General features: G+C 73.1%; 60 protein-coding genes, 1 tRNA gene and 2 pseudogenes (1 of these 63 running past the window's edge). 30 read left to right on the top strand and 33 right to left on the bottom strand.

Annotated elements, in window-relative coordinates; all coding sequences use genetic code 11:
• On the top strand, positions 1 to 172 hold the 3' end of the coding sequence (locus ACPCK6_RS09100) for a MarR family winged helix-turn-helix transcriptional regulator (RefSeq protein WP_135241735.1). 344 nt of this gene lie to the left of the window's left edge; 172 of the gene's 516 nt are visible here — the last part of the coding sequence; the start codon falls outside the window, past its left edge; the stop codon is at positions 170 to 172.
• A 1-nt stretch (position 173) separates the two neighbouring features.
• Here ACPCK6_RS09100 and ACPCK6_RS09095 read toward each other — a convergent pair whose 3' ends face one another.
• The 3 genes from ACPCK6_RS09095 to ACPCK6_RS09085 form a co-directional block, all read right to left on the bottom strand.
• Entirely contained in the window at positions 174 to 1211 is a 1038-nt protein-coding gene (locus tag ACPCK6_RS09095; protein ID WP_423480844.1) for a cobalamin B12-binding domain-containing protein, read from the bottom strand.
• Positions 1208 to 2875 (bottom strand): SpoIIE family protein phosphatase, encoded by a 1668-nt coding sequence (locus ACPCK6_RS09090; protein WP_396881287.1) that lies wholly within the window; start codon positions 2873 to 2875, stop codon positions 1208 to 1210. The genes ACPCK6_RS09095 and ACPCK6_RS09090 overlap by 4 nt, the downstream gene beginning before the upstream one ends.
• 132 nt (positions 2876 to 3007) lie before the next feature.
• On the bottom strand, positions 3008 to 4267 hold the full coding sequence (locus ACPCK6_RS09085) for an ROK family protein (RefSeq protein ID WP_423480843.1): 1260 nt from the start codon (positions 4265 to 4267) through the stop codon (positions 3008 to 3010).
• A 53-nt stretch (positions 4268 to 4320) separates the two neighbouring features.
• Between ACPCK6_RS09085 and xylA the strand changes: the two genes are divergently transcribed.
• The 3 genes from xylA to ACPCK6_RS09070 all read left to right on the top strand — a co-directional run bounded on the left by xylA (position 4321) and on the right by ACPCK6_RS09070 (position 8550).
• Positions 4321 to 5508, top strand: coding sequence for a xylose isomerase (gene xylA, locus ACPCK6_RS09080; RefSeq protein WP_396881289.1), 1188 nt, complete (start codon positions 4321 to 4323; stop codon positions 5506 to 5508).
• 11 nt (positions 5509 to 5519) lie between these two features.
• The gene (locus ACPCK6_RS09075) at positions 5520 to 7007 is read left to right on the top strand and encodes a xylulokinase (RefSeq protein WP_423480842.1); all 1488 of its coding nucleotides are present in this window, start codon (positions 5520 to 5522) and stop codon (positions 7005 to 7007) included.
• Positions 7008 to 7116: 109 nt separating this feature from the next.
• Complete coding sequence (locus tag ACPCK6_RS09070; RefSeq protein WP_396881291.1) at positions 7117 to 8550, top strand: MFS transporter; 1434 nt, start codon at positions 7117 to 7119, stop codon at positions 8548 to 8550.
• Between the two features lie 58 nt (positions 8551 to 8608).
• Here the strand turns inward: ACPCK6_RS09070 and ACPCK6_RS09065 are convergent, their stop codons facing one another.
• From ACPCK6_RS09065 to ACPCK6_RS09045, 5 genes are all read right to left on the bottom strand, one after another.
• Entirely contained in the window at positions 8609 to 10252 is a 1644-nt protein-coding gene (locus tag ACPCK6_RS09065; protein WP_423480857.1) for a glycoside hydrolase family 13 protein, read from the bottom strand.
• 41 nt (positions 10253 to 10293) lie between these two features.
• Positions 10294 to 11364, bottom strand: a complete 1071-nt coding sequence (locus ACPCK6_RS09060) for a LacI family DNA-binding transcriptional regulator (RefSeq protein WP_396881292.1) — start codon at positions 11362 to 11364, stop codon at positions 10294 to 10296.
• 61 nt (positions 11365 to 11425) lie between these two features.
• Positions 11426 to 12385 carry a carbohydrate ABC transporter permease gene (locus ACPCK6_RS09055; RefSeq protein ID WP_396881293.1) on the bottom strand — a complete coding sequence of 320 codons (960 nt, stop codon included), beginning with the start codon at positions 12383 to 12385 and terminating at the stop codon, positions 11426 to 11428.
• A 1-nt stretch (position 12386) separates the two neighbouring features.
• On the bottom strand, positions 12387 to 13433 hold the full coding sequence (locus ACPCK6_RS09050) for a carbohydrate ABC transporter permease (protein WP_423480841.1): 1047 nt from the start codon (positions 13431 to 13433) through the stop codon (positions 12387 to 12389).
• Positions 13434 to 13504: 71 nt separating this feature from the next.
• A complete protein-coding gene (locus tag ACPCK6_RS09045) occupies positions 13505 to 14845 on the bottom strand; it encodes an ABC transporter substrate-binding protein (protein ID WP_194800665.1) in 1341 nt (446 codons plus the stop codon).
• A 237-nt stretch (positions 14846 to 15082) separates the two neighbouring features.
• Here ACPCK6_RS09045 and ACPCK6_RS09040 point away from each other — a divergent pair, with 237 nt between their 5' ends.
• Positions 15083 to 15859: a M23 family metallopeptidase gene (locus tag ACPCK6_RS09040; protein WP_013288162.1), complete on the top strand. Its 777-nt coding sequence runs from the start codon at positions 15083 to 15085 to the stop codon at positions 15857 to 15859.
• Between the two features lie 43 nt (positions 15860 to 15902).
• On the opposite strand, the gene ACPCK6_RS09035 is transcribed toward ACPCK6_RS09040, so the two are convergent.
• From ACPCK6_RS09035 to ACPCK6_RS09015, 5 genes and pseudogenes are all read right to left on the bottom strand, one after another.
• Positions 15903 to 16400 (bottom strand): TspO/MBR family protein, encoded by a 498-nt coding sequence (locus tag ACPCK6_RS09035; RefSeq protein ID WP_318335435.1) that lies wholly within the window; start codon positions 16398 to 16400, stop codon positions 15903 to 15905.
• Positions 16401 to 16551: 151 nt separating this feature from the next.
• Positions 16552 to 16698, bottom strand: coding sequence for a GPGG-motif small membrane protein (locus ACPCK6_RS09030; RefSeq protein ID WP_013288160.1), 147 nt, complete (start codon positions 16696 to 16698; stop codon positions 16552 to 16554).
• A pseudogene (locus ACPCK6_RS09025) lies at positions 16689 to 17469 on the bottom strand (metallophosphoesterase family protein). Before ACPCK6_RS09025 ends, ACPCK6_RS09030 begins: the two are co-directional and overlap by 10 nt.
• A 10-nt stretch (positions 17470 to 17479) precedes the next feature.
• Positions 17480 to 17689: a hypothetical protein gene (locus ACPCK6_RS09020; protein WP_225853111.1), complete on the bottom strand. Its 210-nt coding sequence runs from the start codon at positions 17687 to 17689 to the stop codon at positions 17480 to 17482.
• Positions 17690 to 17745: 56 nt separating this feature from the next.
• Complete coding sequence (locus ACPCK6_RS09015; RefSeq protein ID WP_043328811.1) at positions 17746 to 18327, bottom strand: nucleotidyltransferase; 582 nt, start codon at positions 18325 to 18327, stop codon at positions 17746 to 17748.
• 149 nt (positions 18328 to 18476) lie between these two features.
• Here ACPCK6_RS09015 and ACPCK6_RS09010 point away from each other — a divergent pair, with 149 nt between their 5' ends.
• Positions 18477 to 19223 (top strand): dTMP kinase, encoded by a 747-nt coding sequence (locus tag ACPCK6_RS09010; protein ID WP_423480840.1) that lies wholly within the window; start codon positions 18477 to 18479, stop codon positions 19221 to 19223.
• Here ACPCK6_RS09010 and ACPCK6_RS09005 read toward each other — a convergent pair.
• Entirely contained in the window at positions 19208 to 19885 is a 678-nt protein-coding gene (locus ACPCK6_RS09005) for an SDR family NAD(P)-dependent oxidoreductase (RefSeq protein ID WP_423480839.1), read from the bottom strand. The two genes, ACPCK6_RS09010 and ACPCK6_RS09005, sit on opposite strands and share 16 nt — an antisense overlap.
• Before the next feature lie 266 nt (positions 19886 to 20151).
• Between ACPCK6_RS09005 and ACPCK6_RS09000 the strand changes: the two genes are divergently transcribed.
• The 3 genes from ACPCK6_RS09000 to ACPCK6_RS08990 all read left to right on the top strand — a co-directional run bounded on the left by ACPCK6_RS09000 (position 20152) and on the right by ACPCK6_RS08990 (position 23506).
• Positions 20152 to 21066 (top strand): MurR/RpiR family transcriptional regulator, encoded by a 915-nt coding sequence (locus ACPCK6_RS09000; protein ID WP_135241721.1) that lies wholly within the window; start codon positions 20152 to 20154, stop codon positions 21064 to 21066.
• On the top strand, positions 21063 to 22010 hold the full coding sequence (murQ, locus tag ACPCK6_RS08995; protein WP_135241720.1) for an N-acetylmuramic acid 6-phosphate etherase: 948 nt from the start codon (positions 21063 to 21065) through the stop codon (positions 22008 to 22010). Before ACPCK6_RS09000 ends, murQ begins: the two co-directional genes overlap by 4 nt.
• A 506-nt stretch (positions 22011 to 22516) precedes the next feature.
• A complete protein-coding gene (locus ACPCK6_RS08990; protein WP_194800735.1) occupies positions 22517 to 23506 on the top strand; it encodes a sigma-70 family RNA polymerase sigma factor in 990 nt (329 codons plus the stop codon).
• Between the two features lie 72 nt (positions 23507 to 23578).
• On the opposite strand, the gene ACPCK6_RS08985 is transcribed toward ACPCK6_RS08990, so the two are convergent.
• The gene (locus ACPCK6_RS08985) at positions 23579 to 24544 is read right to left on the bottom strand and encodes a C40 family peptidase (protein WP_396881298.1); all 966 of its coding nucleotides are present in this window, start codon (positions 24542 to 24544) and stop codon (positions 23579 to 23581) included.
• Between the two features lie 414 nt (positions 24545 to 24958).
• On the opposite strand from ACPCK6_RS08985, the gene ACPCK6_RS08980 reads away from it, so the two are divergent.
• The gene (locus tag ACPCK6_RS08980; protein WP_396881299.1) at positions 24959 to 25477 is read left to right on the top strand and encodes a DUF6232 family protein; all 519 of its coding nucleotides are present in this window, start codon (positions 24959 to 24961) and stop codon (positions 25475 to 25477) included.
• Between the two features lie 7 nt (positions 25478 to 25484).
• Here the strand turns inward: ACPCK6_RS08980 and ACPCK6_RS08975 are convergent, their stop codons facing one another.
• Together ACPCK6_RS08975 and ACPCK6_RS08970 are read right to left on the bottom strand one after the other, a co-directional pair.
• Complete coding sequence (locus tag ACPCK6_RS08975) at positions 25485 to 25814, bottom strand: DUF3817 domain-containing protein (protein WP_318335429.1); 330 nt, start codon at positions 25812 to 25814, stop codon at positions 25485 to 25487.
• Between the two features lie 25 nt (positions 25815 to 25839).
• The gene (locus ACPCK6_RS08970; protein WP_423480838.1) at positions 25840 to 26271 is read right to left on the bottom strand and encodes a hypothetical protein; all 432 of its coding nucleotides are present in this window, start codon (positions 26269 to 26271) and stop codon (positions 25840 to 25842) included.
• A gap of 124 nt (positions 26272 to 26395) precedes the next feature.
• Between ACPCK6_RS08970 and ACPCK6_RS08965 the strand changes: the two genes are divergently transcribed.
• Genes ACPCK6_RS08965 through ACPCK6_RS08955 form a run of 3 tightly spaced genes read left to right on the top strand, consistent with a single transcriptional unit; the run spans position 26396 to position 27580 of the window.
• Positions 26396 to 26689 (top strand): DUF6158 family protein, encoded by a 294-nt coding sequence (locus tag ACPCK6_RS08965; RefSeq protein ID WP_135241715.1) that lies wholly within the window; start codon positions 26396 to 26398, stop codon positions 26687 to 26689.
• Complete coding sequence (locus ACPCK6_RS08960; RefSeq protein WP_135241714.1) at positions 26689 to 27006, top strand: SRPBCC family protein; 318 nt, start codon at positions 26689 to 26691, stop codon at positions 27004 to 27006. The genes ACPCK6_RS08965 and ACPCK6_RS08960 overlap by 1 nt, the downstream gene beginning before the upstream one ends.
• A 34-nt stretch (positions 27007 to 27040) precedes the next feature.
• Positions 27041 to 27580, top strand: coding sequence for a DUF1360 domain-containing protein (locus ACPCK6_RS08955; RefSeq protein WP_013288145.1), 540 nt, complete (start codon positions 27041 to 27043; stop codon positions 27578 to 27580).
• Between the two features lie 59 nt (positions 27581 to 27639).
• Here the strand turns inward: ACPCK6_RS08955 and ACPCK6_RS08950 are convergent, their stop codons facing one another.
• From ACPCK6_RS08950 to ACPCK6_RS08940, 3 genes are read right to left on the bottom strand one after another with little or no spacing between them, the layout of a single operon-like run.
• On the bottom strand, positions 27640 to 27849 hold the full coding sequence (locus ACPCK6_RS08950; protein ID WP_194800678.1) for a hypothetical protein: 210 nt from the start codon (positions 27847 to 27849) through the stop codon (positions 27640 to 27642).
• A 25-nt stretch (positions 27850 to 27874) separates the two neighbouring features.
• Positions 27875 to 28108 (bottom strand): hypothetical protein, encoded by a 234-nt coding sequence (locus ACPCK6_RS08945; protein ID WP_018786980.1) that lies wholly within the window; start codon positions 28106 to 28108, stop codon positions 27875 to 27877.
• A 40-nt stretch (positions 28109 to 28148) separates the two neighbouring features.
• On the bottom strand, positions 28149 to 29246 hold the full coding sequence (locus tag ACPCK6_RS08940; protein WP_357209728.1) for a 3-deoxy-7-phosphoheptulonate synthase: 1098 nt from the start codon (positions 29244 to 29246) through the stop codon (positions 28149 to 28151).
• Positions 29247 to 29499: 253 nt separating this feature from the next.
• Here ACPCK6_RS08940 and ACPCK6_RS08935 point away from each other — a divergent pair, with 253 nt between their 5' ends.
• Positions 29500 to 29721: a hypothetical protein gene (locus ACPCK6_RS08935; protein ID WP_091423325.1), complete on the top strand. Its 222-nt coding sequence runs from the start codon at positions 29500 to 29502 to the stop codon at positions 29719 to 29721.
• On the opposite strand, the gene ACPCK6_RS08930 is transcribed toward ACPCK6_RS08935, so the two are convergent.
• A complete protein-coding gene (locus ACPCK6_RS08930) occupies positions 29696 to 30409 on the bottom strand; it encodes a phosphodiesterase (protein ID WP_396881302.1) in 714 nt (237 codons plus the stop codon). The genes ACPCK6_RS08935 and ACPCK6_RS08930 overlap by 26 nt on opposite strands.
• Positions 30410 to 30494: 85 nt before the next feature.
• On the opposite strand from ACPCK6_RS08930, the gene ACPCK6_RS08925 reads away from it, so the two are divergent.
• From ACPCK6_RS08925 to ACPCK6_RS08895, 7 genes are all read left to right on the top strand, one after another.
• Positions 30495 to 31784, top strand: coding sequence for a M16 family metallopeptidase (locus ACPCK6_RS08925; RefSeq protein WP_423480837.1), 1290 nt, complete (start codon positions 30495 to 30497; stop codon positions 31782 to 31784).
• Positions 31784 to 33127 (top strand): M16 family metallopeptidase, encoded by a 1344-nt coding sequence (locus tag ACPCK6_RS08920; protein ID WP_396881305.1) that lies wholly within the window; start codon positions 31784 to 31786, stop codon positions 33125 to 33127. The genes ACPCK6_RS08925 and ACPCK6_RS08920 overlap by 1 nt, the downstream gene beginning before the upstream one ends.
• A gap of 96 nt (positions 33128 to 33223) precedes the next feature.
• On the top strand, positions 33224 to 34246 hold the full coding sequence (locus tag ACPCK6_RS08915; protein WP_396881306.1) for an aspartate-semialdehyde dehydrogenase: 1023 nt from the start codon (positions 33224 to 33226) through the stop codon (positions 34244 to 34246).
• 101 nt (positions 34247 to 34347) lie between these two features.
• Positions 34348 to 35025, top strand: coding sequence for a TMEM175 family protein (locus ACPCK6_RS08910; protein WP_423480836.1), 678 nt, complete (start codon positions 34348 to 34350; stop codon positions 35023 to 35025).
• Between the two features lie 65 nt (positions 35026 to 35090).
• Positions 35091 to 35507 (top strand): CBS domain-containing protein, encoded by a 417-nt coding sequence (locus tag ACPCK6_RS08905; protein WP_318335423.1) that lies wholly within the window; start codon positions 35091 to 35093, stop codon positions 35505 to 35507.
• A gap of 162 nt (positions 35508 to 35669) precedes the next feature.
• Positions 35670 to 36041 carry an SCP2 sterol-binding domain-containing protein gene (locus ACPCK6_RS08900; RefSeq protein ID WP_357795158.1) on the top strand — a complete coding sequence of 124 codons (372 nt, stop codon included), beginning with the start codon at positions 35670 to 35672 and terminating at the stop codon, positions 36039 to 36041.
• Positions 36041 to 38104 carry an amylo-alpha-1,6-glucosidase gene (locus ACPCK6_RS08895; protein ID WP_423480835.1) on the top strand — a complete coding sequence of 688 codons (2064 nt, stop codon included), beginning with the start codon at positions 36041 to 36043 and terminating at the stop codon, positions 38102 to 38104. Before ACPCK6_RS08900 ends, ACPCK6_RS08895 begins: the two co-directional genes overlap by 1 nt.
• A 6-nt stretch (positions 38105 to 38110) precedes the next feature.
• On the opposite strand, the gene ACPCK6_RS08890 is transcribed toward ACPCK6_RS08895, so the two are convergent.
• On the bottom strand, positions 38111 to 38500 hold the full coding sequence (locus ACPCK6_RS08890; protein ID WP_194800686.1) for a VOC family protein: 390 nt from the start codon (positions 38498 to 38500) through the stop codon (positions 38111 to 38113).
• Between the two features lie 118 nt (positions 38501 to 38618).
• Between ACPCK6_RS08890 and ACPCK6_RS08885 the strand changes: the two genes are divergently transcribed.
• Positions 38619 to 39371: a lysophospholipid acyltransferase family protein gene (locus tag ACPCK6_RS08885; protein ID WP_396881309.1), complete on the top strand. Its 753-nt coding sequence runs from the start codon at positions 38619 to 38621 to the stop codon at positions 39369 to 39371.
• Between the two features lie 27 nt (positions 39372 to 39398).
• Here ACPCK6_RS08885 and ACPCK6_RS08880 read toward each other — a convergent pair whose 3' ends face one another.
• The 5 genes from ACPCK6_RS08880 to ACPCK6_RS08860 form a co-directional block, all read right to left on the bottom strand.
• Complete coding sequence (locus tag ACPCK6_RS08880) at positions 39399 to 40142, bottom strand: hypothetical protein (protein ID WP_396881310.1); 744 nt, start codon at positions 40140 to 40142, stop codon at positions 39399 to 39401.
• Between the two features lie 74 nt (positions 40143 to 40216).
• Positions 40217 to 40933 (bottom strand): response regulator transcription factor, encoded by a 717-nt coding sequence (locus ACPCK6_RS08875; RefSeq protein WP_396881311.1) that lies wholly within the window; start codon positions 40931 to 40933, stop codon positions 40217 to 40219.
• Positions 40903 to 42099 (bottom strand): hypothetical protein, encoded by a 1197-nt coding sequence (locus tag ACPCK6_RS08870; protein ID WP_396881312.1) that lies wholly within the window; start codon positions 42097 to 42099, stop codon positions 40903 to 40905. The genes ACPCK6_RS08875 and ACPCK6_RS08870 overlap by 31 nt, the downstream gene beginning before the upstream one ends.
• Positions 42089 to 43264, bottom strand: coding sequence for an ATP-binding protein (locus tag ACPCK6_RS08865; protein WP_423480834.1), 1176 nt, complete (start codon positions 43262 to 43264; stop codon positions 42089 to 42091). The genes ACPCK6_RS08870 and ACPCK6_RS08865 overlap by 11 nt, the downstream gene beginning before the upstream one ends.
• Before the next feature lie 148 nt (positions 43265 to 43412).
• Positions 43413 to 44213: a class I SAM-dependent methyltransferase gene (locus tag ACPCK6_RS08860; RefSeq protein WP_396881314.1), complete on the bottom strand. Its 801-nt coding sequence runs from the start codon at positions 44211 to 44213 to the stop codon at positions 43413 to 43415.
• Between the two features lie 73 nt (positions 44214 to 44286).
• Between ACPCK6_RS08860 and ACPCK6_RS08855 the strand changes: the two genes are divergently transcribed.
• The 3 genes from ACPCK6_RS08855 to ACPCK6_RS08845 all read left to right on the top strand — a co-directional run bounded on the left by ACPCK6_RS08855 (position 44287) and on the right by ACPCK6_RS08845 (position 46169).
• Complete coding sequence (locus ACPCK6_RS08855) at positions 44287 to 44727, top strand: Rv0361 family membrane protein (protein ID WP_396881315.1); 441 nt, start codon at positions 44287 to 44289, stop codon at positions 44725 to 44727.
• Between the two features lie 41 nt (positions 44728 to 44768).
• On the top strand, positions 44769 to 45179 hold the full coding sequence (locus tag ACPCK6_RS08850) for a TIGR03618 family F420-dependent PPOX class oxidoreductase (RefSeq protein ID WP_423480833.1): 411 nt from the start codon (positions 44769 to 44771) through the stop codon (positions 45177 to 45179).
• 138 nt (positions 45180 to 45317) lie between these two features.
• On the top strand, positions 45318 to 46169 hold the full coding sequence (locus tag ACPCK6_RS08845; protein WP_423480832.1) for an aminopeptidase: 852 nt from the start codon (positions 45318 to 45320) through the stop codon (positions 46167 to 46169).
• Between the two features lie 27 nt (positions 46170 to 46196).
• On the opposite strand, the gene ACPCK6_RS08840 is transcribed toward ACPCK6_RS08845, so the two are convergent.
• Positions 46197 to 46556, bottom strand: coding sequence for a MerR family transcriptional regulator (locus tag ACPCK6_RS08840; protein ID WP_128138284.1), 360 nt, complete (start codon positions 46554 to 46556; stop codon positions 46197 to 46199).
• Between the two features lie 75 nt (positions 46557 to 46631).
• On the opposite strand from ACPCK6_RS08840, the gene ACPCK6_RS08835 reads away from it, so the two are divergent.
• Both ACPCK6_RS08835 and ACPCK6_RS08830 read left to right on the top strand, forming a co-directional pair.
• Positions 46632 to 47360, top strand: a complete 729-nt coding sequence (locus ACPCK6_RS08835; protein ID WP_423480831.1) for an SDR family oxidoreductase — start codon at positions 46632 to 46634, stop codon at positions 47358 to 47360.
• A gap of 68 nt (positions 47361 to 47428) precedes the next feature.
• Positions 47429 to 47983, top strand: a complete 555-nt coding sequence (locus tag ACPCK6_RS08830; protein WP_423480830.1) for a GrpB family protein — start codon at positions 47429 to 47431, stop codon at positions 47981 to 47983.
• 106 nt (positions 47984 to 48089) lie between these two features.
• On the opposite strand, the pseudogene ACPCK6_RS08825 reads toward ACPCK6_RS08830, so the two are convergent.
• Positions 48090 to 48308, bottom strand: a pseudogene (locus ACPCK6_RS08825) (NUDIX domain-containing protein); the annotation flags it as partial.
• Between the two features lie 123 nt (positions 48309 to 48431).
• Here ACPCK6_RS08825 and ACPCK6_RS08820 point away from each other — a divergent pair.
• A complete protein-coding gene (locus ACPCK6_RS08820) occupies positions 48432 to 49073 on the top strand; it encodes a hypothetical protein (protein ID WP_396881322.1) in 642 nt (213 codons plus the stop codon).
• A 165-nt stretch (positions 49074 to 49238) separates the two neighbouring features.
• On the opposite strand, the gene ACPCK6_RS08815 is transcribed toward ACPCK6_RS08820, so the two are convergent.
• Together ACPCK6_RS08815 and ACPCK6_RS08810 are read right to left on the bottom strand one after the other, a co-directional pair.
• Positions 49239 to 49862, bottom strand: a complete 624-nt coding sequence (locus ACPCK6_RS08815) for an ATP-binding protein (RefSeq protein ID WP_423480829.1) — start codon at positions 49860 to 49862, stop codon at positions 49239 to 49241.
• A gap of 135 nt (positions 49863 to 49997) precedes the next feature.
• Positions 49998 to 50073, bottom strand: a tRNA-Arg gene (locus tag ACPCK6_RS08810).
• A gap of 169 nt (positions 50074 to 50242) precedes the next feature.
• Between ACPCK6_RS08810 and ACPCK6_RS08805 the strand changes: the two genes are divergently transcribed.
• Positions 50243 to 50977, top strand: a complete 735-nt coding sequence (locus tag ACPCK6_RS08805; RefSeq protein WP_423480828.1) for a hypothetical protein — start codon at positions 50243 to 50245, stop codon at positions 50975 to 50977.
• A gap of 23 nt (positions 50978 to 51000) precedes the next feature.
• Here the strand turns inward: ACPCK6_RS08805 and ACPCK6_RS08800 are convergent, their stop codons facing one another.
• Positions 51001 to 52017, bottom strand: a complete 1017-nt coding sequence (locus tag ACPCK6_RS08800; protein WP_423480827.1) for an alpha/beta hydrolase — start codon at positions 52015 to 52017, stop codon at positions 51001 to 51003.
• 151 nt (positions 52018 to 52168) lie between these two features.
• Positions 52169 to 52579 carry an HPF/RaiA family ribosome-associated protein gene (locus ACPCK6_RS08795; protein ID WP_262014116.1) on the bottom strand — a complete coding sequence of 137 codons (411 nt, stop codon included), beginning with the start codon at positions 52577 to 52579 and terminating at the stop codon, positions 52169 to 52171.
• 285 nt (positions 52580 to 52864) lie between these two features.
• On the opposite strand from ACPCK6_RS08795, the gene ssb reads away from it, so the two are divergent.
• A partial coding sequence (ssb, locus tag ACPCK6_RS08790) for a single-stranded DNA-binding protein (protein WP_423480826.1) occupies positions 52865 to 53660 on the top strand: 796 nt, incomplete at its 3' end.

The following is a 53660-nucleotide window of genomic DNA, read 5'->3' as shown; positions in this document are numbered from 1 at the left end:
GAGCCCGGAGGGCCGGGCCGCGCTGGTACGCGGCATGCGCGAGTTCGACGAGGTGGGCCGGCGCGGGGAGGCCACCGTGGCGGAGGGCTGGCCGATGCTGCAACCCTCCGGGGAACGGATCGGCGACCCGGCCCGGCCGTCCGGCGAACCTCCGGTGGCCCGTACCGCCTGACTCAGCCGGCCGGGCCGGGATCGTCCGGCGCGGCTTCGCGGGCGGCCCGCAACCGGGCCACCACCCGGGGATGCTCCGTCAGCGCCCGTTCCAGCGTGCCGAGCACCCGGTCCAGCAGGGCCCGGCCGCCGCGGGAGGTCAGCGCCTCCTCCTGCCATCCGACGAAGTCACGCAGCAGCCGGTCGTCGTCCACCCGCACGGCCGCGATCAGCGCGTCCACCAGGTGCGCGATACCGGCGGCGACGTCCTCGGCGCTCTCCGGCGGCGGGTCGAGCGCGGCAAGTGCGAGCCGGACCAGCTCACGCCGCCGGTGCAGCACCGCCACGTAGGCGTCGTCGGGCGGGGGCGGCGGCGCGCCGGTGTGCGCCGCGGACAGCGGCCGCTCCAGCAACTCCACCGCGTCCCGGGCGCTGGCGCCCCAGCCCGCCGCGCCGATCGCGGTGGCCCACCGGCCGTCCGGGCCGAAGCCGGGACCACCGGCGAGCACCGGCACCCCGGCCGCCCGGCTGGCCTCCACCATCCGTGCCGCCCGGACCAGCCGATTCGGCTGCACGCAGCTCAGCAGCACCGCGTCCGGACCGGTCTGGTGCAGGTAGGAGACCAGGTGCCGGGCCGGCACGCTGGCGCCGAGGAACGTCACCCGCCAACCGGCCGCCCGGACCACCTCGGTGACGATGCGGGCGGCAAGCGCGTGCCACTCGCCCTCCACGCACGCCATCACCACGTGCCCGCGTCGCGGTGGACCGACCGTCGCGCCCAGCGCGTCCACCACCTGCTCGCTGACGTGGGTGGCGGCGTGCTCCTGGGCGATGCTCCACGAGCCGGTGAGCCAGCGCCGGCCGACCTCCCGCTGCGCCACCGCGACCAGGTCGACCAGAACGTCCGCGACCGAGAAGCCGTCCGCGAGCAGGCCGCGCGCCAGCGCGACCGCGCCGGCCCGGTCGGCGGCGTCCAGGCGATCGAGGTACGCGGCGAGCGTGTCCGGCCCGATCCGGCGCCCGGCCGCGGGGGTGGGGCGATCCGGCGGCGGCGGTGTCACCCGGCCGCCACGGCGAGCATGGCGATGTCGTCGTGGGGCTGCCCGTCCAGCCACTCGTCGACGAGCTGGAGCACCCGCTCGACGAGCGCGGCGGGCGGAAGCCCGGTGCCGGTGGCGAGCGCCTGACGCAGCCGGGCGTCGCCGAACATGGCCGGCTCGGTGGGGCCGCCGCGGGCCTCGGTCACCCCGTCGGTGTACGCCAGCAGCAGGTCTCCCGGCGCCAGCCGTACCTCGGTGCCGGCGAAGCGGGCGTCGGTGAGCGCGCCCACCGGCATGCCGCCCACCCGGACCGTCTCCACCCCGCCGCCGGCGCGGACGACGAGCGGTGACGGGTGCCCGCCACCGGCGAGCCGCACCAGCAGCCCGCCGTCCGGCTCGCGGCGCAGCGCGCCCAGCAGGAGCGTGGTGAACTGGGCCCGGCGGGCCGCGTCGGGGGCGTCCAGCAGCGCCCGGTTGAGCAGCTCCAGCAGCTCCCGGGGGCGCTGCTCGACCAGGCGCAGGGTCTGCAGCGACTGGCGGACCCGGCCGGTCAGCACTGCCGCGCCGACACCCTTGCCGCAGACGTCACCGAGCGCGAACAGGCCGCCGTCGCCGGTGGGGAACAGGTCGTAGAAGTCGCCGCCGATGCGCAGGCTGTCCCCGGCGGCGCGGTACCCGCCGGCCAGTGTCATCCCGCGCAGGCGGGGCAGCTCCGGCGGGAGCAGGCTGTTCTGCAGCACCCGGGCCAGGTGGGCCTGCTCGCCGTACAGCTCGGCGGCGGCCAGCGCGGCACCGGCCCGCCCGGCGAACTCCCGGGCCAGGCCGATCTCCCGCCTGTCGAAGCCGGGCCGCTCCGGGCGGCGGGCCAGCACCAGCGCGCCGGCCGGACCACCGGCGCTCGGCATCGGGCTGATCAACACGGTGCCCGGACGGCCGAACCCGGCGGGCAGCACCTCGGCCAGGTCGGCCAGCTCGGCGTCCAGCCAGGGACTCGGCTCGGTGAGGTCGCCTTCGAGCGCCTCGACCAGGCCGGGTACGGACTCCACAGTCGGCCAGCCGGCCAGGCCGGTGACCGGGCCGGGATCGCCGGTGGCGTACCGGATCCAGTGCGGCTGGTCCTCGGCGGGCGGCGGCGGGCGGTGCACCACCACCGCGACGTCGGCCAGGTAGGGCACCGGCAGCGTCACCGCGGTACGCAGCGTCTGCTCCCGGTGCAGGGACAGCCCGAGCCGGCTGCCCGCCTCGGCGAGGAACGCGGTGCGGGACCGTTCGGCCAGCAGCGCGTCGGTACGCGCGTGTTCCTCGGTGACGTCGCGGACGTACCAGGCGCTGCGGTCGTCGGCCAGGGGCCGCCGCACGCCGCGCAGCCGCCGGCCGTGGTGGTCGGTCTCGAACGCGTCCGATCCGGCGGTGGCCGCGTCGGCCAGCGCCGGCACCCGGCACGCGGCCAGGTCGACGCCGGGTGCCACCTCGGGGAGCAGGTCGGCGGCCATCGCGTTGACGAGCGTCACCACGCCCGCGTGGTCGACTGTCACGACCGCCTCGGCGAGCCCGTCCAGCAGCTCCCGGGCCAGATGGTCGTCAGCCGGTAGCGCGACCCCGGCAACCCGCCGGGGTCGTCTCCGCGAGGCGTGTCCACCGCCGCTGACCGGCCCCGCGACACCGCCCCGGCGCGCGGCGGTCACCTCCGGTGGCCGGGCGCTTCGGTCGGTCGACCCGTGCGCATGCTGTCGGTGCACTCCTCGCTCGACGAACAGGTTGTCTGGCGGCAAGCGTACCGAGCGCAGGCACGGAATGCCCGTCGAGGATCATCCCGCTCAGCCGGTGCGGGCCAGCCAGCCCACCGGCCGGTCGACGATGTGGCGGACCACCGAGCCGGCCCCGCCGACCGCCGCGGACTGCGCCCCGAGCACCGCAGGGCGCACCGTCACCGGCGCCCAGGCGGCGGTGAGCACCCGCCGGGAGACCTCCGCCTCCACCGTCGGCCGCAGCCAGGGCGCGAGCCGGGCGTATCCGCCACCGAGCACCACGGTGTCCAGATCCAGCAGGTTCACCACGCCCGCCACCGCGACCCCGAGGGCGGTGCCGGCATCGGTCAGGGCGGTCAGCGTGGCCGGGTCACCGGCCTCGGCGAGGTCGGCGAGCCGGGTGGCGGCGGTGTCAGCAGGCAGTTCCGCGCCGGGCAGCCCGGCGGCGGCGAGGATCGCCTCCTGGCCCGCGTACCGCTCCAGGCAGCCCTGGCCGCCGCAGCGGCACGGCCGCCCCTGCGGCTGCACCGGGAAGTGACCGATCTCTCCGCTCCAGCCGCGCGCGCCCCGGTAGAGCGCGCCGTCGAGCACGATCCCGGCGCCGATGCCGATCTCGCCGGTGACGTGCAGGAAGCTGCGCGGGCCGGCCGGGCCGGCGTACAGCTCGCCGAGGGCGGCCAGGTTGGCCTCGTTGTCGACCACCAGCGGCGGCACCCCGTCGACCGGCTCGGCCAGCGGGTGCCCGGCCAGCAGCGCCGGCACGTCCACGTCCCGCCAGCCGAGGTTCGGTGCGAGCCGGACCAGGCCGCCGTCGCCCACCAGGCCGGGCACGGCGAGCGCCGCGCCGGCCAGGGTCAGCCCGTCGCGTACGGCGGCAGCACGCGCCTCGGCTGCGAGCGCGGCGAGCCGGGCGAGCGCGTCGGCGGGGGAGACCGGGCGCAGGTCGGCGCGGCGGACCAGGTGGTGCCGGACCGTGCCGGTCAGGTCGACCACGCAGGCCGCCAGGTAGTCGACGTTGACCTCCAGGCCGAGCCCGGCCGGGCCGTCGGAGGCGAGCACCAGGCCCCGGGCCGGGCGGCCCGCTCCGGTACGCGGCTCCGGCTCCGCCTCGGCGACCAGCCGGCCGGCGATCAGGTCGTCCACCACGGCGGAGACGGTTGCCCGGGTCAGGCCGGTGTCGGCGGCGATCCCGGCGCGCGAGGGCGGCCGGTCGGCGGCGGCGATCCGCCGCAGCACCACCGCGAGGTTCAACTCGCGCAGGCTGCCCTGCCGGACCGCCCCGGCGGTGCTGGCGCTTGTCACCTCTTGACACTGCCACATCGCCGCCATTTAATTCAACCGCTGAACAAATCGCGGACGACACCACCACCTGGAGGTCTGCCATGGCACCCCGCCCCACCCCCGCGGACAAGTTCTCCTTCGGTCTCTGGACGGTGGGCTGGCCGGCCCGTGACCCGTTCGGCGACGCCACCCGGCCCGAGCTGGACGCCGTCGAGGCGGTGCACCGGCTCGCCGAGTTGGGCGCGTACGGCATCACCTTCCACGACGACGACCTGGTCCCGTTCGGCGCGGACGCCGCCACCCGCGACGCCCGGCTGAGCCGCTTCCGCAAGGCGCTCGACGAGACCGGCCTGGTCGTGCCGATGGTCACCACCAACCTGTTCACCCACCCGGTGTTCAAGGACGGCGGCTTCACCAGCAACGACCGCGACGTGCGCCGCTACGCGCTGCGTAAGGTGCTGCGCAACATCGACCTGGCCGCCGAGCTGGGCGCGAAGACGTTCGTCATGTGGGGCGGCCGGGAGGGCGCCGAGTACGACGTCGCCAAGGACGTCCAGGCCGCGCTGGACCGCTACCGCGAAGCAGTCGACCTGCTCTGCGAGTACGTCGTCGACAACGGCTACGACCTGCGCTTCGCCCTGGAGCCCAAGCCGAACGAGCCCCGCGGCGACATCCTGCTGCCCACCGTCGGCCACGCGCTCGGCTTCATCTCCACGCTGGCCCGCCCCGAGATGGTCGGGCTCAACCCGGAGGTCGGGCACGAGCAGATGGCCGGGCTGAACTTCGCCCACGGCATCGCCCAGGCGCTCTGGCAGGGCAAGCTGTTCCACATCGACCTCAACGGCCAGCGCGGCATCAAGTACGACCAGGACCTGGTCTTCGGCCACGGCGACCTGCTCAACGCGTTCGCCCTGGTCGACCTGCTGGAGCACGGCGGCCCGAACGGCGGCCCGGCCTACGACGGCCCGCGCCACTTCGACTACAAGCCGTCCCGCACCGAGGACATGACCGGCGTGTGGGCCTCCGCCGAGGCGAACATGCGCACGTACCTGCTGCTCAAGGAGCGGGCCGCGGCGTTCCGCGCCGACCCGGAGGTGGCCGAGGCGCTCGCCGCCGCCCGGGTGGCCGAGCTGGCCACCCCGACGCTCAACCCCGGTGAGGGGTACCGCGAGCTGCTGGCCGACCGGACCGCGTTCGAGGAGTTCGACCCGGAGGCCGCCGGGGCGAAGGGCTTCGGCTTCGTCCGGCTCAACCAGCTCGCCGTCGAGCACGTGCTCGGCGCGCGCTGAGGCGGGCCGCCATGCCGCTCGTCGCGGGGGTCGACTCGTCGACCCAGTCCTGCAAGGTGGTCATCCGGGACGCGGAGACCGGCGAACTGGTCCGGCAGGGCCGCGCGCCGCACCCGCCCGGTACCGAGGTCGACCCGTACGCCTGGTGGGAGGCCCTGCGGGCGGCGGCGGCCGAGGCCGGCGGCCTGGCCGACGTGGCCGCCGTCTCGGTCGGCGGCCAGCAGCACGGCATGGTCTGCCTGGACGCCTCCGGTGAGGTGGTCCGCCCGGCGCTGCTGTGGAACGACACCCGGTCCGCCGACGCGGCCCGGGAACTGGTCGAGGAGGCCGGCGGCGGGGAGACCGGCCGCCGGTTCTGGGCCGAGGCGACCGGCGCGGTGCCGGTGGCCAGCTTCACCGCGACGAAGCTGCGCTGGCTGGCCCGGCACGAGCCGGACAACGCCGACCGGGTGGCAGCCGTCTGCCTGCCGCACGACTGGCTCACCTGGCGGCTCGCCGGCGCTCCCGGTCTGGACGCGCTGCGCACCGACCGGGGCGACGCCAGCGGCACCGGGTACTGGTCGCCGCGTACCGGCGAGTACCGGCTGGACCTGCTGGAACGGGCCTTCGGTCGGCCCGTGACGGTGCCGGTCGTGCTCGGCCCGGCCGAGACGGCCGGGCACCTCGACCCGGCCGTGTTCGGCGACGCCCCGTCCGGTGGCCCGGGGTCCGGCGCGGCAGGTGCGTCCGGCCCAGGGTCCGGCGCGGCCGGCGGCGGAGGATCCGGCCCGGTGCTCCTCGGGCCGGGCACCGGGGACAACGCCGCCGCGGCGCTCGGCGCCGGAGCCGGCCCGGGCGACGTGGTCGTCTCGATCGGCACCTCCGGCACCGTGTTCGCGGTCGCGGACACCCCGGCCGCCGACTCCACCGGCGCGGTGGCCGGGTTCGCCGACGCCACCGGCCGGTTCCTGCCGCTGGTGTGCACGCTCAACGCGGCCCGGGTGCTGGACGCCGCCGCGACGCTGCTCGGCGTCGACCTCGACACGCTCGGCGAGCTGGCCCTGTCCGCCCCGCCCGGCGCGGACGGGCTGGTGCTCGTGCCGTACCTGGAAGGGGAGCGGACGCCGGACCGGCCGCACGCCACCGGCGAGCTGAAGGGCCTGACGCTGCGCACCTCGACCCCGGCGCACCTGGCCCGGGCCGCGGTGGAAGGCATGCTCTGCGGCCTGGCCGACGGCCTGGACGCGCTGATCGCGCAGGGCGCCCGCGCCGACCGGATCATCCTGGTCGGCGGCGGCGCCCGGTCCGCTGCGGTACGCCGGATCGCGCCGCAGGTCTTCGGCCGCCCGGTGGTGGTGCCGCCGCCGGGCGAGTACGTGGCCGACGGCGCGGCCCGGCAGGCCGCCTGGGTGGCGCTGGGTGGCGACACCCCGCCCGCCTGGTCCATCGGCGACACCGAGGAGTACACGGGCGAGGCGGTCCCCGCCATCCGCGAGCGCTACGCCCACGCCCGGGGGTAAGGAAGGGCCCCTTCTTAACGCCTGCGGTAGAGGAGGGGCCCCTTCTTAACACGCGCGCCGGCCGGGGGCGGTGTCCCGGATCCGGCCCGCACCTGATTGGCTGCCCTGCATGAAGGGCACCAGGATCTCCCGGCGCGGGAACACGGCACACCGGTTCTACAGCGTCGTGGTCTTCGTGGTGCTCGCCTCGCTGGACAACGTGGCGATCGGCCTGGTGCCCCCGCTGTACGGGCCGATCTCCACCGCCCTCGACGTACCCCAGCGGATGCTCGGCCTGGTCACCGCCGTGAGCTTCCTGGTCAGCGCCGTGGCGGCGGTGGGCTGGGCGTACGTGGGGGACCGCACCAACCGCAAGCCGCTGCTCATGGTCGGCACGCTGCTGTGGGCCGCCGGCACCGGGGGCAGCGCGCTCGCCGGGGGGTACGCGACGTTCCTGATCGCGCAGTTCGTCGGCGCGGTCGGGCTCGGCGCGGTGGGCTCGGTCGGCTTCTCCGTGGTCACCGACCTGATCTCACCGCGCCGCCGCGGCCTGGTGATGAGCTTCTGGGGGCTGTCGCAGGGCGTCGGCACGCTGGCCGGGACGCTGCTCGGCGGCGTCCTCGGCGCGACCGACTGGCGGCGGCCGTTCCTGCTGCTGACCGGTGTGGGCCTGGCCGCCACAGTGGCGTACCTGTTCACCTACGACATCCGGCGCGGGCAGAGCGAACCGGAGCTGGCCGGGGCGATCGACGCCGGGAACGAGTACGACTACCGGATCAGCCGCGCCGACCTGCCCCGGATCCTGGCCCGCCGGACCAACCGCTGGCTGATCCTGCAAGGGCTGACCGCCCAGGCCGCGTTCGGCTCGCTGGTCTGGCTGCCGGTGCTGTTCAGCCAGCGGGCCGAGGCGCAGGGCTACTCGCCGGCGACGGCCGTAGTGGTGGGCAGCGTCTTCGCCACCCTGTTCCAGCTCGGCGGCGTGCTGTCCATCGTGGGCGGACTGGTGGGCGACGCGCTGCAACGGCGTACGCCGAGTGGCCGGGCCATGGTCGCTGCCGTCGGCATCCTCGCGGCGCTGCCGTTCTACCTGGTCCTGTTCTTCGTGCCGATCCGCATCGACGTGCCCGACGGCGCCGGCTCCGGCGCGGTGGTCACGGCCGTGCTGTCCAGCGTGCTGACCGAGCCGTCGGTGGGGCTGAGCCTGCTCACCGCAGTGGTGGCGCTGGCGCTGACCTCGGCGAACTCGCCGAACTGGTTCGCCCTGATCGCGGACGTGAACCCGCCCGAGCACCGGGGCACCGTCTACAGCCTGGGCAACCTCGTCAACGGCGTCGGCCGGGCGGCGGGCAACGGGCTGGTCGGGGCGGCGTTCGCCGGGCTGCGGGCGGCCTTCCCGCCGCCGCTGAACTACGCGGTCGGGCTGGCCGCGTTCCAGCTCTTCTTCATCCCGACCGGGATCATGTACTGGCTGGCCGCGCGTACGTCGCCGCGGGACATCGCGCAGGTGCACGACCTGCTGCACGCCCGCGCCGACCGCCTGGAGGAAGGAAGGGCCCCTTCTTAACGGTGACTGTTAAGAAGGGGCCCTTCCTCTACCGGAGGCGTTAATAAGGGGCCCTTCCTTACACCCGGAACCAGACGGTGACATCCGTCGGGACCGCGTCGGCGTCCAGCGGCGCGCTCGACACCAGCACCTCGGCACCGGCCGGCAGCGACACCGGGTCGGCGCCGAAGTTGGTCAGCACGGTGAGGCCGCCGTTGGTGAACGTGAGCACCTCGTCGCCGGAGGACAGGAACCGCAGCGGCCCCCGGGCCAGCGCGTGCTCGCGGCGCAGCCGCAGCGCGGTCCGGTACAGCTCGTACGTCGACCCGGGCACGCCGCGCTGCCGGTCCAGCGCGTACTCGGCCCACACCGGCGGCTGGGGCAGCCAGCTCGCGTCGGTAGGCCCGAAGCCGTACGACGGGGCGTCGGCCTCCCACGGGATCGGCACCCGGCAGCCGTCCCGGCCGCGCTCGGTGTGCCCGCTGCGCTTCCAGGTCGGGTCCTGCCGGGCCTCGTCGGGCAGCGTGGTGTGCTCCGGCAGCCCCAGTTCCTCACCCTGGTAGAGGTAGGCGGAGCCGGGCAGCGCGAGCATCAGCAGGCTGGCCGCCCGGGCCCGGCGCAGGCCCAGCGCGGCGTCCGGCTGCGGGTCGTCCACGCCGACGCCGTTGGCCCGGCCGCCGCCGGTGCCGAGCCCGAGCCGGGAGGCGTGCCGGACGACGTCGTGGTTGGACAGCACCCAGGTGGTGGGCGCGCCGACGGAGTCGGTGGCCTCCAGCGAGCGGGTGATGACCGCGTACTGGGCCGGCGCGGTCCACGCGGCCAGCAGGTACTCGAAGTTGAACGCCTGGTGCATCTCGTCCGGGCGTACGTACCGGGCCAGCCGCTCGGCCGGCTCCACCCACGCCTCGGCGACGAGGATCCGCTCACCGGGGTACGAGTCGAGCACCCGCCGCCACTCCCGGTAGATCTGGTGCACGCCGTCCTGGTCCCACATCGGCGGGCGCGGCTTGTCCACCTCGCTGCCGGAGAGGATCTCCTGCGGCTCCTGCCAGTCGGCCAGGTCGGCCTGCTTGATCAGGCCGTGCGCCACGTCCACCCGGAAGCCGTCCACGCCCCGGTCCAGCCAGAAGCGCAGCACGTCGAGGAACTCCGCGCGTACCTCCGGGTTGTCCCAGTTGAGGTCGGGCTGGCCGGAGTCGAACAGGTGCAGGTACCACTGCCCGTCCGGCAGCCGGGTCCAGGCGGGGCCGCCGAACACGCTCACCCAGTCGTTCGGCGGCTCGGCGCCGTCCGGGCCCTTGCCGTCGCGGATGACGTAGCGCTGCCGTTCCGGGCTGCCCGGCGCGGCGGCGACGGCCTCGGTGAACCAGCGGTGCGCGGAGGAGGTGTGGTTGGGCACCAGGTCGACGATCACCCGCAGCCCGCGCGCCTTCGCCTCGGCGATCAGCTTGTCGGCGTCGGCGAGCGTGCCGAACAGCGGGTCGACGTCGCGGTAGTCGGACACGTCGTACCCGGCGTCGGCCTGCGGGGACGGGTAGAACGGGGACAGCCAGAGCGCGTCGACTCCCAGCTCGGCGAGGTGGTCGAGCCGGGACGTGATGCCCGGCAGGTCACCGATGCCGTCGCCGTCGGAGTCGGCGAACGAGCGCGGGTAGACCTGGTAGATCACCGCCTCGGTCCACCAGCCGGTGCCCGGGGTCTGCTGCGTCGCGTCGGTGTTCAGCGCCTTACTCCTGTCTGGGTGGTGCGGGACCAGCGAGTTCTTCAGTGTGCCCGGGGCGGCGCTGTCGATTCGCGCACCACCAGGCGAGTGGGCAGGATCACCGGGGGCGGCGTCCCGCCGTCGGTGTCGGCGCCGCGCGGGGCGGGCACCAGGCCGGGGTACGGCTCGGAGGCCCGTACGCCGAGCGGGTCGAGCAGGATGCGGGCGGCGAGCAGCCCCTGGTCGGCGGCCGGCTGGGCGATCGTGGAGAGCCCGAGCACGCCGGCCAGGTCGTGGTCGTCGATGCCGATCACGCTCACGTCCTGCGGCACCCGCAGCCCGGCGTCGCGCAGCGCGGTGATCGCGCCCATCGCCATCTCGTCGCAGGCGGCGAAGATGGCTGTCGGCGGTTCGCCCCGGGCCAGCAGTTCCGCGGTGGCCCGGGTGCCGCCGTCGATCGTGAACCGCGACTCGACGTCGAGGCTCGGGTCGGGCCGCAGCCCGGCGGCCCGCAGCGCCTCCTGGTAGCCGCGCCGCCGGTCCAGGTGGGTGGTGAAGGCCAGTTCGTCGTCCGGGTCGCCGGAGATGTGCGCGATCCGGGTGTGGCCGAGGTCGAGCAGGTGGCGGGTGGCGGTGCGGGCGGCGGCCACGTCGTCGATCCGGACGCAGGGCCACCCGGGCACCTCGCTGCCGGAGCTGATCGTCACGCCCGGCAGGTCCAGCTTCGTCAGCGCGTGCACGTCGGCGGCCCGCAGCGGGGTGGCGACCAGGATGATCGCGTCCACCCGCTTGTGCAGGCTCGCCGTGCGTAGTACCCGCTGCCGGGTCTGCTCCCGGCCACCGAGGTTGTAGAGCAGCAGGTCGTAGCCGCTGTCCTGGAGGAGTTCCTCGACCGCCTCGACCACGGTGCCGAAGAACCATCTGGTGATCCGGGGCACCACCACCGCCACGGTGCCGGTCCGGCCGCCGGCCAGCCGGCTCGCGCTGGGCGACACCGCGTACTGGAGTTGTTCGGCGGCGGCGAGCACCCGGCGGCGGGTCGCGGCCGAGACCGTCGGCAGTCCTCGCAGCGCCCGCGAGACGGTGGCCGTGGAGACCCCGGCCAGGCGGGCGACGTCGTCAATCTTGGTCATCGTGGGCTCCCCGCTGTGACCCGGGCCCCGCCGCCGGCCGTGCCGGCGGCGGGGCACCGGATCAACCCTTGACGCTGCCGGCGAGCAGACCTCGCACGAAGAAGCGCTGAAGGGACAGGAACACGATCAGCGGTACGACGATCGACACGAACGCGCCGGCCGTCAGCCGCTGCCACTCGTTGCCCCGGGTGCCGGCCATCTCCGCGAGCCGGACCGTGAGCGGGGCGGTCTCGTCGCCGCCACCGGCGAAGATCAGTGCGACAAGCAGGTCGTTCCAGACCCAGAGGAACTGGAAGATGCCGAACGCCGCCAGCGCGGGCATGACCAGCGGCAGCACGATGGTGCGGAAGATCTTCGGGTGGGTGGCGCCGTCGACCCGGGCCGCCTCCATCAGGTCGCCGGGGAGCTGCGAGATGAAGTTGTGCAGCAGGAACACGGCGAACGGAAGCGCGAAGCAGGTGTGCGCGAACCACACCTGGGCGAACTTCTGTTCGTCGACCAGGTCCCACGCGGGCATGATCTGCACGCCGGCGACTGTGACGCCGGTGGAGAAGAACCGCAGCAACGGCACCAGGGCCATCTGCAGCGGCACGATCTGGAGCGCGAAGATCCCGATGTAGACCCAGTCCCGCCCCTTGAAGTTCATCCACGCCAGCGCGTACGCGGCGAGCGACGCGAAGGCCAGGGGGAAGAGCACCGAGGGGATGGTGATCGCCAGCGAGTTGATGAAGTAGCTGGCCAGCTGCCCGGACGAGCCGCGGCTGAACAGCACCTCCTGGTAGTTCTCCAGCGTGATCTGCGGGTTGGTGAAGAACGTCCACCACCCGGTGGTCTTGATCTCGTTCTCCGGCCGGATCGAGGAGATGAACAGGCCGAAGGTCGGGATCGTCCAGAGCATCGCGATGACGATCGACACGAGCGTGGCGGTACGGCTGTTCAGGCGCTTGCGCACCCGGGCGCCCCGGGTGGTCGGCTCGGTGGCCTGGGCGCCGACTCCGACGGTGGGCGTGGCGGTGGTCATGTCAGCCCTCCCGCTGCTTGCGCAGGTTGCGGATCTGGTAGATCACGATCGGGATCACCAGGACGAACAGGAACACCGCCAGCGCCGAGCCCTGACCGTTCTCCTGGTAGCGGAACGCCTGGTTGTACATCTCGGTCGCGATCACGTTCGTGTCGTAGTTGCCGTTGGTGGCGGTCCGGACGATGTCGAAGACCTTGAGCGTGGCGATCGAGATCGTCACCACGACGACGATCAGCGCCGGGCGGATGCTCGGAACGGTGATCCGCCAGAACATCTGCCACGGGGTGGTGCCGTCCAGCCGGGCCGCCTCGACGATGTCGGCCGGGATGGCCTTGATCGCCGCGGAGAGCACCACCATCGCGAAACCGGCCTGGATCCACACCATGATCGCGATGAGCAGGAACGTGTTCAGCGGCGAGTCCAGCAGCCACTGCTTCGGCTCGCCGCCCAGGCTCACCACGATCTGGTTGAGCAGGCCGATCTGGTCGCCCTCGCCCCGGTAGGCGTAGACGAACTTCCAGATGATGGAGGCACCGACGAACGAGATCGCCATCGGCAGGAAGATCAGAGACTTGGCCACGGCCTCGAACCGGGCCTTGTCCACGAGGACCGCGTAGATCAGGCCGAACGCGGTGGCCACCAGCGGCACCAGGAGCACCCAGATCAGCGTGTTGATCAGGACCCGGACGATCGAGTCCTCGGCGAACATCCAGCGGTAGTTGTCCAGGCCCACCCAGTTGTCGCTGCCGGAATCCATGAAGGAGAGCAGCGTGGTGCGGATGGCGGGGACCACCAGTCCGACGGCGAGCAGCAGCAGCGTCGGCAACAGGAAGAAGAATGCGAACGCGCCCTCGCGCTGCTTGCGCCGGCGGGGTAGCGGCGCGCCGCTCGCGGAGGCCGCGACCAGCTGCGCCTCCCGGCGCCGGGCGAAGTACGACGGCACCACGTCGAGGAGCAGGAGCAGCCCGCCCACCACCGCGACGAAGGCGATCAAGCCGTACATCAGCATGAGGAACTTCGGCTGCTCCGCCGCGAAGTCGAACTCCATCGACCCTCCCTCAAGGGTTCGGCTAGCAGAGGTGGCCCGGTCCGCGTGCGCGGACCGGGCCACCTGCTAGATCACTTCCAGCTGCCCTCGATGTCGTTCAGGACGGCGGTGGTGTCCTTGCCGTTGATCCAGGCCACCATGCCCTTCCAGAAGGTGCCGGCGCCGACCGCGGCCGGCATCAGGTCCGAGCCGTCGAAGCGGAAGACCGTCTTCTCGTCCTGGAGGATGCCCACGGAGAGCTTGTCCACCGGGTTCGGGACGTTGTTCAGGTCCAGCTTCTTGTTCGCGGAGACCCAGTCACCGATCTTGGCGCGGCTGTTTGCGTACTCGCCGGAGGCCAGGTAGGTCTGCACCGCCTGGACCTCGGGACGGTCGGCGAAGGCCGCGACGAACTCGCCGCCACCCAGAACCGGCTTGCCCTTCGACGGGTCGATGGCCGGGAAGTAGAACGCGAAGACGTCGCCGTCCTCGGCCACCTTGGTGCCCTCGGGCCACTGGTTGGCGTAGAAGGACGCCTGGCGGTGCAGCGCGCACTTGCCGGCGGTGATCGGCGTGCCGCCCTCCTGGAAGGAGGTGGTGGCGATGCTCTTCACGCCGCCGAAGCCGCCGTTGACGTACTTCTCGTTCTTCAGGATGGTGCCGGCCCGGTTGAGGGCGTCAGCCACCTGCGGGTCGTTGAACGGGATCTCGTGGGTGGTCCACTTGTCGTAGACCTCCGGGCCGCCGGTGCGCAGCAGCACGTCCTCGATCCAGTCGGTGGCCGGCCAGCCGGTGGCGTCACCGGACTCGATGCCCGCGCACCACGGCTTGGTGCCGCTCGCCGCGATCTGGTCGGAGAGCTTGATCATGTCGTCCCACGTGGTGGGGACCGTCCAGCCCTTCTCCTTGAAGGTCTTCGGCGAGTACCACACGAAGGACTTCACGTTGGAGCCGAGCGGGGCGCCGTAGAGCTGGCCGTTGACGGTGCTGTACTTCAGCCAGTCGGCGGAGTAGTTCTGCTCGGCCATCGCCTTGGTGTCGGCGCCGACCGGCTTGAGCTTGCCCGAGTCGACGAACCGCTTCAGCAGACCCGGCTGCGGGATGAAGGCGAGGTCGGGGGCGTTGCCGCCGTCGACCCGCACCGGCAGCTGGGCCTCGAACTCGCCGGAGCCCTCGTGGTCGATCTCGATGCCGGTGCAGTCCTCGAACTGCTTCCAGGACTGCTGGAGGCGCTCGTCCTCGATGTCACGGATCGAGGAGTAGATGGTCACCTTCTTGCCGTCGTGACCCTCGTACTTCTCGTATGCGCCGCACTCGGCCGAGCCCGCGTTGCTGCTCTTCTTGTCGTTGCCGGTGCCGCAGGCGGCGACGCCGAGCGCCAGCCCCAGGACGCCGGCGACCGCGAGCGCCTGGCGCGATCTGGCAAACGCCATGCCGATCTCCTTCCTTGCCGGCGCGTGGGGGGATCGAACCCGCGCCGGTCCGATGGTCGTCCTCACATGTAAGCGCTTGCATCGTGTCGGGTCCACCCCTGGCCGGACACGGCCCGGTAACAATCCCGAAACCCTGACCACCGGTGGTGGGTGCGCTCCCACGAATCTTCCCGGGAACGGAACTTTCTGTCAGGATGTCCGCATCATATTGAAGACTTTCAACATTGGAGGCAGTGGATGCGCAAGCGATGGCTCGCCCTCGGAGCGAGCGCCGCGGTCCTGGCAGCGACCCTCGTGCCGGCCGCGCCGGCGATGGCCGCCCCGACGTTCAAGGTCCCGTTCCCGTGCAACCAGTCCTGGTCCGGTCAGACCCGGACCAACCACAGCCCGGCCAACGCGATCGACTTCAACCGCACCGACGACCTGGGCGACCCGGTGGTCGCCAGCGCGCCCGGCACCGTCGACGTGGTCACCAACCTCGGCGACACCAGCTACGGCAAGTACGTCCGGATCAACCACGGCGGCGGCCACACCACCTACTACGCCCACCTGAACGCCTTCAACGTCTCCGTCGGGCAGACCGTCGGCTACGGCCGGGTGATCGGGTACGTCGGCACGACCGGCGGCTCCACCGGCCCGCACCTGCACTACGAGCAGCGTCTCAACGGTAGCTCTGTGAAGATCAAGTTCAACGGCGTCCAGGCGCTCTACTGGGGCACCAAGACCTACACCAGTGACAACGGCTGCGGCGGGACGAACACCGGCGAGGGCACCGTCAACACGGCCGGCTCCCCGCTGACGGTCCGCTCCGGCCCCGGCACCGGCTACAGCTCGGTCGGCACGGTGGCCGACGGGGCGAAGGTGACCATCCAGTGCCAGACCAGCGGCACCAGTGTCACCGGCACGTACGGCACCAGCTCGATCTGGGACCGGATCGGCTCCGGCCGGTTCATCTCCGACGCGTACGTCTACACCGGGTACGACGGTTACATCCCGGGCGTACCCCGCTGCTGAACCCGGCGGGCGCGGAGGCGAGCGGCCCCCGCGCCCGCACCGGTCAGGAGTTCAGCCGCCACACCGCGAGGTTCAGCGCGGACGCGAACGTCACCCAGGCCCAGTACGGCAGCATCAGCAGCGTGGCCGGCCGGGAGATCCGCCGGAACAGGGCCACCGTCACCCCGATCGCCAGCCACATCAGCACGATCTCGGCGAACGCCAGCCCGTACGCCCCGGCGCCGAAGAACAGCGGGGTCCAGATCGCGTTCAGCACGAGCTGCACCACCCACGCCCAGACCGCGGGGCCGAACCCGGCCCGGCGCCAGACCAGCCAGCCGGCGATCGCGATGAGCACGTAGAGCACGGTCCAGACCGGGCCGAACAGCCACGACGGCGGCGCCCAGGCGGGCTGCTCCAGGCTCTGGTACTCGGCGGAGGTGCCCTGGACACCCAGCCCGCCGATCGCGGCGGCGGCGAAGGTGGCGGCGCCGAAGCCGAGCAGCGCCCACCACGTGCGGGCGCCGGTGGTACGCCGGGCGGCACTCTGCGACATCTCCATGACCGAGATGTTTCCGCTCGACCGGCCCGGCAAACGCCCGGGCGCCACCGGACCCGGACGCGGAGAAGCCGGGGTCACCCGGCCCGGGCGTTCCGATCCGGCAGGACGGAACACCCGGGCCCGGCGACCCCGGCGGGTACGGGAACCGCTGTTACGTGTTGAAGATGCTGACGCCGCCCGGGCCGACCAACAGGCCGACGACGATGAGGACGATGCCCCAGAGGATCTGCCGGCGGAACAGGGCGAGAATTCCGGCGACCACCAGTACGACTGCGAGAATCCAGAGAATCAGCTCCATGTCGGCTGAATACCCGTGCGCCCGATACCGGAAACCTCCCGGTCAGTCGACCTGATCACCGCCCAGGTGGAAGACGCTGTACGCCTGTTTGATCACCGGGTGGGCCACGTTGCGGACCCGCACCCCGCCCGGCGTGGTGCCGCGCTCGGTGCCGTGGTGGGCGTGCCCGTGCAGCGCCAGCGCGGTGGGGGCGGAGTCGATCGCCTGGCCGAGCTGGTAGCAGCCGAGGAACGGGTAGATCTCCAGCGGCTCGCCGGCGAGCGTGTCCGGTACGGGGGAGTAGTGGGTGAGCGCGACGAGCGCGTCGCACTCCAGCGAGAGCAGCGCGTCGGTGAGCGCGTCGGCGCTCTCCCGCGTGGTCCGCACGAACGCCTTCATCTCCGGCTCGCCGAAGTCGCTGGCGCACCGCCCGGCGAACCCGCCGCCGAACCCCTTCACGCCTGCCACCCCGAGCCGCCCGCCGGGGGTCTCCACCACCGTGCCGGTGCCCTCCAGCACCGTGATCCCGGCGTCCTCCAGCACCTTCACCACCTGCGGCACCTCGTCGCACTGGTGGTCGTGGTTGCCGAGCACGGTGATCACCGGTACGCCGAGGTCGCCGAACTCCTGGGCCACGCACCGCGCCTCGGCCTCGGTGCCGTGCCGGGTCAGGTCACCGGCGAGCAGCAGCACGTCGGCGCAGCCGGGCAGCTCCTCCAGCGCCGGACGGAACCGGCCCACCACGTCCTGGTCCAGATGCACGTCGCCCACGGCGGCGATCCGGATCACCATCGAACCTCCCTCACGGCAACTCCTCGACCTGGGTGGGCGCCTGCGTGCGGATCACCCCGATGTCGCTGGTCACGGGCGTGTCCGGGAAGCGCTCGGCCACCCGGCGCAGGATCTCCTCCCGCCGGTGCGGGCTCTCCACCTCGCCGTAGAGCACCAGCCCGTTCTCCCGCCGCACCACGGTGATGCCCTGCTCGGCCACCGTCGGGTCCTCGGCCAGCATGCTCTGGATCTCCGCCTCGACGTACTCGTCGGGGGGAACGTCGCCGGACAGTCCGGTCACAGGGTCTCCCTTCCTCCGGGCGCGCCGCCGGGCAGCACGTCCAGCCGGTCGAGCAGCACCAGGAACGCCTCGGCGTACGGCGAGTGCTGCGTCTCCTTCCGTACCCGTTCCCAGTCGATCTGTTCCCGCAGCGAGCGGGCCAGCGGCAGGGCCCGGGCGAAGTCGCAGTAGTGCTGGGAGAAGCTGAGCAGCTTGTGCACCATGAGCTGGCTGGCCGAGAGCACCGGCATGTGGATCGCGTCGACCGGGCGCACGATCGTGTCGGCGAACGTCTCCTCGGTGACCGGGGTCTCCACCGGCCGGTGGATCAGGTCCACCATCCGGTCCTCGTCGTAGACCTTGACCAGCCAGTCCTCCGGCGGGCGCTCGGCGGTGAAGCCGGCCTCGACCAGCGCCTCCAGCGCCCGGTCCACGTCCGCCTCGCGGAGCAGGAAGTCCACGTCGTGGTCGCTGGAGTGGCCGCCGTGCGCGTACACCGCGAAGCTGCCACCGAGCGCGAACGGGATCTCGGACTGTTTGAGCACGGCGGCGACCTTCTTCAGCGTGTGCACCAGGGTCTCGTCCCCGCGCTCGGCCATCTGCGGCTCCCTCGTCGTCATTGGGCGGTGGGACCACGATGCGTACCCGGCGGACGCTCCGGTCACACCTGTTGCGGTGCGATCGGCCCGTCAGGGCAGGAAAGCGACATACGGGCCGGTGTGAGCATCGGTCGGATAACCTCGGGAGGGTGGCCAGCTCACTGCGGACGCGGCGGGGCAGGGCCCGACTGCGCGCCGTCGCCCTGATCGGCATCGACGGCTCAGGTAAGACCACTCAGGCCCATCGGCTCGCCCAGGCGCTCACCGCCGCCGGCCGTCCCGCCACGTACCACCGCAACGCCGGTGGCCGCCGCTGGCTCGGCCGCATCGCGCAGCGGCTCGGCCGCCCGGACGCGGAGCGGCTCGTCGGGCGCGACGGCCTGCTCGTGGTCGAGTCGGTGCTGCGCTGGCTGGCCATCGCGCTCGCGCTGCTCAGCTGCCTGGTGACCGGCCGGACCGCGGTGATGGACAGGTGGTCGGCCTGCCAGTACGCCAGCATCCGGGCGCACGGCGGGCAGCGGTGGGAGCGGCTGGCCCGGGCCGGGTACCGGATCTTCCCGGCGCCCCGGGTGACGTTCCTGCTCACCGTCGACCCCGCCGAGGCGTACCGGCGGATCGAACGGCGCGGCACCGACCACGAGACGATGGCGTGGCTGACCGCCGCGGACGCCGCCTACCGGGAGCTGCCGGAGTACGGCGGCTTCGTGGTGGTGGACGGCAACGGCCCGCCGGAGGAGGTGGCCCGCCGGATCCGGGCGCACCTGAGCGAGTGGCTGCCCGACGACCCGTCCGCCGGTCCCGGTCCGGCTCCGGCGGGGCCGGCTCCGGCCGGCCCGCGACGCCCGGCCGGTGGCGCCGGGCGGGACGGGCCGGTGCCGGTTCAGGCCCGTCCGTAGACCGGGATGCTCGCGCCGCTGGTGGGCGCGGACTCGGGGGAGGCCAGGAAGCGGATCACCGTGGCGATCTCGGCCGGCGGCACCCAGCGTCCGTGGTCGGCGTCGGGCTGGGCGGCGCGGTTGGCCGGGGTGTCGATGACACTCGGCAGCACCGTGTTGCACCGCACGCCGCGTTGCCGGTACTCGACCGCCACCGTCTCGGCGAACGCCCGCACCGCGGCCTTGGCGGTGGCGTAGCCGGAGGCGCCGGGGAACGGCGAGACCGCCGCCCGGGCGGAGACGCAGACCACCGCGCCGTCGCCGGACGCCACGAGGTGCGGCAGCGCCGCCCGGGTGACCAGGTACGTCGGGCGCAGGTTGAGCCGCAGCATCCGTTCGAAGTCCTCGACCGGGGTCTCGTGCACCAGGCCGCCGGCGGCGTACCCGCCGACGAGGTTGACCACCGCGCGCAGCGGCGCGGCCGGCTCGGCGGTCGCCGCCTCGACCGCCCGCGCGGCCCCCTCGGGGGTCAGCAGGTCGGCCACGACCCGGACCGGGCCGTCGTCCGTCCCGGGCTCCCGCTGGGGTACGACCACCCGCCAGCCGGCGTCGAGGAAGGCGGCGGTGACCGCGCCGCCGAGCCCGCCCGTGCCTCCGGTCACCAGCACCGTGCGTTCCGTCATGGACACACGCTAGCCAACGGCTGTGCCGACCGACCGGTGACCCGCGCGCGCCGTCCGGTCCGCCCGGCCGAGGCCGACCAGGCAGGCCGTGCCGCGCGACGGCGGACCGGCACGTCGGGCGGCAGGAGTGACTCGACCGGACCGGATGAGGCAGTGGGGCTGCGACAATGGGATCCTTGGCCCGGGGGCGGGTACGGAAGACAGTAAATTTCCCGATACGCGGTGTCATGGTTGACGCTCACGCCTCGTGAAAGTAAGTTTCATCCGTGGCGAAGAGTCCGAAGATTTCTGCGAGTCACGAGACCGGTGGACTGATCGTCCACATCAGCGGCCTGCTGCCCTCGCTGTCCCCGGCCGAACAGCGGGTGGCCCGGCTGGTCGTCGCCGATCCGGCGGACGCGGCCCGGCGTACGATCACCGACCTCGCCACCGCCGCCGAGACGTCCGAGGCGACGGTGATCCGCTTCTGCCGCTCGGTCGGCATGGACGGCTACCCGCAGCTGCGGATCCGGCTCGCCGCCGAGGCCGCCCGCCGGGTCGAGCCGCCGGACGCGCGGGTGGTCGGCGGCGACATCCCGCCGGGCGCGGACCTCGCCCAGATCATCGCCACGATCGCGTTCAACGACGCCCGCGCCGTCGAGGAGACCGCCGAGCAGCTCGACCCGGCGGTCTGCGAGCAGGTGGTCGAGGCGATCGGCGCGGCCGGCCGGATCGACGTCTACGGCGCGGGCGCCAGCGGCTTCGTCGCCTCCGACTTCCAGCAGAAGCTGCACCGCATCGGCCGCATCGCGTTCTACTTCCCGGACGTGCACACGGCGCTCACCTCCGCCGCCCTGCTGGGCCGCGGCGACGTCGCGGTCGGCATCTCGCACACCGGCACCACCTCCGACGTGATCGAGGTGCTGGAGCAGGCGCGGGCGCGCGGCGCCACCACCGTGGCCCTGACGAACTTCCCGCGCTCGCCGATCACCGAGGTCGCGGACCACGTGCTCACCACCGCCGCCCGGGAGACGACATACCGCTCCGGCGCGACAGCGAGCCGGCTGGCCCAGCTCACAGTGGTCGACTGCCTCTTCGTCGGTGTGGCCGCCCGCAGCCGGGCCCGGACCAAGAAGGCCCTGGAGGCCACCGCCGAGGCGGTCCAGTCGCACCGGGTCGGTCCCGGGCGGAGGCGGGGATGACGGCGGGTCGGGTGGAGCGGGACGGCGTGGCGGCGGTACGGCCGGTGGTGCGCGTCGGCGCGCCGACCGAGCGGCGCAACCCGCACAGCGTCGACCTCGACCTGATGTCCACCCGGGACGTGCTCACCGTCATCAACGAGGCGGACCGGCGCGTACCGGCCGCCGTCGCCGCGGTGCTGGACGAGATCGCCGAGACGGTCGACCTGGCCGTGGCCGCGCTGCGTGACGGGCACCGCGTGCACTACTTCGGCGCCGGCACCTCCGGTCGCCTCGGTGTGCTCGACGCCGCCGAGCTGGCGCCCACGTTCAACTCGCCGCGGCACTGGTTCTGCTCGCACCTCGCGGGCGGCCCGGAGGCGATGTGGCGCGCCGTCGAGGACGCCGAGGACGACGAGCGCGGTGGCGCCGCCGACGCCGCCGAGTGCGTACGCCCCGGCGACCTCGTGGTGGGCCTCGCGGCCAGCGGGCGCACCCCGTACGTCCTCGGGGCGCTCGCCGCGTCCCGGGCGCAGGGGGCCGGTACGGTGCTGCTCTGCGCGAATCCGGAGGCCGAGGCCGCCGCGTCGGTGGACGTCTTCATCGGGGTGGACACCGGCCCGGAGGTGGTCACCGGGTCGACCCGGATGAAGGCCGGCACGGCGCAGAAGCTGGTGCTCAACACGTTCTCCACGGCCGTGATGGTGCGTCTGGGCCGGGTCTACTCGAACCTCATGATCGACATGGTGGCGACGAACGCCAAACTGCGCGGCCGCATGATCTCGATTCTGGTGGAGGCCACCGGCTGCGCCGAGGAGGTGTGCCGGGTCGCCCTGCGGGAGGCCGACGGCGACCTCAAGACCGCGCTGGTGGCGCTGGTGTCCGGCGCCGAGGTGCCCGCCGCCCGGGCCGCGCTGGCCCGCTCCGCCCACCAGGTACGCGGCGCGCTCGCCCTGCTCGCCTCCTGACCGTCGCCGGCCCCTCGCCGCGAGCCCGGCCCGTCCCGGTGCGTCCCGCCCCGTCCGCCCGATCCACCCGCCCGGCGCATCCGCCCGGCGGGTGCGACGCGTATCACGTGCGGGAGGGGGACGACTCCTCCCGCACGGATTGTTCAACGAGGCGGAGGGTAATCCTTGAGCATGGCTGAACCGACCGGTCCGCAGGCGCGTATCTCGCAGTGACCAGGATCGCAACGACTCGGTGACGCGGCTCGCTGTGTTCATGGAACAGGCAATGGTGCCATTCCATGGGCGACCGGCGATTTCGCAGCTCGGGTGTGTGCCGAAAACGGCGCCCGCGAGCCGCCCGAACCGGGCCGGTAACAGGAAACATGGACCGGGCTCTCAGCTACTACTCAGGCATTCGTGACAGTTTCGACTCACGACATGGAATCCCCGACGCGTCACATCTGTTGTGTAGGTGTCAGCACCTACGGGCACAGCGGAGGTTACGGGGAGGGCTGATGAACGTGGGGATGGCAAGGAACCGGGCAACCGGCGCGAGCGAGGGGACCGTGGCAATCGTGGACAAGAACATCGGCATGCGTACCGACGAGGTCGCCGAGGAGCGGGACCTGGTCGGCGTCTACCTGCACGAGATCTCCCGGACGCCGCTGCTCGACGCCGCCCGGGAGGTCGACCTCTCCAAGGCGATCGAGGCCGGCCTCTACGCCGAGCACCTGCTCGACGAGGACCGGATCCCCGAGGGCGCCGACCGGGAGGACCTGGAGCGGCTGGTCGTCGAGGGTGAGCGCGCGAAGGACCTGTTCATCCGCGCGAACCTGCGACTGGTCGTGTCGATCGCCCGGCGCTACGTGCGCTCCGGGATGCCCATGCTGGACCTGATCCAGGAGGGCAACACCGGCCTGGTCCGGGCGGTCGAGAAGTTCGACTACGAGCGCGGATTCAAGTTCTCCACCTACGCGACCTGGTGGATCCGTCAGGCCATCAGCCGGGCGATCGCCCAGCAGGAGCGGACCGTACGGCTGCCCGTGCACCTGGTCGAGGACGTCAACCGGATGCGCAACGTGGCCCGGCAGCTCACCCGAGAGCTGGGCAGCGACCCGGAGCCGGAGCAGATCGCGACCGCGCTCGGCGTCACCGTCGAGCGGGTGAACGAGCTGGTCCGCTGGTCGCAGGACACCGTCTCGCTGGACACCCCGGTGGGCGACGACGGCGACACCAACCTCGGTGACCTGGTCGCCGACAGCGACGCGCCGTCGCCGGAGGAGATCGTGCTCACCGGCCTGGAGCGGCAGCGGATCGAGGGCCTGCTCAACCACCTCGACGACCGTTCCGCAGGCATCATGCGGGCCCGGTACGGCCTGGAGGACGGACGCGAGCACTCGCTGACCGAGGTCGCGTCGCGGTTCTCGCTCTCCCGCGAGCGCATCCGCCAGCTGGAGATCCAGGCTCTCGGCCGGCTGCGTGAGCTGGCTCGCGCGGAAGGGCTCCAGGCGGCCTGACCTGGTAACAATGAACGGCGAACGGCCGGCGTCCGACAGGGGGACGCCGGCCGTTCGCCGTGTTCGTGGTGCTCAGACCCGGCCGTAGCCGGCGATCGTCATGATGTTCATGCCGCGCTTGCTGACGTTGCGTCCGGCGCTGGGCGCGTCGATGATCTGGCCGTTGCCGACGTAGAGCGCCACGTGCCCGAGCCCGGAGTAGAACACCAGGTCACCCGGTTGCAGCTGGCTGCGGCTGATCCGCGTGGTGGCCCCCCACTGCTGCGCCGCGCTGTGCGGCAGCGACTTCCCGGCGGCCCGCCAGGCGGCGAGCGTCAGACCGGAGCAGTCGTAGCTGCCGGGGCCGTCCTGGGCGTAGCCGTAGGGCTTGCCGACCGCGCCGTAGGCGTACCGCACCGCCGTGCCGGCGTCGCCGGAGACGGCCGGCGGCTTGCCCGCCGAGCTGGGGCTGCCGGGTGCCTCCGTGGCCCGCCCGTACGCCTTGCGCCGCATCTCGTAGAGGTCGGACAGGTCCGCCTCGATCCGCGTCTTCGCGGACTTGAGCTGCTTGGCCTGCGCCGCCTCCCGGGCGAGCGTGACGTCCAGCGCGGTCTTCTGGTCGATCAGCCGCTTCTGGTCGGCGGTGAAGCTGTTGATGGTGCGCTGCCGCTGGCGGGTGAGCTGGTCGAGCGTGCCCAGCCGCTCCGGCAGGGTGGCCTGGCCGCCCGGGTCCAGCAGGGCCGCCGCGGTGCGCATGCCACCGGTCTTGTACGCCGTCGCGGCCAGTACGCCCACGTCGGCGCGGCTGCGTTCGGCCTGTTCCTGCAGCGGCCCGATCCGGGCCTCCAACGTGGCCGCGGTGGCCTTGTTGGCCTTGATGTCCTCGTTGAGCTTGTTGTAGGACTCGACGATTCGCTCCAGCTCAGTCGAGGACTTCTCGATCTGCTTCGTCAGCTCGGCGGGGGTCGGCTCGGCCCGGGCCACCTGCGCCGGGGCGAGCAACGCGGCCGAGAGGCCGGCCACCGCCAGCGAGCGGAGCAGCATCCGTAAGGACGACAAGAGCGGAAAGCTCCTCTCCCACCGGTCGCCGGGCGCGTTCGCGACCCGGCGACACCGGCCCGGGGCCGTCCGGGTGGACGGCTGTCGACCGGGCCGACCTGGACAACCTAACCCGTGATCGCAGTAGCCGGGAGTTCAAGCAGGGGCGAAAGTTGGCAAAGTGGCGGAAAGTGATGAGGGGGAGCCGGTGGGTGGATGAGGCGACTCGCCCGATTCGTCGTTCTGGGCGGATGTCGCCAGGCCACGCCAGGCGAAGTCATGACAAAGACGGAAATCGTTCTCTGTTTCCGGCCGGCGCGGCCGGGCCGGTGATCCCGCGACAGCCGAAACCCCGAGGTCAGGTGGCGCGAGGCAAACACAATGAAGCCCGGACGGGAAATCCCACCACGGGATCCCTGCTCCCGGGAGGCCGCCGTGCAGACCGACCGCTCCGCCACCCAGCCGCCCCGCGCGCCGCGACCGGCCGGACCCAGGCTGCTCTACGCCCGGCCCGGCATCGTCGTCACCGCCGAGCGCTTCACCGTCGGCCGCAACACCTGGCCGGTGGCCGAGATCACCCAGCTCCGGATCGACCGGGGGCCGCACGACCGGCTCGCGATCCGCGCCGTCGCCGTGTCCGCCGCGATGATCGCCGCGGTCGGCCTGCTGCTCGGCTTCACCGGCGGCCTGCACCGGCTCACCGCCGGGGCGTACCTCCTGCTCGGCGCCGTCGGGCTGGTGCCGATGCTGCTCGTGCTGGTCGGCGACCGCGTGCGGCCCCCGGCGCACGAGCTGTGGGGCCGGGTCCGGGGCACCGAGGTACTGCTGTTCAGCAGCGACGACGAGCGGCAGTTCGGCCAGGTCGCCCGCGCGCTGGGGCGGGCCCGGGAGGCGGCGCGACTGGGCGGCTGGGCCGACCCGCCGGCGGCCGAGCCGTGGCGGCCGGCCCGGTGACCGGCGGTCAGCCCGCGACCGGCTCCGGCGTACGCGGCCGGGCCTCGGCGGCCACCCAGTGGCTCACCCGCCGCTCGGCGTAGAACGAGACGAACGGCACGGTGCCGGCGAGCATCACCAGCAGCATCCGCTTCAGCGGCCAGTTCGCCCGGCGCGACAGGTCGAACGTGAGCGCCAGATAGAGCATGTACAGCCAGCCGTGCGCCACGCCGACCACACCCACCACGCTCGGGTTGTCGAAGCCGTACTTCAGCGGCATGCCGATCAGGACCAGCACCACGAGCGCCACGCCCACGATCCAGGCGATCACGCGGTACCGGGTAAAGGCTCCGCCCACCGTCGTCCGTCCTTCCGCACCGGCCTCAGCCGGGATAGTCGCCGGGCCGGGCGCCCGGATTGGCGTTCAACCAGGATAGGTAGCTGTTGTACGCGGCCAGCTCGGCGTCGTCCGCCCCGTCGGCCGGGGCGGCGGGCACCCGCACGACGCGCACCGGCCGGCGTACCGCGGGGGTGGTGGCGACCGGCTCGGTGCCGGCGGCCGCCGACGGCGCCGGATCGGCCGTCTGCTGCGCGTCGCCCGGCGGCGTCGCACGCAGCGCCTGGCGGACCTCACGCCACCAGACGAAGATCACGAAACCGGCGAACACCGGCCACTCGATCGCGTAACCGAAGCTGATCGCGTTCCCCCCGGCGGCGCGGGTGACCTGCCACCAGCCCATCCCGAGGCAACCCGCCACCAGCACGACCATGGCCACGTGGCGGACGATCCACGCCGGTGTCCAGAGCCGATTCATGCCCACGAGAGTACCGGGGCCGCCGGGCTTCTCCGACACGGCGTCGTAGTCCGGGCGGTGGTTTGGTGGCACGCCCGCTGGGCATCCGAACAGGTGCCAACCCGAACGAGACGAGGGGGCGACGATGACCGAATCGGTACGCCGGGACGCGAGCCCGGAACAGCGGGTCGCGGAGTGGGACGGCGATCACGCCCGCACCGTCGACGGCGATCAGCTCGGGGTGGACCCGGTGGAACTGGGCGACGAGGACCTCGTCCGGGAGATGCAGAGCCTGCACCGCACCCGGCTGGACACGCTGCGCCACGCCACCGACTCGGCGCTCGCCAACCACCTGCGGCGCACCGCCGAACTGGAGACGGAGTACCTGGCCCGGCACCCCGGCCGGGAGGTCGACCCGAGCCGGCTGCGGGACGCCTGATGGCCAGCCACGCCGAGCGCGGCATGTCCGCGCCGCCGGAGGTGGTGTTCAACACCGCCACTGATCCGGACCGCTCCTCGGCCTGGCTGCCCGAGCGGCTGCGCACCTCCGGCACCTGCCGGGTGGAGGTCGTCGACGCCGACGACATGCGGGCCCGGTGGAGCGCCGCGGACTGGTCCGCCGAGATCGACGTGGAGCCGGCCGGCGCGGGCGGTGCCCGGGTACGGCTGGACCTGGCCGGGCCGGACCACGACCTGGCCGACGAGATCCTGGCCAACCTCGACCGCGAGGTGGCCGACAACCTGACCGCCGGCTGAGCCCGGCCCGCACGACGAGCACGAGGAGGCCGGGTTGACCGGGAGTGGCCTGAAGCAGAAGGTGGCGCGCCTGCGCCAGGCGTACGCGCCGCACGAGCACCGGCCGCTGGAGGGCTACCTGAAGGCGATGGGCACGTACGCGGGTGTGACAGCCGCGCTCGTCGGCCTGGTCCGGGCGACCGGCCGGCCGGTGCCCGAGCGGCCCACACCGGCGGACGTGGTGCTGCTCTCGATCGCCACGCACAAGCTCAGCCGGCTGCTGTCCAAGGACGCGATCACCAGTCCGCTGCGGGCGCCGTTCACCCGCTACGACCACCCGATCGGCAGCGGCGAGGTGATGGAGCAGGTCCGCGACGAGGGCAGCCCCACCCGGCACGCGCTCGGCGAGCTGGTGAGCTGCCCGTTCTGCCTGGCGGTCTGGGTCGCCACCGGGCTCACTGGCGGCCTGGTGCTGGCGCCCCGGCTGACCCGCCTGGTCGCCACCGCGCTGACCGCGGTGGCCGCCTCCGACTTCCTCCAGATGGGGTACGCGGTCGCCCAGCAGGCGGCCGAGGGCGGTCGCCACGAGGCGTGAGACAAGCGGACACGAAAGGGGGCCGGCACGCGCCGGCCCCCTTTCCGTGTCTCCCACCGTCAGGTGGGGGTGGTGCCGTGGTCCTCGCCGGCCCAGCCGCGCGACGCCTCCGGCTCCCGCTCGTCCTCGTCCTCGCCGGTGACGACGTCCCGGTCCACGGCGGTGCGGTCGTGCTCGTTGGCGAAGTCCGGCTCCGGCAGCGTGTCGACGCCCTCCGGGGGCTGGCCGAGCGCCGCCAGGTGCTCGTGCTCGCGGTCGTGGTGGGTCATCTCGCGTCCTCTCGTCGGCGGGGGCTCAGGCGACCGTGCCGCCCAGCAGATCGGCCGCCTCGTCCGCCGCGTACTCGCCCTGGGGGAGCGCGGCGATCCGGGTGAGCAGCTCCGCGGGGAGCTCGGCGGCCACCGCCCGGCGGTAGATGTCCGCCTGGGTGATCCGCTCCTGGCCGTGGTAGATGTCGTCGAGCAGGTCGTCGAGCGGCCGTGTGTCGGGCTGCTCGGTCACGGGCGCGTCATCGGTCACGCCGACCACCTACCCGGCACCGAACCGGTCAAACTCGCCCCAACCCCGCTCAGGCCCGGGCCGGAAGCGTGGCCCGGCGGGCCCGCACGGCCTGGGCCAGGTGTTCCAGGACCTCGGCAGTGGTGTCCCAGCCGATGCAGGCGTCGGTGACCGACTGGCCGTACGCCAGCTCCCGGGTCGGGTCGAGGTCCTGCCGGCCCGGCACCAGGAAGCTCTCCAGCATGATGCCGGCGATTCCGCGCTGACCGGCGGCGAGCTGTGCGGCCACGTCGGCGGCGACCAGCGGCTGGTTGCGGTGGTCCTTGCCGCTGTTGGCGTGGCTGGCGTCGACCACCACCCGCTCCGGCAGGCCCGCGGCCCGCAGCAGCTCCAGCGCCCCGGCCACCGACTCCGCGTCGTAGTTCGGCCGGCCGCCCCCGCCGCGCAGCACCAGGTGCCCGTCCGCGTTGCCCCGGGTGTGCATGATCGCCGGGGTGCCGGAGACGTCGATGCCGGGGAACACGTGCGGCACGCCGGCCGCCCGGATCGCGTCCACGGCGGTGGCGATGCTGCCGTCCGGGCGGTTCTTCATGCCGATCGGCATGGACAGCCCGGAGGCGAGCTGCCGGTGCACCTGGCTCTCCACCGTCCGGGCGCCGATCGCGCCCCAGGCCACCGTGTCCGCGATGTACTGCGGGGTGATCGGGTCGAGGAACTCACAGCCCACCGGCAGACCCAGCCGCAGCACGTCGAGCAGGAGCGCCCGCGCGGTACGCAGACCGGTGTTCACGTCGCCGGAGCCGTCCAGCGCCGGGTCGTTGATCAGGCCCTTCCAGCCCACCGTCGAGCGCGGCTTCTCGAAGTAGACACGCATCACCACGAGCAGGTCGTCGGCGACCCGGGCGGCGGCCTCGCGCAGCCGGCCCGCGTACTCCAGGGCGGCGGCCGGGTCGTGCACGGAGCAGGGGCCGACGACGACGAGCAGCCGGTCGTCGGCGCGGTCCAGCACCCGGCCGACGGCACGGCGGCCCGCCACGACGGCCTCGGCCAGCGGAGTCTCGAGCGGCAGGTGGTGGTGCAGCAGGGCCGGGGTGGTCAGCGGCACCACACGGTCGATGCGCTGGTCGATGACCCGATGGGCGTCCTGGGACGTGGTCACGGTGGGGATTCCTTCCGCCGACCGTGCCCCCGTGCCGGGTCCGGGGGATCGAGCCGGCTGCTCGCATACGAAAGGGCAGGGAAATCGATCCCTGCCCGCCGGCTCGAAGAGGTGGTGACGTCAGCTCATGGTCGAGTCACCGGCTCCTCCAGCCGGCTGCCTAAACCATCGATACGACCGCGTCACGTCGGCCAGCGTACCCGACGCGCGGCGGAAAGCCCGCGCTCGTTCCGAAGTGCGGAACGCGGGGTAAGTGATCGGCATGACCACGAGCCACGACCCGAGCGACCAGGAACGGATCGAGTCCCGAGCGCATCTGCTGCCGGAGGAGGCGGCGGCGGGCAGCGACGACGCCCAGGCGCAGGCCGACGCGATCCTCACCGAGTCCGACATCCGCGAGGCGGACCAGAACGCCGCCCCCGACACGGTGCTGGAGCACCGCACCTCCGAGCAGACCGTCACCCCCGTCGAGCCGCCCGACTGAGCCCGGCGCCCCGGGCCCGGCGGGAACCCCGGTAACTGTCGTCCCGCAGCCGGGCCAGCGGGCCGGCCAGGCGCAACCCCGGCGGCACGTTGCCGATCGGGTCGAACGCGAGCGCGGCGTCCTCGGCGGCGCCGCGCTCGTCGTCGAGGCGTACCTCGCCGAACGGCCGCCACCGGCCCACCGCCGAGGCCACCGCCAGCACCAGCCGGGGCTCGTCGGCCGCGACCGCCGCGCCCGCCCCGGCCAGGCCGCGTCCCAGGCCGGGTGACTCCGGGTCGGCCAGCACGGCCAGGAACAGCCGCCGCCCGCCGGCCCGGAACGGCATGATCGACGTGTACGTCCCGGTGAAGCGCCGCCGGGGCAGCGGCAGGTTCCGCAGCACCGGCGCGGCGCCGCTGGAACTCCACAGCAGGTCCACCGGCGGCTCCGGATCGCGGTGCAGCCGTACCGCCACGCCCAGCACGTCCGGCCAGGCACCCGGCGTCGGCACGCCCTTGGACAGGCGGATCGTGGCCGGCCACCGGCCCGGCAGGTCGAGCAGCGGCACCCCGGTCGGCGGTCCCGGCGTACCCCAGATCCGGGTCTCGCCGGCGAACGTCCGCCCGGCCGAATGCAGCAGCCGGGCGTGCCGGAGCCGGGCCAGCGCGGCGGCGGCGCGATCGACGGCGGAGGGTCTGGTGGCGGCCATGCCCGCACGGGTACCCCGGCGCGCACCGACGATGCTCCGGCGCGCGTGTCACCTTTCCGCCGCCGAGATCGGATAGCGTCGTCTCATGCCCGACAGCGGTTTCCCCTGGCCGATCGAGACGACCCGACTGGACAACGGCCTGCGCGTGGTGGTGAGCGAGGACCGCACCGCCCCGGCCGTGGCGGTCAACCTCTGGTACGACGTGGGCTCACGCCACGAACCGGCGGGACAGACCGGCTTCGCCCACCTCTTCGAGCACCTCATGTTCGAGGGCTCGGTGAACGTGGCGAAGACCGAGCACATGAAGCTGATCCAGGGCGCGGGCGGCTCGCTCAACGCGACCACCAACCCGGACCGGACCAACTACTTCGAGACGGTCCCGGCCGAGCACCTGGAACTGGCGCTCTGGCTGGAGGCCGACCGGATGGGCGGGCTGGTGCCGGCGCTGACCCAGGAGACGCTGGACAACCAGCGTGACGTGGTGAAGAACGAGCGCCGCCAGCGCTACGAGAACGTGCCGTACGGCGACGCCTGGCTGCGCCTGCTGCCGCTGCTCTACCCGCCGGGCCACCCGTACCACCACGCGACGATCGGGTCGATGGCCGACCTGAACGCCGCCGACCTGGCCACCTTCCAGGAGTTCCACAGCACCTACTACGCGCCGAACAACGCGGTTCTCACCGTCGTCGGCGACACCACCGCCGCCGAGGTGTTCGGGCTCGCCGACAAGTACTTCGGCGGCCTGGCCGCGCGGGCCGACATCCCGGCCGCGCCGGACGGCCGCACGGTGCCCGCCACCGGCCGCCCGGCGGTGGAGACGGTCACCGCCGACGTGCCCGCCCCCCGCGTCTACGTCGCGCACCGCACCCACCCGTTCGGCACCCCGGGGTACGACGTGACGACGGTGCTGGCCACGGTGCTCGGCAGCGGCCGGGGCAGCCGCCTGTACCAGCGGCTCGCCGACGGTGAGCGGATCGCCCAGCCGGACCTGGTCGGCGCGTACGGGGTGGACCTGGCGCACGCGCCCGCCCCGCTGATCGCCACCGCCACGGCCCGCCCCGGGGTGAGCGCCGAGCGGCTGCGCGACGGGCTCGCCGACGTGGTCGACGAGCTGGCCACAGTGCCGGTGACCGCCGCCGAGCTGGATCGCGCCAAGGCCCTGCTGAGCACCATGTGGTGGCGGCAGATGTCCACCGTGGACGGGCGGGCGGACACGCTCGGCCGGTACGCCACCCAGTTCGGCGACCCGGCCCGCGCGGCCGACCGGCTGCCGGCCTGGCTCGCGGTGACCGCGGAGCAGATCGCCGAGCAGGCCGCCGAACTGCTCGGCGCCGACGACCGGGTGATCCTGTCCTACCTGCCCGAGGAGAAGTGATGTCGCTGATCGCCACCCGTCCCGGCCCCGGCGCCGCCCGCGCCTACCGGTTCCCGCAGGTGGTCCGGCGGACGGTGGCCGGCGGTCAGGTGGTCGCCGCCCACCTGCCCGGGCAGAACCTCGCCGTCGCGCTGCTGCTGCTCGACGGCGGCGCGGGCCGGGAGCCGGTCGGCAAGGAGGGCCTCGGCGCGGTGCTGGCGAAGGCGCTGGAGGAGGGCACCGCGCAGCGGGACGCCACCGCGTACGCGCTGGCCATCGAGGCGCTCGGCACCGAGCTGTCGACCGGGCTGGACTGGGACTCGTTCCAGGTGAGCGTGCAGGTGCCGGTGGACCGGCTGACCGCCGCCGTGGAGCTGCTGGCCGAGGCGGTCCGTACGCCCCGGCTCGACCCGGCCGACGTGCGGCGGGTCCGCGACGACGAGGCGACAGCGCTGCGGATGGACTGGGCCAACCCCGGCCCGCGCGCCGACGCGGTGCTGCGGGCCGAGCTGTTCGGCGCGCAGCACCGGTGGGGCCGCCCGCTCTACGGCGACCCGGACAGCGTGGCCGCGCTGGAGGTGGACGACGTCACCGTCTTCCACTCCGAGTGGTTCATCCGCCCCGGCACCCTGATCGTCGCCGGTGACCTGGAGCGGATCGACCTGGACGCGCTCGCCGCGACGGCGTTCGCCGGCGCCGGCGGCGGCCCGGTGGAACGCGGCGGCCCGATCGACGTGCCGCTGGCCGGGCAGCGCCGGATCATCCTGGTCGACCGGCCCGGCTCGGTGCAGTCGACGCTGCGGCTGGGCCACCCGTCCCCGCACCGCGCCCACCCGGACCACGTGCCGATGACGCTCGCCGGCACCGTGCTCGGCGGCGCGTTCACGTCCCGGCTCAACCACCTGATCCGCGAGGTGCGTGGCTACACGTACGGGATCCGCGGCGACTTCGCCTCGTCCCGGCGGTTCGGCCGGTTCGCGGTCAGCTCCGGCGTGCAGACGGCGGTGACCGCGCCGGCGCTCGTCGAGTCGGTGGGCGAGATCTCGCGTACCCGGCTCACCGGCGTCACCGAGGACGAGCTGGAGGTGGCGCGTTCCTGGCGGGCCGGGCAGCTCTCGGTCGAGTTGCAGAGCCCGCGGGCGATCGCCGCGGCCCTGACCACGCTCGTCGTGCACGACCTGCCGGACGACTACCACGCGCGGCTGCGGGAGCAACTGCTCGCGGCGACCGTCGAGGACGTCTCCGCCGCCGCGTCGACCTACCTGCACCCCGAGTCGCTGACCATGGTGATCGAGGGGGACGCGGCGGTTATCCGGGACGAGCTGGTCGCCAGCGGTCTCGGCGAGGTGGTCGACCACACGTGACGGACGGGGCGGCGGGCCTGTGATTCCCGTCGCCCCGCATCCGCGCGGTGGGAAACGTTTCCCACCCGTACCGCCCGGCTGGGTAGCCTCGCGGGCATGAGGATCGGCATTGTGGGAGCCACCGGCCAGGTCGGTGGCGTCATGCGGCAGGTGCTGGCGGAGCGCGAGTTCCCGGCGGAGCAGGTGCGCCTGTTCGCCTCGGCCCGGTCGGCCGGGCGCACGCTGCCCTGGCGCGACGGCGAGGTCACCGTGGAGGACGCGGCCACCGCGGACTACCGCGGCCTGGACATCGTGCTCTTCTCGGCGGGTAAGGGCACCGCGAAGGAGCTGGCTCCGCGGGTCGCCGAGGCCGGCGCCGTGGTCATCGACAACTCCTCGGCGTTCCGGATGGACCCGCAGGTGCCGCTGGTGGTGGCCGAGGTCAACCCGCACGCGATCACGGACCGCCCGAAGGGCATCGTGGCCAACCCGAACTGCACCACGATGGCCGCCATGCCGGTGCTGCGCCCGCTGCACGACGAGGCGGGGCTGGTCAGCCTCGTCGTCGCCACCTACCAGGCGGTCTCCGGCGCCGGCCTGGCCGGCGTGGCGGAACTGGACGAGCAGGTCCGCAAGGTGGCCGAGGACGCGGCCGGGCTCGCCTTCGACGGCGGTGCGGTGGAGTTCCCGGCGCCGCGCTCGTTCGCCCGCCCGATCGCCTTCAACGTGCTCCCGCTCGCCGGCTCGATCGTCGACGACGGCTCGTTCGAGACCGACGAGGAGCAGAAGCTGCGCAACGAGAGCCGCAAGATCCTGGAGATCCCCGGACTGAAGGTCTCCGGCACCTGCGTGCGCGTCCCGGTCTTCACCGGCCACTCGCTGCAGATCAACGCCCGGTTCGCCCGGCCGATCGACCCGGCCCGGGCCCGTGAGCTGCTCGACGGCGCGCCCGGCGTGGCGCTGCGCGACGTGCCGACCCCGCTGGAGGCGGCCGGCCAGGACCCGACGTACGTCGGCCGGATCCGCGCCGACGAGACCGTCGAGCACGGGCTCGCGCTGTTCTGCGCCAACGACAACCTGCGCAAGGGCGCGGCGCTCAACGCCGTGCAGCTCGCCGAGCTGGTCGCCGCCGAGCGCTGACCCGCCGGGCGTCCGTGCCCTGCCACCCGGCACGGACGCCCGCACAGCGGGTATGCCCGCCGGGTCGCCGGCCGCCCCGCGCCGGCAGGGCGGGGGTGCCGATGACGGCCGGAGGGGACACCGGGGACGCCGCGACCGACGGGATGCGCTCGGACACGGTCCGGGCGATCGGGTTCAGCGACGCGGTCTTCGCCATCGTCATCACGCTGCTGGTGCTCGACCTGCGGGTGCCCGAGACGGCGCCGGGCGGGATGCTGCGCGCGCTGCGCGACCAGTGGCCGGTCTACCTCGCCTACGTCACGTCGTACCTGTACGTGGCGGTCAACTGGCTGAACCACAAGGGGACGTTCCACCGGGTCCGCTGCGCCGACCGGGGACTGCACTGGGCGAACCTCGGCGTGCTGTTCAGCGTGGCGCTGCTGCCGTTCGTCACCGGGCTCGTCTCCCGCGCCGTCGAGGAGGGCGACGTCGCCGACGAGCGGGTCGCGGTGTCCGCGTACGCGCTCGTCGGCGTGCTCCTGTCGATGACCTGGCTGTGGCTCTACCACTACCTGAGCCGGCACCGGGAACTGCTGGAACCGCACGTCACCGCCCGGTTCTTCGAGGCCGAACGCGTCCGGGCGCTGCTCGGCGTGCTCGCGTACGCGATCGCCGGTCTGGTGGGCGTGCTGCTGAGCATCCCGGCGGCGCTCGTGGTGCTCCTGCTGCTGCCGGTCTTCTACGGGCTGTCCAGCAACGGCTCCTACGACCTGCGCCGGCGCCTGCGCCCCCGGCGGTGACGCGGGCGTTACCCCGCCTGCGGCGGCGGGTAGACGGCCGTGCCGACACCGAGAGGGGAAGCACCATGACAACGGTCGGAGAGTTCATGACGACCCGGTTGGTGACGATGGACGGCAACGACACGCTCATCGCCGCAGCGCAGGAGATGCGCGACAGCGCCATCGGCGACGTGGTGGTGACCGACGGCGACAACGTGGTCGGCATCGTGACGGACCGGGACATCACGGTGCGGGGCGTGGCCGAGAACATGGACCCCACCACCACCCGGCTCAACCAGATCACCAGCAAGGACGTGGTGACGGTGAGCCAGTACGACGACGCGGTGGCCGCCGCCGACCTGATGCGCACGTACGCGGTCCGCCGCCTCCCGGTGGTCGACGACGGCCGGCTGATCGGCCTGATCTCGATGGGTGACCTGGCGGTGGAGCGGGAACCCCAGTCGGTGCTCGCGGACATCAGCGCCGACGACCCCAACAACTAGACCTGTCCGCCGCGAAGACGCCGGCTCCCGGTTCGGGGGCCGGCGTCGCGCGTGCGCGCGGTGGCGCGGCGTTCACCCGGTTCGGGCGAGGTTGGCCGCGGAACGGGTGGGGACACGAAGCCTCGGACAGGGAGACCGCGGATCGCGGGAGGAGTCGCCCGGATGGTGGACATGACCACGAGATTCTTCGAGGACCTGGACCGGCGGGGGTTCGAGCCGCTGCTGGTCAAGACATCCGGAACGCTCCGGTTCGACCTGCACGAGGGTCCGCACACCACGCACTGGCTGCTGGAGATCGATCACGGCAAGCTGCGGGTCCGGCAGGAGGACGGCGAGGCGGACACGGTGGTGGGCACCGAGCCGCGCCTGTTCGCCGAGCTGGTCGGCGGTGAGGAGAACGCCATCGCGGCGCTGCTGCGCGGCGACATGACTGTCGTCGGCGACCTGCGGCTCGTGTTGCAGGTCGAGCGGGTCTTCCCCGGCCCGCCGGACTCCCGGGGACCACACCACACGTTCAGCGGGAGGGGTGCCTGATGCCCGGCAGCGGCAACACCGTCCGGATCCTGGACGGCAACACGTTCGTGGTGTGCGAGGACACCGGCGACATCGAGGCCACCCCGAGCGAGCCGACGGGCCTGTTCTCGCTCGACACGCGGTACCTGTCGAAGTGGGTGCTCACCGTCAACGGCGAGCGGCTCAACGCGCTGTCCTACGACGACCTCCAGTACTACGAGGCCCGGTTCTTCCTGGTGCCCGGCATGGCCACGCACTACGTCGACGCGAAGCTGTCGGTGATCCGGGAGCGGGCGGTCGGGGGCAGCTTCCGCGAGACGCTGACCATCCTCAACCACGACGAGAAGGCCGTCGACCTGGAGATCCGGATGGACGCCGGGTCCGACTTCGCCGACCTGTTCCAGGTCAAGGACGAGATCCTGAACAAGAAGGGCGAACACTACGCCGAGGCCGAGTCGGACCGGCTGCGCCTGGGCTACCGGCGCGGCAACTTCCGGCGCGAGACGCTCGTCTCCGCCAACCAGCCGGCCCGCTACGACCAGCGCGGCGTCGCCTGGAGCATCCGGCTGGAACCCAACGAGCAGTGGGACGCCGTCATCGACGTGCAGACGTTCGCGATCGGCCCCGGCGGCCGGGACCTGCGGATGGGACTGCGCGCGCACGGCACCGAGCGGCTCGCGCTCCAGCACGACCTGGAGGAGTGGATCAGCCGGGCCCCGAAGCTGAACAGCGAGCACGAGGAACTCGCCGCGACGTACCGGCGGAGCCTCGTCGACCTCGCGGCGCTGCGCTTCTCGCCGCTGTCGCTGGGCGGGCAGACGCTGCCGGCGGCCGGCCTGCCCTGGTTCATGACCATGTTCGGCCGGGACAGCATCCTCACCTGCCTCCAGGTGCTGCCGTTCGCGCCGGAGATGTCCAAGACCACGCTGCGGATCCTCGGCGCGCTCCAGGGCACCCGGTTCGACGACTTCCGGGACGAGGACCCGGGCCGGATCCTGCACGAGATGCGGTACGGCGAGACCGCCGCGTTCGAGGAGCAGCCGCACTCGCCGTACTACGGCTCGGTGGACGCGACGCCGCTGTTCGTGGTGCTGCTCGACGAGTACGAGCGGTGGAGCGGCGACGGCGCGCTGGTCAAGGAACTGGAACGGGAGTGCCGGGCGGCGCTGAAATGGATCGACGACTACGCCGACCTGCTCGGCAACGGCTACATCTGGTACGAGCGGCGCAACACCGACACCGGCCTGGAGAACCAGTGCTGGAAGGACTCGTGGGACTCCATCTCGTACGCCGACGGGACGCTGCCGCCGTTCCCCCGCGCCACCTGCGAGGTGCAGGGCTACGCGTACGACGCGAAGATGCGGGCCGCCCGGATGGCCCGGCTGTTCTGGGACGACCCCGCGTACGCCGATCAGCTGGAACGCGAGGCGGCGGAGCTGAAGCGGCGCTTCAACAACGACTGGTGGGTCGCCGACCGCGGCTTCTACGCGCTCGCGCTGGACCCGGACGGGCGTCAGTGCGACGTGCTCAGCTCCAACATGGGCCACCTGCTGTGGAGCGGGATCGTGGACGACGAGCGGGCGCCGAAGGTCGCCGAGCATCTGGTCGGTCCCCGGCTCTGGTCCGGCTGGGGGGTGCGGACGCTGGCCGAGGGCGAGGTCCGCTACAACCCGATCGGCTACCACAACGGCACGATCTGGCCGTTCGACAACTCGTTCGTCGCCTGGGGTCTGCGCCGGTACGGCTTCGCCGAGGAGGCCGCCACGGTCGCCAACGGCATCCTCGACGCGGCCACCTACTTCGACGGCCGGCTGCCGGAGGCGTTCGGCGGCTACCAGCGCGAGCTGACCAAGTTCCCGGTGGAGTACCCGACCGCGTGCAGCCCGCAGGCCTGGTCCACCGGTGCGCCGCTGCTGCTGCTGCGCACCATGCTCGGGCTGGAGCCGCACGAGCAGCACCTGGCCGTCGACCCGCGGCTGCCGGTGGGCATGGGACGGATCGAGGTGCTGGACATCCCTGGTCGCTGGGGCCGGGTGGACGCGTTCGCCAGGGGGCGGCTCAACCTCGAGGAACTGGCCGACTGAGCCCGCTCAGTGCCCGGGCGGCGACGCGTCGTGCGCCTCGTTCGGCGGGAGCAGGCAGAACTCGTTGCCCTCCGGGTCGGCCAGCACGGTCCAGCGCGGCAGCTCCCGCACGACCGTCGCGCCGGCCTCCAGCACCGCGGCCCGCTCCTCGGCGTCGCCGACCAGGTCCAGGTGGATCCGGCCGGGCTCCGGCAGCGTCTCGGCCGGGCTGATCCACAGGTCCGGACGCCGCCCGTGCGGGTCGCGCAGCAGCACCGCCTCCGTCGGCGCGAGCGTCCCCTCGGCGAGCTTCACCCGGTCCGCCTCGACCACCGGCAGCCCGGTGACCGCACTCCAGAACGGGGCGAGCAGGTAGGGGTCGCGGCAGTGGATGACGATCGCGGCGAGGTCGGGCATGCCTCGAACCTAGTCGCCCGCGCCTGCGGGCAGGACGCTGTCCAGGAACGCGGCTGCCGGTCTGCCGAGGGCAGATCGGCCCTACGGTCGCGTAACCTACTCGGGGTAAAGTTTCGCCATGTCGGAACTCGTGTACCCACCTGTGATCACCGCCGCGAAGACGATGTTCCGGCTGCTCGACCTGCGCCTGGACGTGTCCGGCAGCGAGCACGTGCCGCACAGCGGCGGCGCGGTGCTCGCGTCCAACCACGTGAGCTACCTCGACTTCATCTTCTGCGGCTACGGCGCGCACCCGGCCAAGCGGCTGGTCCGGTTCATGGCGAAGGACAGCGTCTTCCGGCACCGCGTCTCCGGTCCGCTGATGCGCGGCATGAAGCACATCCCGGTGAACCGGGCCGCCGGCGCCGGCTCGTACGCCGCGGCCGTCGGCGCGCTGCGCCGGGGTGAGGTGGTCGGTGTCTTCCCGGAGGCGACGATCAGCCGTTCCTTCATGGTGAAGGACCTGAAGAACGGCGCGGCCCGGATGTCGCAGGAGGCGAGCGTGCCGCTGCTGCCGGTCGCGCTCTGGGGCACCCAGCGGCTGTGGACCAAGGGCCGCCCGCGCACGCTGACCCGTCGGCACACGCCGATCACCATCATCGTCGGCGAGCCGATGGACCCGGCCGCCTACCCGGACGCCACGGTCATGACCGCCGACCTGCGGACCCGCCTGTCGGCGCTGGTCGACCGGGCCCAGCGGGAGTACCCGGACAAGCCGTCCGGCCCGGACGACACCTGGTGGCAGCCGGCCCACCTGGGCGGCAGCGCGCCGACCCCGGAGGAGGCGGTCGAGCTGGACCGGTCCGAGCGCCGCACCCGCAGCGCCTCCTGACCCGCGCCGGGTTCCCGACGTGGGGCGTCAGCAGGCGGAGCCGGGCTGGTCGTGGGCGGGGAAGCCGGACCATCCCCACGGCGTCGCCTCGGCCTCCGCCGGACGGTAGTAGTCGTCGCGGGACAGGAACTCCACAGGCAGCGAGCCCGGCAGCGTCACAGTGCCCAGCGTCGGGCCGGGGGAGGCGGCCACCCGGACGGCGAGCACGTCCCGCTCCGGCGGGGACAGGTCCACCAGTTCGGCGTTCGCCAGCCGGAAACCGGCCACCGCGCGGCGTACCTGCCGGGCCAGCGCGGCCACCTGACCGACCGGGCCGGTCAGTGCCAGCGCCGGCTGCCGGATGGTGCGCAGCGCGTCGCAGACGATGCGCAGCTCGGCGGTGCCGTCGCCCGCCTCGGCCAGTTCCAGCCGGGACGGCCACTGCCAGCGGATCTGCCCACTGACCAGGCGGGACAACCGGACCGGACGCCGGTGCCGGGCGGCCGCCCGGCCGTCCCGCCCGGAGACCACCGACAGGTCCGAGCCGGTGCACACGTACGCCAGGCGGCGCTCGGTCACGGTGATCGTCGCCGGTGCCGGCAGCGACCAGCAGCGGACGTCCTCGGTCGGGCCGAGCAGGTGACCGGCGACGCGCAGGCAGTGCTGACCGAGCAGGCGCTCGCCCGGCTCGGGCACCAGCTCGTATCGCCGGTCGAGCACGGGACGGGTGGGGTCGCCGTCGGCGTCGAACCGATGCGGCCCGACGAAGAAAGGTGTGGCGTCCTCCGGCACGGTACGACCTCCCGGTGACGGTTGGCGGTACCGGTGAGCCTTCCCGATTCCTGGGGTGACTGTCATGACACCTGTTAGGGGGTCGGCCGGTCGGCCGACGCCTGCGACCGGTAGATGCCGATATCTTCCGGTCGGACGAGGCCGTCCTCGATCGCCCGGGCGAGCAGCGCCGCCTTCGTGGCGGCCGGACGGCCCGCTCGGGTGTACTTGATCCGCGCACGGTCGACGTACTGCTTCACCGTGTGCTCGCTGATCTGCATCCGGCGCGCCACCGACGCCTTCGACATCGACTGGAACCACAGCAGCAGCGCCTCGCGCTCCTTGTCCGACAGGGACGGACGATCCGGACGGGCGTCACCGACCATCGCTCCGGCCAGCGCCGGCGGCACGTACGGCCGGTCGCTCGCCGCCGCCAGCACCGTGGCCACGCAGTGCTCGCGTCCCTCGTGCTTGGCCAGGAACGCGACCGCGCCCGCGTCCAGGGCGGCGAGCATGGTCTGCGGGTCGCTGTGCTCGGAGTAGACCACCACCCGGCGCCCGGTCGCGCTCAGCTCGGCCAGCTTGTCCAGCACCATCCGGCCGTGCAGGCGCAGGTCGAGCAGCACCACCTCGGCGTCCGGCGCGGCCCGCAGCACCTCGTCCGGGTCGTCGCCGGTGGCCAGCACCCGCAACCGCGGCTCGCCGGCGAGCCAGGCGCGCACCCCGTCGATCACCACCGGATGGTCGTCCACGATCGCCACCCCGATCGGGGTGCCGGCGTTCACGTCCGCCGCCAGCGGGTCTGCGTCCATCTGATCTCCCCGTCCCGCTCGTGCAGGTGTTCCACCGGCCCGTCCCCGCCGGTCGCCGGCTCGTCCGGGCCGTCGTGATCCGGCGTCACCAGGCTGACCACCACCTCGTCCGGGCCCGCCACCACGGTGAGCCGAGCCCAGCCCTCGGCCCCGGCGAGCGCGGCCGTGAGCGGGTCGGCCAGCCCGCGCCGGATCTCCACCGGCAGCTCCGGAGGCGTACCGACCGACACCAGGTCGATCGGCAGCCCGTTGCGCTCGGCCAGATCGGCCGCCGCGCGCAGTTCGTGCAGCAGCGCGTCCGGCACGTCGTCCGACTCGGCGATCAGCCGGCGCAGCCGGGCCGCGGCCAGCACCGCGCGCCGCCGTACCGCCGGGTCGGCCGGGTCGGCGTCGCCCGCCGCCAGCCCGGCCAGCACCTCCTCGGCGGTGCCGCTGACCAGCGCCAGGCGCGCCTGCCGCTCGGTGCGGGCCCGCTCGGCCGCCTCCTGCTCCGCGGCCACGGCGAGCGTCGCCGCCGCGGTGGCCGCCCGGTCCCGGGCCTGCGCGGTGAGCGCCGCCGCGCCGACGAAGACCGCCACCGGCAGGGTGGAGGTGCCGTAGACGTACATGGCGGCGCGGCTCAGGTCGGCCGGGGCGGTCGCGCCGTACAGCACCACCGCCGCCAGCGCGATCGTGCCGTGCGCGGCGAGCATGAGCAGCAGCCAGCGCACCGGCCGCCGCCAGAGCACCAGCAGGAAGAACCAGGCCAGGCCGCCCCACACCCAGTTGGCGGTGCTGAACAGGAACCGCTCGCCGGCCCCGGCGACCACCGCCGCGTCCACCACCAACAGCGCCACTGCCAGCGGCCCGGCCGGCGGCAGCCCGCGGCGCAGCAGCCGTACCCCGGTCCCGGCCCCGACCAGGGCGGTCACCAGCCAGCCCGCCGCCACCACGGCGGGATCCGCCATCCCCGGCCCGGCCCGCAACACGGCCGGCAGCGCGACCGCCAGGTGCCAGGCGGCCGCGATGACGATCACGGCGATCCGCGCGCCCTGGTCCGACGCGTCGGCCACCGCGTGCGCCTCCGGCGGGGCGGTGGCCGCTCCGGAGCGCGTCGCCACCCGCGGCCGGGGCAGCGGGCGCAGCGCGTGTCCGGCCGTCACCGCCGTACCCGACTCACTCGCCATCGGACCACTCCAGCCGAATCCGGGTACCGGCGCCAGGGGCGGAAGTCACCACCGCCCGACCGCCCATAGTGCTCATCCGGCCGTGGATCGACTCGCGCAGCCCGTACCGGTGCGCCGGGACCGTGGACGGGTCGAAACCGGGACCGTCGTCGACCACCTCGACCACGACGGTGCCGCCCTCGCGGGCCAGGCGCAGCGACGCGGCGGCGCCCGGCGCGTGCCGTGCCACGTTCGCCAGCGCGGCGGCGGCGCTGTCGGCGAGCGCCGTGGCGACCTCCGCCGGCAGCCGGCACGGTGCGAGCGTGGCGGTCACCGCCGGCCCGGGCGTCGCGGCGAGCACCTCACGCAGCCGTTCGTCCAGGTGGGCCTCACAGGCCGCGGTCGCGGTCCGCGCACCGGCAAGGGCGGTGAGGGTACGCAGGTCGTCCGCGCACCGCTCGCGCAACGTCGCCGAGTCGGGTACGGCACCGAGGCCGACCATGGTGAGCGTGCCCAGGACGGTGTCGTGCAGGTCGCGGTTCTGCCGCCGTTCGTCCTCGCGGGCGGCGCGTGCCACCACCGCCGCGTGGGACAACCGCTGGTAGTCGGCGAACGCGGCGTCGGCGCGGGCGATCCGACGGCGCATCACCGCCGTCATCACCGCCGCGCTTGCGGTCTGCACCAGCAGCGTCCCGGCGTGCGCCCGCGCCTCGACCGGGTTGCCGGCCACCGTGGTGCCGGTGACGTACGCGGCGGTGACCAGCAGGCCGGCCGGCACCGACCAACGGGCCGGGGCGGTGGCCTGCGCGTTGATGACTGTCGAGCTGGCCAGCACCGCGATCCAGCTCGCCTCGCCCGGCAGCACCTCCGGCGCGACGAGCCACGGTACGGCGAGCGCGGCGGCGGTGGTCAGCGCCACGTCACCGGCGACGAGCGCGCCGCCGATGCCGTGCCGCAGCGCGCGCCACGCGTACCAGACCGACCAAGCGGTGAGCACGACGACCGAGGGGATCAGCAGCGCCACCCGCACCGGCGGCGTACGCACCGACAGCGCGACGATCGCGCCGACCAGGCCGCAGGTGAGCCGCAGCAGTGCGGGCAGGGTGGTGAAGATCAGGCTGAACGCGTCACCCGCCGGGCGGGCCAGCGGGGGCCGTGGCAGGGGCATGGCGGCAGCGACCGGCATCGGAGAGATGTCCTTCCGGTTGCGACCCGGCCGGGTCCGCGCGGCATAGATTGACGCTGGAGAATAACATGTTTTGTCGCAACTGGTCACCCTTGGTGCTTGACGAGTTTCGCTCCGGCGTAAAGCAGTAGGCCGTCCGGACCGGCGGTCAGCGGCGCGCGGCGGCGAGCAGGTGGGCGCTGGCCCCGAGGATCGCGGCGTCCCGCTCGAACCTCTCGGCGCAGGCCACGGCATCGGCGAACAGCCGCTCGTCCGGCCCGGTGCCGAGCGCGTTCAGCACCGGCCACAGCGGACCCTCCACGCCGTACACCTCCGGGGTGGGCAGTCCGGCCGCGACGAAGTCGGCGGCCAGTTCCTCCGGCCGGTGGAAGAACGCGGTGGTGAAGCCGGTCCGGGGATCGTTCACCCCGGTCTCGTACTCGGCGCGCAGCAACTGCCGGTTGTCGTCGTCCAGGCGGCCCTGCACGGTCAGGTCGATCAACGCGGCGTGCCGGCTGATCGCCGCCGCCACGATCGTCCCGCCCGGCCGGGTCACCCGCGCCGCCTCACGCAGCGCGGCCACCCGGTCGGCCTGCCGCGGCAGGTGGTAGAGCGGACCGAGCAGCAGCGTCGCGTCCGCCGCCGCGTCGGGCGACGGCAACGCGCGGGCGTCACCCACCGACGCGGTCACCAGCGGGTACGCGGACCGCGCCGCCGCGACGTGCGCGGGCACCAGGTCGACCAGGTGCACCCGGTAACCGGCCGTGGCGAGCGGACCCGCGTACGCGCCGGGACCACCGCCGACGTCCAGCACGTCCGCCGGCGCGGCGGGCAGCAGCCGGGCGAGCAGATCCCGGGTACGTCGTGCCTCCAGCCGGCCCTGCGGCGACCCGTCCAGCCGGTCGGCCTCGACGTAGACCTCGGTGTAGTAGCGACTGACGTCCGGTTCGGCCGGTCGGTGTGCGGGCATCGATCAATGGTCGCCGAGAAGTGGAGCCGCAGCATCCGGTTTACGGTTGCCGGCGACTCCTACCCTGCGGGGTATGGCATACCAGCCGGCCATGGTGCCGCCGAAGAAGTCCAAGCGAACACTGTTCATCGTGCTCGGCGTGGTGCTGGCGATCTGTTGCTCCGGCGGTGTGCTCGCCGGCTTCTTCCTCTTCCGGGCCGTGCAGGAAGCCACCGGCCCGGCGCGGTCCACAGCGGAGACGTTCGCCGAGGCGATCGTCGACCGCGACTATCCGGCCGCGTACCGGCAGCTCTGCTCCCGCGTACGCGACCGGGTCAGCGAGGCGGACTTCACCCGGCAGCAGTCCTCCCAGCCGGAGTTCACCGGCTACGAGATCACCGGGCTCAACGTGTCGAACAACAACGGCCGGGTGAGCGGGGCGGCGACCATCCGCTTCACCCCGGCGGCCGGCACCACCGTGACGCAGTCGTTCCCGATGGTCAAGGAGGACGGGGAGTGGCGGATCTGCGAGTGAGCCGGTAGCGGGCCTCCGCGCGCACCTGATCCACTTGTCGCATGGCCTCACCTTCCACCGCACCGCTCCCGCCGGCCGTCGCGGACCGGCTCGCCCGTGAGCGCAACGTCTGGCTCTGCACGCTGCGCCGGGACGGCTCACCGCACGTCACGCCGGTGTGGTTCGTCTACGCCGACGACGTCTGGTGGATCGGCTGCGAGGCGCGCAGCGTCAAGGCCCGCAACGTGGCGGCCGACCCCCGCGTCTCGCTCGCCCTGGAGGACGGCGTCCACCCGGTCGTCGCGGAGGGTGTCGCCCGCCTGCACCGCGCCGACTTCCCGCCCGCGATCGTGGCGGCGTTCGCCGAGAAGTACGGCGGCTGGGACATCCGGCAGCCGGTCACGCCCGACGGGGACCGCGCGCTGCTGGAGGTGCCCGTCCGGCGGTGGCTGCTCGCCGGCCGGGCACGCTAGTCCCCGGAGAACCCCCAGAAGTAGAGCTCGCTCGGGGCACCCGCCTCGTCGTGCAGCACGGCGTACCGGCCGAACCAGCGGCCACCGACGAAACCGGCGGGTCAACGTGGTCGGGATTCCTGTGCCACCCTCTGCGCCATGCGTCTGTCGTCGGGCCTGGGAGTCGCCGCGGCCGTGGCCGGCCTGCTGTCGGTCGGAGCGGCACTGCTCGCCATGCCGGACGCGTCGCTTCTCTGGGCCGTGGTCACGCTCGCGGCGCTGTGCGGCCACGCGCTCACGGCATCCGGTACGCCCCGGGTGCGATGGGGCGTCGCCGTCGGCGCCGGGCTGTTCGCTCTGGTGGCAGCCGCGAACCTGCTCTGGCACCGGGAACGGGTGGCGGACGCGGGCGAGCCGCGGGGGAGCCAGGCGGCGACGCGGACGTACCTTGTGGAGAGCCTGCGGGAGGGCCTGGACCAGCAACGCCTGAGCGCGTGGGGCTTGGCTCTCGGCGTACTCCTGCTTTCCGTTGCCGTGCCGGCGTTGCCGGCACGCGGCGGACGGCGGGGTGTGGTGACGACGGTCCTGGCGGTGGCCGTGCTCGTCTGGTGCGGGCTGAGCGTGGCGGCGACGCCCGGCGACCCGCCGCTGCCCGAGCTGCTTCTGGCGCTGCAGCCGGCGTTGCTCGCCGCGCTCGTGACCGCCGGGGTGCTGGCGTGGTCCGGATGGCGGGGCGACCGGCTCGGGCTCCTCACGGCGGGGATGGTCCTGCTGGCGGTGGTCGCCGTGCGGGCCTGCGCGGATCTCGCCTCCGCGTGGGCGAGTTGGTGGACGTTCGTCGAGCCCGCCAGGGACGCCTTCCTGCAACCGGGATTCGTGGTGAGCGTGGGTGGCTCGGCGGGAGGTGCCCTTGAGGTGTCCTCGGCAGTGGAGACGGCTGTCGCTCTCGGCGGCGCGGGACTGGCGGTCGCCGGTGCGTTGCGTGCCTCCCGCGAGAACGCCCGTCCGTAGTCTCTCCCCTTGCGCGGGTGGTCGCGCCTACGGGTGCGAATCGGTGATCGCGATGACCTCGTCGAGGCGGTCCAGCGCGGCCCGGAGATCGTCGACCTTGGCCTGGATGCGCTCGCGCTCGGCGCGCAGCATGGCCCGCTGTGCGGGGTCGGTGTGCCCGGAGTCCCAGCACGGCAGGAGTTCGGCGATCCGGCTGCTGGTCAGGCCCGCCGCGTACATCTGCTGGATGAAGCGCACCAGCGTGACCGTGTCCGGCCGGTAGAGGCGCTGGCCGGACGCGCTGCGCCGGGGGAAGAGAAGGCCCTGTTCCTCGTAGTAGCGCACGGCGCGCACCGAGACACCGGCGTCGCGCGCCACCTCGCCGATGCGGATCAGCGGCTCGGTCACGGTGACCCCTCTCACCCCGGTCTCGGCGATCAACACTTGCCTCTGACGTCAACGTCAGGTTTTAGCGTACCGGGCATGGACATCAACGACTCGATCGCTCTCGTCACCGGCGCCAACCGCGGCCTGGGTCGCGCCTTCGCCCAGCGCCTGCGCGAACGCGGCGCCCGCAAGGTCTACGCGACCGCCCGCCGGCCGGAGACCGTGGACCTGCCCGGCGTCGAGGTGCTGCCGCTGGACATCACCAGCCCCGCATCCGTACGGGCCGTCGCCGCTGCCGCCCCGGACGTCACGCTGCTCGTCAACAACGCCGGGATCCAGACCGGGACCGACCTGGTGACCGGTTCGCTGGACGCGGTGCGGCACGAGGTGGACACCAACGTGCTCGGCCACCTGGAGATGATCCGGGCGTTCGCGCCGGCACTCGCCCGCAACGGCGGCGGCGCGATCGTGAACGTGCTCTCCGCCATGTCGTGGTTCGGGACCAGAGGCGCCGGCGCGTACCACCTGACCAAGGCCGCCGCGTGGGCGATGACGAACGGCGTACGCCTGGAACTCGCCGACCAGGGCACGCTCGTGACGGCGGTACACCTCGGCCTGGCCGACACCGACATGTCAGCGGGCTGGCCCGTCGACAAGATCGCGCCGGCCGATCTGGCCGACGCGGCGCTCGACGGCGTCGAGGCGGGCGCCGCCGAGGTGCTGGCCGACCAGTGGAGCCGCGACGTCAAGTCCCGGCTGACGTTGGCGCCGGAGGAGTTCAACGCCGCGATGGACCGGGCCTTGGCGGCGCTGACGGCGGCCTGAGCGACGTTCAGCCGACCCTGTCCCCGTCCCTGGGTCGGTAGAGAGTGCCAGCCGCTACGGTGGCCGACGTGAGCGACGACGCGCCCGTAGTCGAGGTGGTGCCCTACGACCTGGCCTGGCCCGCGCGATTCAAGATCGAGCAACGGCTGTTGTCGGAGGCGCTGCCCGCGGCGCTCAGCGTCGAGCATTTCGGTTCCACAAGCGTTCCCGGACTGGCTGCCAAACCCATCATCGACATCCTGGTGGTGGTACCCGAGGTAGGTGCGGTCGCCGCCGACGTCCGGCCACTCGAACAGCTCGGGTACGTCTATCGTCCGTCGGCCTTCCCGGACGACGACGAGCACTTGTTCTTCGCGAAGGACACGGCCGGGAAGCGAAGCCACCACCTGCACGTCTTCGGTGTCATGTCCCGGGTGCCGCAGGCGAACCGGGTCTTCCGCGCCTACCTCGCGGCCACTCCGGACGCTGCCCGTCGCTACGAGGCGGCAAAGAGACGTGCAGCCGAGCTGCATCCTCACAGTCGGGCCCAGTACGGCGCAGCGAAGGAGGAGGTGTTCGCGCAGTTGTCGGCCGAGGCCCGGCTGTGGAGCCGATTCGCAGGTCGCCAGTCAGCGAAGGGCTAGGTGTACCGCCCGGGGAGGTTGGTCGGGCCTCCCGCCGATCGCCGGCCGGAGTTGCGCGGGAGAAGCGGTCGCCGTTGAGGTAGGTCACCTCGTAGTCGGGGCCGCCGAGCACATCCAGCAGCCGCGGCCGGCTGATCCGCACGCCGACCTCCTCTCGGATCTCACGCACCGCCGCCTGGGCCGGGGACTCTCCGATGTCGACAGCGCCGCCGGGAACCGCCCACCCGTTCCCGTCCTCGGCATGACGTACGAGCAGGATCCGTGCGCGATCGTCGACGACGATGACCGACACCGACGGCAACTGGATCAACTCGTGGTCGATCATCGTCCGGAGCCGGGCCAGGTGCGGGGAGATGACCATCAGGGCACGGTACGGTCCGCCGGGGCCGGCTGCAGCTGTCAATTCGGCGACCCTGAGATTCGGTGCTCGCGTGCTTCACTGTCGAGCATGAGGTGGCGGACGGGCCGGCGTGTCGCGACTGCCCTGGCGGCCATCGTGGCGATGGTCTCGGTCATCGTCTGGCAGTGGTGGCAGAACCAGCCGCCGTACGGCCCCGAGGCGCTGGCTCTCCGGTCCTCGCTCAGCTTCGTGACGAACGAGGAGGCCCAGGCCGCACTCGGTGAGAACGGATCCGCTCCGTTCGCCTCCGGACGTGACCAGTTGGTGCTCGGCCGGCTGTTCTGGCAGACCCCGCCCCGGCCACTCGACGGCGGCTACTTCGCGGTCTTCCTCATCGACAAGCGCACCGACTCCAAGCCAGCGGTCTTCGGCGTGGCCGCTCCACAGGCGGCCGTCGGCATCGGCAGCGCAGGCATCGAGCACCGGATCGCCGAGCGCTACTCCTGGCTCCGTGGCGCTGGTGACGCCACGTTCGGGGACGACGAGTGGCGGAGCAACGGCAGCAGGCTGCATGTGGCAGACGAGAAGGCATCCCCGCTCACCTTCGTCGCGCTCTTCCCGTACGCCGAGAAGCCTGATCCGGAGACGTCGACCGCGACCGCTCCGGTCCAGATGTCCGACCTGCTGCTGGCCCTCGTCTACATGGGTTCGGACGGGCAGGTGTACTGGGCGCAGCGGCTCCAAGGCTAGGCCGATGGCCCGGGGCGTGTCGAACCTGCGGCCTCGGGACAGACGGAGATCGCGGAGCGCCTAGAGTCCGGGCTGTGGATCTCGTCGGCTGGTTGGAGCGGGTGCTCGACCTTCGGACGCTTGATCTCCGCAAGGCGCGGTCGGCGGCAGATCCGGATGCCCGAGTCAGGCACACCGGTATTCGTTCGGGCGACTCCGCCCTCTGCGGTCCCGAATCACGACCTTGCCGAACCCGGTGGTGTTGGTGCAAGCCGGGCCGTGCACGTCGAGGCCGGCGACATCGGTGGTGATCGCGGCCGAGCCGAAGTAAGCGGGATCGAGGACGAAGGCCACACGGGTACCGGCTCCGACGGGAGCGGAGAACTCCGCAGGTGGCTCGACCGGCCGCAAGCCGACGAGGCGCTGCCGAAAGCCGTGGCCGTGTCGCCAGACCTCGACAGTGGTCTGCGAACTCACCGCCGCCGCGGCGGCACTCGACCAACGCTCGCTGGTGAGCAGCGAGCCGTGGTAGCCCAGCTTCGGCGTTCCCGGGCCGGTCAGGACGTCCGCCTGGTCGTCGGTCACCGAGAAGATGAGATCAGCGGTGATCTCGGCTACCACGTCGGGGGTGTGGCTCGCGGCGACGGTGGCTGCCGGATGAAACGCGTGCCCTACGACCGCGCACAGCACCCGAGTCGCCAGACGCGGATCATCCCTGCCCACCCCGAAGTACATACCGGGCCGCTCGCGTACGGAATCGTCGAACTCCATGACCCTGATCTTCGCGAGGCTGTAGTCAGGCTCCGTCACGCCACCCACGCTATCCAGGCAAGGTACGCGCGGCTATCGCATGACAGGACGTCTCGTCTTCGGCTGATTTGGCTTCACGAGGGCTGCGGTGATCGTCTCGACCGAGACCGGAAAGCCGCTGACCTGCGATGACGGTGGTGCGCCCGGCAGGATTCGAACCTGCGGCCTTGGGATTAGAAGTCCCCTGCTCTATCCGCTGAGCTACGGGCGCGCGCCGACGGTCGTCGCGCCAAGAGGGTACCGCCGGTCCCCGCGTGCCCGGGGGTACGGGTCGGCGCGTCCGTTCCGCCGTCCAGCGTCCCACGCCGGGGCCCGGACCGGCACCACAGTTCCGGCGGGTCCGGGCGGGCCGGGCGGGACGCGATCCGTACCCTCGTCGGATGCTGCTCGACCAGGAAACCGAGAACGAGATCGTCTTCGAGCTGTGTCAGCTCCTCGGACGGGCGATCCTGCCCCTCACCGGCTCGGACGGGCCGGGCGCCCCGTCGGCCGTCCTCGGCACGGCCTTCTTCTACAGCGAACTGGTCGGCGCTACGGACGACGGCGAGATCGCGCACGAGTGGCTGCTCACCGCCGATGCGCTCACCGACCGGGCGTACGGCGAGATCGGCTTGCGGCCGAGCGTCACCGACCCGGCCGAGGGCGCGGACGAGCCGATCGACCTGCCCGGTTTCGCCGACCACTGGCTGCATCTGCCGGAACTGGGGCTCGCGGCGATGCCGACCGGCGGCCTGCACGGCTGGGCCGACGATCGGGGCTGGCGCTGGCGTACCCAGCAGGTCACCGAGGCGGTGGCCGCGCCGGCCGACGCGGTCGCCCGGATCGGCGCGGCGCCCGCGTCGGCGTTCGTGCTGGCGCTCGGTGTCGGCGACGGCGGGGCGCGGCCGTTGGAGGCGGTGGTCGAGCGGGTCGCCCGGGACGGCGGCGAGGTGCGGGTCACGACGGAACTACCAGCGGGCTACGTGGGCGCGCCGGTGTTCGCGGTCGAGGCCGGGCCGGACGGCGGACCCGCGCTGCGCTGCCTCGGCGTGGTGCTGCCGCCGCAGGCCGGTGGTCACCCGATCGCCACGTTCGACCGGATCCGCGCCGCGCTCACCGCCGTCGTCGCCGACTGAGCCCGCGGCGAGGCCGGCCGGCCTCAGCCCTCGGCGGTCGCGTCGGCCGGCCGCCGAGGGGCCGGCGGCGTCGCCGGCTCCGGTTCGGTCGGCCCGGCGCGGAGGAACCCCTCCGCCCACCGTCCGACCTCCGCGAAGACCTTCTCGCGTACGCCGGGACTGGACAGCGTGAGGTCGTGCAGCCCACCGTCGAAGCGGGCCAGCGTGACGTGCCGGCCGAGGCGGGGCGCCCAGCGCACCATGTGCTCGACGTCGAGCACCGCGTCGGCGCCGGTGGCGCTGTCGTGCCACTTCGTGCCCCGGAAGCTGCGCGTCGAGCAGGCCAGCAGCACCGGCACCGGGATGTCCAGCCCGGCCCGCAGGCGACGCTGGCCGGCGCGGATCGCGTTGATCCAGCCGGCCCGCACCGGGAACCCGGCGAGCGGCTTCCAGGCCAGGTCGTACCGCCACTCGCCCCGGTGGTCGGCGTGCAGGCTCTCGCCGTACACCGTGCCCAGGCCGAACGGCAGCACCCGCTGCGGCGCCCTGCGGCCCAGGCGGGAGACGGCGGCCGCGAGGGGCCGACGGACCATCCAGGGCGCGTTGATGTCGAAGAAGGGGCTGTTGAGCACGATGCCGTCGACCAGGCCGGCGTCACGGCGGTCGTGCGCCCACAGCGAGATGATCAGGCCGCCGGTCGAGTGGCCCATCGCGAGCAGGGTGTCGTGTCCCTCCTCGGCGCGGATGATCTCCGCGGCGGCGTCCAGCTCGGGGAAGTAGTCGCTCAGATCGCGGCAGAAGTTCGGGGTCTGGTGCGGGAGCAGGCTACGGCCGTACTTGCGCAGGTCGAGCGCGTAGAAGTCCCAGCCGCGCTCGGCGAAGAAGTCTGCTACGTGGGTCTGGAAGAAGTAGTCGACGAAGCCGTGCACGTAGAGCACGGCGCGGCCGGTCGGGCGGTCGGCGCGCCGCCGCACGAGGGTCGCGACCACCGGCCCCTCGTCGTCGGTGCCCAGCTCGATCGTCCGCCGCTCGTAGGGGGCGCCCAGCACGTCCGGTTCCACGACCGCGACGGTACGCCGCCTTGCTACCCGGCGGTAGGGGTGCGGTTGTAAGGAGGGGGCCCTTGTTAACGCATCCGGTAGAGGAGGGGCCCCTTGTTAACAAACGGCACGGCCCGCCCGCCTGCACCGTGCGGGCGGGCCGTGCCGGACGTCAGACGGTCTCGGCGTCCTCGCGCTCGGCGTCCTGCAACGGGGCGCCCTCGGGCTGGTCGACGGCACGCAGGTGCTTGTTGTGGCGCGGCTCCTGCCGGGTCTTCGCGTCGTTGAGCTTGCGGCGCAGGTCGTCCCGGACGTCGTTGAGCGCGGCGTGCAGATCCTCCTCGGTCGAGGTGGTGACGATCTTCTGCCGCCCGGCGATCCAGCACTCCAGGGTCACCTTCTGGCCCCGGGCCTCGCGATCCTTGACGGACACCTCCAGCTCGGTGGCGTCGGCGTGGAAGCCGGCGAGCCGGGCGTCCAGGGTTCCGAACTGCTCGGCGATCCAGTTGCGGTCGCCCTGGGAGAACCCGGCGCCGACCCGCAGGCACTCGGCCACGGTCGCGGGGTTCGCCACGGCGCTCATCGCGCTGCCTCGCGGACGTCTCGGAGAAGCATGGGAGCTCCCTTTCTCTCGGTTGATCAAGTACTTACCCAACCGGCGTGATTCCGGAACGCCTGCTTGCCGGCTCCACTCGATCGTGCGTCTTTGCAGCTCAGGCACGTAGGGCCGGTCGGCCTAGCAGATCGGGACCTTGATCAGGTGGTTGTCCACAGGCCCGCTCGTCATCCACAGGTCCGGGCCGGCGGGTGGCCCGGGCCGGGCGTCCGGCCGACGCTCACCGGGACAAGTCGATCCCTGGGAGGGGCGATGTTCGATACGTACGTGACGATCGTCGGCAACGTGCTGACCGCGCCGGAGTGGCGCCGCACCACGCAGAGCGGAACGCTGGTGGCCAACTTCAAGGTCGCCTCGACCGCCCGCCGGCTCGACCGCGACAGCGGCCGCTGGGTCGACGGCAACAGCCTTCGGGTACGCGTCAACTGCTGGCGCCGCCTCGCCGAGGGGGTGGCCGCCTCGGTGGCTGTCGGTGACCCGGTCATCGTGGCCGGGCGCCTCTACACCCGGGACTGGACCGACGAGTCCGGCACCCACCGCACGCTCTACGAGCTGGAGGCGGTGGCGGTCGGGCACGACCTGTCCCGGGGCCGCGCCCGCTTCCTGCGCAACCAGCCCCGCGCGGCCACCAGCACGGTCGAGGACGCGGAGGCCGAGCAGCGGGTGCACGGCGAGGCGACCGAGGCGGTGCCCGATGCCCAGGCCCCGGCGACGTTCGACGACAGGCCCTTCGACGACGACTTCCCGCCGCCGGAGTACAGGGGCGGCCGGAGCGAGCCGACCGGCACCGTCGAGCGGGTGGGCGAGTCCGACCCGTTCGACGCCCGGCCCGGTGTGCGGCAGGCGACCGGCTTCGACCCCGGTCCGGGTGGCCCGGCCGAGGAGGAGGACGAGCTGGGCGACGTGGCGGACGACGGGCCGGCCCCGGTCGAGGACGACGAACTGGGCGAGGTCGCACCGCCGGAGGTCGGCGGACCGGGTGGTTCCGGGCCGGGTGAGGGCGAGGCGGGCGCCGCGAGCCCGGGCGGGACCGGCGGGACCGCGTCGG

This window comes from Micromonospora sp. AB353, from assembly GCF_049538395.1.
Lineage (GTDB): Bacteria > Actinomycetota > Actinomycetes > Mycobacteriales > Micromonosporaceae > Micromonospora > Micromonospora aurantiaca.
The sequence above is the reverse complement of the archived record's forward strand: the minus strand, read 5'-3'. Positions and strand labels throughout refer to the sequence as shown.

Coding starts and splice junctions, on each gene's coding strand:
- ACPCK6_RS09085 (WP_423480843.1), bottom strand. CDS start 4,267: ATGGCGGCGATGTGGCAGTGTCAAGAGGTGACAAGCGCCAGCACCGCC.
- xylA (WP_396881289.1), top strand. CDS start 4,321: ATGGCACCCCGCCCCACCCCCGCGGACAAGTTCTCCTTCGGTCTCTGG.
- ACPCK6_RS09075 (WP_423480842.1), top strand. CDS start 5,520: ATGCCGCTCGTCGCGGGGGTCGACTCGTCGACCCAGTCCTGCAAGGTG.
- ACPCK6_RS09070 (WP_396881291.1), top strand. CDS start 7,117: ATGAAGGGCACCAGGATCTCCCGGCGCGGGAACACGGCACACCGGTTC.
- ACPCK6_RS09060 (WP_396881292.1), bottom strand. CDS start 11,364: ATGACCAAGATTGACGACGTCGCCCGCCTGGCCGGGGTCTCCACGGCC.
- ACPCK6_RS09055 (WP_396881293.1), bottom strand. CDS start 12,385: ATGACCACCGCCACGCCCACCGTCGGAGTCGGCGCCCAGGCCACCGAG.
- ACPCK6_RS09050 (WP_423480841.1), bottom strand. CDS start 13,433: ATGGAGTTCGACTTCGCGGCGGAGCAGCCGAAGTTCCTCATGCTGATG.
- ACPCK6_RS09045 (WP_194800665.1), bottom strand. CDS start 14,845: ATGGCGTTTGCCAGATCGCGCCAGGCGCTCGCGGTCGCCGGCGTCCTG.
- ACPCK6_RS09040 (WP_013288162.1), top strand. CDS start 15,083: ATGCGCAAGCGATGGCTCGCCCTCGGAGCGAGCGCCGCGGTCCTGGCA.
- ACPCK6_RS09035 (WP_318335435.1), bottom strand. CDS start 16,400: ATGGAGATGTCGCAGAGTGCCGCCCGGCGTACCACCGGCGCCCGCACG.
- ACPCK6_RS09030 (WP_013288160.1), bottom strand. CDS start 16,698: ATGGAGCTGATTCTCTGGATTCTCGCAGTCGTACTGGTGGTCGCCGGA.
- ACPCK6_RS09020 (WP_225853111.1), bottom strand. CDS start 17,689: ATGCTGGCCGAGGACCCGACGGTGGCCGAGCAGGGCATCACCGTGGTG.
- ACPCK6_RS09015 (WP_043328811.1), bottom strand. CDS start 18,327: ATGGCCGAGCGCGGGGACGAGACCCTGGTGCACACGCTGAAGAAGGTC.
- ACPCK6_RS09005 (WP_423480839.1), bottom strand. CDS start 19,885: ATGACGGAACGCACGGTGCTGGTGACCGGAGGCACGGGCGGGCTCGGC.
- murQ (WP_135241720.1), top strand. CDS start 21,063: ATGACGGCGGGTCGGGTGGAGCGGGACGGCGTGGCGGCGGTACGGCCG.
- ACPCK6_RS08990 (WP_194800735.1), top strand. CDS start 22,517: ATGGCAAGGAACCGGGCAACCGGCGCGAGCGAGGGGACCGTGGCAATC.
- ACPCK6_RS08970 (WP_423480838.1), bottom strand. CDS start 26,271: ATGAATCGGCTCTGGACACCGGCGTGGATCGTCCGCCACGTGGCCATG.
- ACPCK6_RS08965 (WP_135241715.1), top strand. CDS start 26,396: ATGACCGAATCGGTACGCCGGGACGCGAGCCCGGAACAGCGGGTCGCG.
- ACPCK6_RS08960 (WP_135241714.1), top strand. CDS start 26,689: ATGGCCAGCCACGCCGAGCGCGGCATGTCCGCGCCGCCGGAGGTGGTG.
- ACPCK6_RS08950 (WP_194800678.1), bottom strand. CDS start 27,849: ATGACCCACCACGACCGCGAGCACGAGCACCTGGCGGCGCTCGGCCAG.
- ACPCK6_RS08935 (WP_091423325.1), top strand. CDS start 29,500: ATGACCACGAGCCACGACCCGAGCGACCAGGAACGGATCGAGTCCCGA.
- ACPCK6_RS08930 (WP_396881302.1), bottom strand. CDS start 30,409: ATGGCCGCCACCAGACCCTCCGCCGTCGATCGCGCCGCCGCCGCGCTG.
- ACPCK6_RS08925 (WP_423480837.1), top strand. CDS start 30,495: ATGCCCGACAGCGGTTTCCCCTGGCCGATCGAGACGACCCGACTGGAC.
- ACPCK6_RS08920 (WP_396881305.1), top strand. CDS start 31,784: ATGTCGCTGATCGCCACCCGTCCCGGCCCCGGCGCCGCCCGCGCCTAC.
- ACPCK6_RS08915 (WP_396881306.1), top strand. CDS start 33,224: ATGAGGATCGGCATTGTGGGAGCCACCGGCCAGGTCGGTGGCGTCATG.
- ACPCK6_RS08910 (WP_423480836.1), top strand. CDS start 34,348: ATGACGGCCGGAGGGGACACCGGGGACGCCGCGACCGACGGGATGCGC.
- ACPCK6_RS08905 (WP_318335423.1), top strand. CDS start 35,091: ATGACAACGGTCGGAGAGTTCATGACGACCCGGTTGGTGACGATGGAC.
- ACPCK6_RS08900 (WP_357795158.1), top strand. CDS start 35,670: ATGGTGGACATGACCACGAGATTCTTCGAGGACCTGGACCGGCGGGGG.
- ACPCK6_RS08895 (WP_423480835.1), top strand. CDS start 36,041: ATGCCCGGCAGCGGCAACACCGTCCGGATCCTGGACGGCAACACGTTC.
- ACPCK6_RS08890 (WP_194800686.1), bottom strand. CDS start 38,500: ATGCCCGACCTCGCCGCGATCGTCATCCACTGCCGCGACCCCTACCTG.
- ACPCK6_RS08885 (WP_396881309.1), top strand. CDS start 38,619: ATGTCGGAACTCGTGTACCCACCTGTGATCACCGCCGCGAAGACGATG.
- ACPCK6_RS08875 (WP_396881311.1), bottom strand. CDS start 40,933: ATGGACGCAGACCCGCTGGCGGCGGACGTGAACGCCGGCACCCCGATC.
- ACPCK6_RS08870 (WP_396881312.1), bottom strand. CDS start 42,099: ATGGCGAGTGAGTCGGGTACGGCGGTGACGGCCGGACACGCGCTGCGC.
- ACPCK6_RS08865 (WP_423480834.1), bottom strand. CDS start 43,264: ATGCCGGTCGCTGCCGCCATGCCCCTGCCACGGCCCCCGCTGGCCCGC.
- ACPCK6_RS08860 (WP_396881314.1), bottom strand. CDS start 44,213: ATGCCCGCACACCGACCGGCCGAACCGGACGTCAGTCGCTACTACACC.
- ACPCK6_RS08855 (WP_396881315.1), top strand. CDS start 44,287: ATGGCATACCAGCCGGCCATGGTGCCGCCGAAGAAGTCCAAGCGAACA.
- ACPCK6_RS08850 (WP_423480833.1), top strand. CDS start 44,769: ATGGCCTCACCTTCCACCGCACCGCTCCCGCCGGCCGTCGCGGACCGG.
- ACPCK6_RS08845 (WP_423480832.1), top strand. CDS start 45,318: ATGCGTCTGTCGTCGGGCCTGGGAGTCGCCGCGGCCGTGGCCGGCCTG.
- ACPCK6_RS08835 (WP_423480831.1), top strand. CDS start 46,632: ATGGACATCAACGACTCGATCGCTCTCGTCACCGGCGCCAACCGCGGC.
- ACPCK6_RS08820 (WP_396881322.1), top strand. CDS start 48,432: ATGAGGTGGCGGACGGGCCGGCGTGTCGCGACTGCCCTGGCGGCCATC.
- ACPCK6_RS08805 (WP_423480828.1), top strand. CDS start 50,243: ATGCTGCTCGACCAGGAAACCGAGAACGAGATCGTCTTCGAGCTGTGT.
- ACPCK6_RS08795 (WP_262014116.1), bottom strand. CDS start 52,579: ATGAGCGCCGTGGCGAACCCCGCGACCGTGGCCGAGTGCCTGCGGGTC.